The 57,671-nt window shown below is 44.2% G+C and carries 47 protein-coding genes and 1 pseudogene (1 of these 48 running past the window's edge); 28 read left to right on the forward strand and 20 right to left on the reverse strand.

The features are described 5' to 3' along the window. The first annotated feature begins 143 nt into the window (after window positions 1-143). From cgtA to B3R91_RS03825, 16 genes are all read left to right on the forward strand, one after another. On the forward strand, window positions 144-1,346 hold the full coding sequence (cgtA, locus tag B3R91_RS03750) for an Obg family GTPase CgtA (protein ID WP_068404524.1): 1,203 nt from the start codon (window positions 144-146) through the stop codon (window positions 1,344-1,346). Window positions 1,347-1,456: 110 nt separating this feature from the next. Beyond that, window positions 1,457-2,629 (forward strand): glutamate 5-kinase, encoded by a 1,173-nt coding sequence (gene proB, locus B3R91_RS03755; protein ID WP_144296520.1) that lies wholly within the window; start codon window positions 1,457-1,459, stop codon window positions 2,627-2,629. A 209-nt stretch (window positions 2,630-2,838) separates the two neighbouring features. Then, window positions 2,839-3,975 carry a uroporphyrinogen decarboxylase gene (gene hemE / locus B3R91_RS03760; protein ID WP_144296519.1) on the forward strand — a complete coding sequence of 379 codons (1,137 nt, stop codon included), beginning with the start codon at window positions 2,839-2,841 and terminating at the stop codon, window positions 3,973-3,975. A gap of 150 nt (window positions 3,976-4,125) precedes the next feature. Next, window positions 4,126-5,193: an N-acetyl-gamma-glutamyl-phosphate reductase gene (argC, locus tag B3R91_RS03765; protein ID WP_201591658.1), complete on the forward strand. Its 1,068-nt coding sequence runs from the start codon at window positions 4,126-4,128 to the stop codon at window positions 5,191-5,193. Between the two features lie 103 nt (window positions 5,194-5,296). After that, a complete protein-coding gene (locus tag B3R91_RS03770; protein ID WP_286796544.1) occupies window positions 5,297-6,181 on the forward strand; it encodes a hypothetical protein in 885 nt (294 codons plus the stop codon). Between the two features lie 158 nt (window positions 6,182-6,339). Beyond that, the gene (locus B3R91_RS03775) at window positions 6,340-6,747 is read left to right on the forward strand and encodes an ATP-dependent Clp protease adaptor ClpS (protein WP_068404516.1); all 408 of its coding nucleotides are present in this window, start codon (window positions 6,340-6,342) and stop codon (window positions 6,745-6,747) included. 669 nt (window positions 6,748-7,416) lie between these two features. Further along, window positions 7,417-9,990, forward strand: coding sequence for an ATP-dependent Clp protease ATP-binding subunit ClpA (clpA, locus tag B3R91_RS03780; RefSeq protein ID WP_286796545.1), 2,574 nt, complete (start codon window positions 7,417-7,419; stop codon window positions 9,988-9,990). 135 nt (window positions 9,991-10,125) lie between these two features. After that, a complete protein-coding gene (locus B3R91_RS03785; RefSeq protein ID WP_286796546.1) occupies window positions 10,126-10,863 on the forward strand; it encodes a uracil-DNA glycosylase in 738 nt (245 codons plus the stop codon). Next, a complete protein-coding gene (tadA, locus tag B3R91_RS03790; RefSeq protein ID WP_286796547.1) occupies window positions 10,864-11,418 on the forward strand; it encodes a tRNA adenosine(34) deaminase TadA in 555 nt (184 codons plus the stop codon). 179 nt (window positions 11,419-11,597) lie between these two features. Continuing rightward, entirely contained in the window at window positions 11,598-12,353 is a 756-nt protein-coding gene (gene cmk / locus B3R91_RS03795; protein WP_286796548.1) for a (d)CMP kinase, read from the forward strand. 235 nt (window positions 12,354-12,588) lie between these two features. Beyond that, window positions 12,589-14,277 (forward strand): 30S ribosomal protein S1, encoded by a 1,689-nt coding sequence (rpsA, locus tag B3R91_RS03800; protein WP_068404509.1) that lies wholly within the window; start codon window positions 12,589-12,591, stop codon window positions 14,275-14,277. Between the two features lie 255 nt (window positions 14,278-14,532). After that, complete coding sequence (locus tag B3R91_RS03805; protein ID WP_068404507.1) at window positions 14,533-14,838, forward strand: integration host factor subunit beta; 306 nt, start codon at window positions 14,533-14,535, stop codon at window positions 14,836-14,838. 73 nt (window positions 14,839-14,911) lie between these two features. Next, window positions 14,912-15,322, forward strand: a complete 411-nt coding sequence (locus B3R91_RS03810; RefSeq protein WP_286796549.1) for a lipopolysaccharide assembly protein LapA domain-containing protein — start codon at window positions 14,912-14,914, stop codon at window positions 15,320-15,322. An 86-nt stretch (window positions 15,323-15,408) separates the two neighbouring features. Continuing rightward, complete coding sequence (gene pyrF / locus B3R91_RS03815; protein WP_286796550.1) at window positions 15,409-16,107, forward strand: orotidine-5'-phosphate decarboxylase; 699 nt, start codon at window positions 15,409-15,411, stop codon at window positions 16,105-16,107. Between the two features lie 164 nt (window positions 16,108-16,271). Continuing rightward, window positions 16,272-17,069, forward strand: coding sequence for a metallophosphoesterase (locus B3R91_RS03820; RefSeq protein ID WP_286796551.1), 798 nt, complete (start codon window positions 16,272-16,274; stop codon window positions 17,067-17,069). A 106-nt stretch (window positions 17,070-17,175) separates the two neighbouring features. Further along, complete coding sequence (locus tag B3R91_RS03825; RefSeq protein ID WP_144296509.1) at window positions 17,176-18,018, forward strand: histidine phosphatase family protein; 843 nt, start codon at window positions 17,176-17,178, stop codon at window positions 18,016-18,018. A 159-nt stretch (window positions 18,019-18,177) separates the two neighbouring features. Here the strand turns inward: B3R91_RS03825 and rpsT are convergent, their stop codons facing one another. After that, window positions 18,178-18,444, reverse strand: coding sequence for a 30S ribosomal protein S20 (gene rpsT, locus B3R91_RS03830; protein WP_010200097.1), 267 nt, complete (start codon window positions 18,442-18,444; stop codon window positions 18,178-18,180). A 524-nt stretch (window positions 18,445-18,968) separates the two neighbouring features. Here rpsT and B3R91_RS03835 point away from each other — a divergent pair. The 7 genes from B3R91_RS03835 to B3R91_RS03865 all read left to right on the forward strand — a co-directional run bounded on the left by B3R91_RS03835 (window position 18,969) and on the right by B3R91_RS03865 (window position 29,558). Further along, complete coding sequence (locus tag B3R91_RS03835) at window positions 18,969-19,670, forward strand: NAD-dependent epimerase/dehydratase family protein (RefSeq protein WP_144296508.1); 702 nt, start codon at window positions 18,969-18,971, stop codon at window positions 19,668-19,670. Between the two features lie 75 nt (window positions 19,671-19,745). Beyond that, complete coding sequence (gene rraA, locus B3R91_RS03840) at window positions 19,746-20,288, forward strand: ribonuclease E activity regulator RraA (RefSeq protein ID WP_082894266.1); 543 nt, start codon at window positions 19,746-19,748, stop codon at window positions 20,286-20,288. A 374-nt stretch (window positions 20,289-20,662) separates the two neighbouring features. Further along, window positions 20,663-24,382, forward strand: a complete 3,720-nt coding sequence (gene mfd, locus B3R91_RS03845; protein WP_286796552.1) for a transcription-repair coupling factor — start codon at window positions 20,663-20,665, stop codon at window positions 24,380-24,382. A 253-nt stretch (window positions 24,383-24,635) separates the two neighbouring features. After that, the gene (locus B3R91_RS03850) at window positions 24,636-25,067 is read left to right on the forward strand and encodes an HIT domain-containing protein (RefSeq protein ID WP_144296506.1); all 432 of its coding nucleotides are present in this window, start codon (window positions 24,636-24,638) and stop codon (window positions 25,065-25,067) included. 364 nt (window positions 25,068-25,431) lie between these two features. After that, complete coding sequence (locus B3R91_RS03855; RefSeq protein WP_286796553.1) at window positions 25,432-25,773, forward strand: hypothetical protein; 342 nt, start codon at window positions 25,432-25,434, stop codon at window positions 25,771-25,773. Beyond that, a complete protein-coding gene (locus B3R91_RS03860) occupies window positions 25,774-27,675 on the forward strand; it encodes a neutral/alkaline non-lysosomal ceramidase N-terminal domain-containing protein (RefSeq protein WP_286796554.1) in 1,902 nt (633 codons plus the stop codon). A 452-nt stretch (window positions 27,676-28,127) separates the two neighbouring features. Next, complete coding sequence (locus tag B3R91_RS03865) at window positions 28,128-29,558, forward strand: adenylate/guanylate cyclase domain-containing protein (RefSeq protein WP_286796555.1); 1,431 nt, start codon at window positions 28,128-28,130, stop codon at window positions 29,556-29,558. A 102-nt stretch (window positions 29,559-29,660) separates the two neighbouring features. Here B3R91_RS03865 and fdx read toward each other — a convergent pair whose 3' ends face one another. The 8 genes from fdx to B3R91_RS03905 form a co-directional block, all read right to left on the reverse strand. Then, window positions 29,661-29,999: an ISC system 2Fe-2S type ferredoxin gene (fdx, locus tag B3R91_RS03870; protein ID WP_286796556.1), complete on the reverse strand. Its 339-nt coding sequence runs from the start codon at window positions 29,997-29,999 to the stop codon at window positions 29,661-29,663. A 120-nt stretch (window positions 30,000-30,119) separates the two neighbouring features. Continuing rightward, window positions 30,120-31,997: a Fe-S protein assembly chaperone HscA gene (gene hscA, locus B3R91_RS03875; RefSeq protein WP_286796557.1), complete on the reverse strand. Its 1,878-nt coding sequence runs from the start codon at window positions 31,995-31,997 to the stop codon at window positions 30,120-30,122. A 362-nt stretch (window positions 31,998-32,359) separates the two neighbouring features. Beyond that, window positions 32,360-32,950 carry a Fe-S protein assembly co-chaperone HscB gene (gene hscB, locus B3R91_RS03880; protein ID WP_286796558.1) on the reverse strand — a complete coding sequence of 197 codons (591 nt, stop codon included), beginning with the start codon at window positions 32,948-32,950 and terminating at the stop codon, window positions 32,360-32,362. Window positions 32,951-33,137: 187 nt separating this feature from the next. Then, complete coding sequence (iscA, locus tag B3R91_RS03885) at window positions 33,138-33,458, reverse strand: iron-sulfur cluster assembly protein IscA (RefSeq protein WP_068404485.1); 321 nt, start codon at window positions 33,456-33,458, stop codon at window positions 33,138-33,140. A 226-nt stretch (window positions 33,459-33,684) separates the two neighbouring features. Further along, the gene (iscU, locus tag B3R91_RS03890) at window positions 33,685-34,098 is read right to left on the reverse strand and encodes a Fe-S cluster assembly scaffold IscU (protein ID WP_068404483.1); all 414 of its coding nucleotides are present in this window, start codon (window positions 34,096-34,098) and stop codon (window positions 33,685-33,687) included. Between the two features lie 228 nt (window positions 34,099-34,326). Next, a complete protein-coding gene (locus B3R91_RS03895) occupies window positions 34,327-35,553 on the reverse strand; it encodes an IscS subfamily cysteine desulfurase (RefSeq protein ID WP_191689656.1) in 1,227 nt (408 codons plus the stop codon). Next, window positions 35,550-36,077: an Rrf2 family transcriptional regulator gene (locus B3R91_RS03900; protein WP_102076829.1), complete on the reverse strand. Its 528-nt coding sequence runs from the start codon at window positions 36,075-36,077 to the stop codon at window positions 35,550-35,552. The genes B3R91_RS03895 and B3R91_RS03900 overlap by 4 nt, the downstream gene beginning before the upstream one ends. Before the next feature lie 490 nt (window positions 36,078-36,567). Further along, on the reverse strand, window positions 36,568-37,215 hold the full coding sequence (locus B3R91_RS03905; RefSeq protein WP_201591628.1) for a hypothetical protein: 648 nt from the start codon (window positions 37,213-37,215) through the stop codon (window positions 36,568-36,570). A 600-nt stretch (window positions 37,216-37,815) separates the two neighbouring features. Between B3R91_RS03905 and B3R91_RS03910 the strand changes: the two genes are divergently transcribed. Both B3R91_RS03910 and B3R91_RS03915 read left to right on the forward strand, forming a co-directional pair. Continuing rightward, a complete protein-coding gene (locus B3R91_RS03910) occupies window positions 37,816-38,127 on the forward strand; it encodes an HU family DNA-binding protein (protein WP_223808465.1) in 312 nt (103 codons plus the stop codon). Window positions 38,128-38,590: 463 nt separating this feature from the next. Further along, window positions 38,591-40,465, forward strand: coding sequence for a SurA N-terminal domain-containing protein (locus tag B3R91_RS03915; RefSeq protein WP_286796559.1), 1,875 nt, complete (start codon window positions 38,591-38,593; stop codon window positions 40,463-40,465). Window positions 40,466-40,619: 154 nt separating this feature from the next. Here B3R91_RS03915 and purH read toward each other — a convergent pair whose 3' ends face one another. From purH to mrcB, 6 genes are all read right to left on the reverse strand, one after another. Continuing rightward, window positions 40,620-42,200: a bifunctional phosphoribosylaminoimidazolecarboxamide formyltransferase/IMP cyclohydrolase gene (purH, locus tag B3R91_RS03920; protein WP_201591622.1), complete on the reverse strand. Its 1,581-nt coding sequence runs from the start codon at window positions 42,198-42,200 to the stop codon at window positions 40,620-40,622. A gap of 199 nt (window positions 42,201-42,399) precedes the next feature. After that, window positions 42,400-42,669 carry a DNA-binding transcriptional regulator Fis gene (fis, locus tag B3R91_RS03925; RefSeq protein ID WP_068404623.1) on the reverse strand — a complete coding sequence of 90 codons (270 nt, stop codon included), beginning with the start codon at window positions 42,667-42,669 and terminating at the stop codon, window positions 42,400-42,402. Window positions 42,670-42,991: 322 nt separating this feature from the next. Further along, window positions 42,992-44,305, reverse strand: coding sequence for a DUF3426 domain-containing protein (locus B3R91_RS03930; RefSeq protein ID WP_286796560.1), 1,314 nt, complete (start codon window positions 44,303-44,305; stop codon window positions 42,992-42,994). Window positions 44,306-44,485: 180 nt separating this feature from the next. Further along, window positions 44,486-45,412 (reverse strand): 50S ribosomal protein L11 methyltransferase, encoded by a 927-nt coding sequence (gene prmA, locus B3R91_RS03935; RefSeq protein WP_286796561.1) that lies wholly within the window; start codon window positions 45,410-45,412, stop codon window positions 44,486-44,488. Window positions 45,413-45,576: 164 nt separating this feature from the next. Further along, complete coding sequence (locus tag B3R91_RS03940; RefSeq protein WP_286796562.1) at window positions 45,577-46,401, reverse strand: tetratricopeptide repeat protein; 825 nt, start codon at window positions 46,399-46,401, stop codon at window positions 45,577-45,579. Between the two features lie 30 nt (window positions 46,402-46,431). Then, a complete protein-coding gene (gene mrcB / locus B3R91_RS03945) occupies window positions 46,432-48,930 on the reverse strand; it encodes a penicillin-binding protein 1B (protein WP_286796563.1) in 2,499 nt (832 codons plus the stop codon). Window positions 48,931-49,362: 432 nt separating this feature from the next. On the opposite strand from mrcB, the gene B3R91_RS03950 reads away from it, so the two are divergent. After that, window positions 49,363-52,188, forward strand: coding sequence for a heavy metal translocating P-type ATPase (locus B3R91_RS03950; RefSeq protein ID WP_286796564.1), 2,826 nt, complete (start codon window positions 49,363-49,365; stop codon window positions 52,186-52,188). 117 nt (window positions 52,189-52,305) lie between these two features. Here B3R91_RS03950 and B3R91_RS03955 read toward each other — a convergent pair whose 3' ends face one another. Then, a complete protein-coding gene (locus B3R91_RS03955) occupies window positions 52,306-53,028 on the reverse strand; it encodes a Bax inhibitor-1/YccA family protein (RefSeq protein ID WP_011280732.1) in 723 nt (240 codons plus the stop codon). A gap of 309 nt (window positions 53,029-53,337) precedes the next feature. Here B3R91_RS03955 and B3R91_RS03960 point away from each other — a divergent pair, with 309 nt between their 5' ends. Then, window positions 53,338-54,339: an NAD(+) kinase gene (locus B3R91_RS03960; protein ID WP_068404461.1), complete on the forward strand. Its 1,002-nt coding sequence runs from the start codon at window positions 53,338-53,340 to the stop codon at window positions 54,337-54,339. 62 nt (window positions 54,340-54,401) lie between these two features. Continuing rightward, window positions 54,402-54,713 (forward strand): YeaC family protein, encoded by a 312-nt coding sequence (locus B3R91_RS03965; protein WP_068404460.1) that lies wholly within the window; start codon window positions 54,402-54,404, stop codon window positions 54,711-54,713. Window positions 54,714-54,871: 158 nt separating this feature from the next. On the opposite strand, the gene B3R91_RS03970 is transcribed toward B3R91_RS03965, so the two are convergent. From B3R91_RS03970 to alaS, 4 genes and pseudogenes are all read right to left on the reverse strand, one after another. Further along, a complete protein-coding gene (locus B3R91_RS03970; protein WP_068404458.1) occupies window positions 54,872-55,246 on the reverse strand; it encodes a HopJ type III effector protein in 375 nt (124 codons plus the stop codon). Window positions 55,247-55,420: 174 nt separating this feature from the next. Next, window positions 55,421-55,588: pseudogene (csrA, locus tag B3R91_RS03975) on the reverse strand (carbon storage regulator CsrA); the annotation flags it as partial. A gap of 373 nt (window positions 55,589-55,961) precedes the next feature. Further along, window positions 55,962-57,248 (reverse strand): aspartate kinase, encoded by a 1,287-nt coding sequence (locus B3R91_RS03980; RefSeq protein ID WP_068404454.1) that lies wholly within the window; start codon window positions 57,246-57,248, stop codon window positions 55,962-55,964. 298 nt (window positions 57,249-57,546) lie between these two features. Continuing rightward, on the reverse strand, window positions 57,547-57,671 hold the final stretch of the coding sequence (gene alaS, locus B3R91_RS03985; protein WP_286796565.1) for an alanine--tRNA ligase. 2,548 nt of this gene lie beyond the right edge of the window; the window shows 125 of its 2,673 coding nt (coding positions 2,549-2,673); its start codon lies beyond the right edge, outside the window; the stop codon is at window positions 57,547-57,549.

A 57,671-nucleotide genomic window follows, 5' to 3' on the forward strand; every position in this document is an offset into this window, starting at 1 on the left:
TATTTCAAGTTGAGAGTGGGGTGTTTTAAAGAAGATTTTATATTTTTTTAAGTTATTCATAACTACCAAACATATAGCTACCACCTAAAATACAGTCGCTGACTGTAAGTTGATAAACGAGATGGTAAATAAAGGAACGAAAGATGCGATTTATTGATGAAGCCGTCGTAACGGTAAAAGCAGGTGACGGTGGTAACGGAATCGCCAGTTTTCGCCGAGAAAAGTATGTCCCACGCGGTGGCCCTGACGGTGGTGATGGCGGTAAGGGCGGCGATGTCTATGTCATTGCCGATGACAATACCAACACCTTAGTTGACTACCGTTATACCCGTCGTTATGACGCCATGCGCGGTGAAAACGGTCATAGTAAGAACTGTTCGGGTAAAGGCTCTGACGATATTTATTTGCCAGTTCCTATTGGTACGACCGTGGTTGATACCGAAACCGACGAAGTATTAGGCGATTTGATTGAAATTGGTCAAACGTTACTGATTGCCAAAGGCGGCGACGGCGGTCTGGGTAATACCCATTTTAAAAGCTCGACCAACCAAGCACCGCGCAAAGCCACTTCAGGTTTTGAAGGCGAGTTAAAGGTGCTGAAGTTTGAGCTAAAAGTAGTCGCTGACGTTGGTCTGATTGGTTTACCTAACGCGGGTAAATCAACCTTTATCCGTCAGGTATCTGCCGCCAAACCTAAGGTTGCCGATTATCCCTTTACCACCTTAGTGCCAAACTTAGGCGTGGTTGATATCGGTCGTCACCGCTCATTTGTGATGGCAGATATTCCAGGTTTAATCGAAGGCGCGTCAGAAGGCGCAGGACTTGGCATTCGTTTTTTAAAGCATGTCGCTCGCACGCGCCGTCTGTTACACTTGGTTGATGTAAAACCGATCGATGGCAGCGACCCAGTAGAAAACGCGCGCGTGATTTTAAATGAGCTTGAGCGTTTTTCACCTGAATTGGCCAATTTGCCACAGATTTTGGTGCTAAATAAAATTGATCAGGTTGCCGAAGAAGACTTAAACGAGCTTTGCACTCATATCGTGGCTGAGCTTGGTTGGACGGGTATGGTATTTCGTACCGCAACCTTGACCGGTGAAGGCGTTGATGCGATTAAGTACCATTTGATGAATGAGATCGAGCGCGAGCGTGAGCGTGAACTCGAAGATCCGATTTTTGCTGAAGCCCAAAAAGAGCGTTTTGAGCGCTTAGAAGCAGAAGTTCGTTTGAATACCGAAGCGCAGCGTGAAGCCTATCGTGCGGCTCGTAAAGCAGCGCGTGAAGGTACCAATTTAGACGACGATGACGATTTCGATGATGGCGTCGAAGTGGTATACGTTCCTTAATATATCTAAGGTTAAATTGGCAAAAGTTAATGTTTCGTTTTTTAAATAGGTGTGTGTACAGTTTTTAATATAATCCACGTAATTCATTTACCCTAGCAACAGGAGTTTATATGGTAGTTGACATAGAGAACACGACAGAAGAAGCAAGGTTTGTTAAGCAAGCTCGCAACTTTGATATTCGGCGCGTTATTGTCAAGATTGGCTCATCGCTATTAACCAATAATGGACGAGGGCTTGATCGAACTGCCATTTACGAATGGGCAAAGCAGATTGCCAAACTGCATAAGCAAGGTGTGGAAGTATTGCTAGTGTCGTCAGGTGCGGTTGCTGAAGGCGTGGTGCGAATGAATCTGGACGAGCGCCCAAGGAAACTGGCGGCGCTACAAGCTTGTGCGTCCATCGGACAGATGGGCTTGATTGAAACCTGGTGGTCAGCATTGATTCAGCATGGTATTCAAAGCTCGCAGCTGTTATTAACTCATGATGATTTGTCTAATCGTAGTCGCTATTTAAATACCACCGGAGCATTGACGCAGTTATTAGAATGGCGCGTACTGCCCGTGATTAATGAAAACGATACCATAACCATTGATGAGATTAAGTTCGGTGATAATGACACCTTAGGCGCGATGGCAGCGGCAATGGTCAATGCCGATTTATACATTATCTTAACCGATCAAGATGGCGTCTTTACTGATAATCCGCGTAATAATCCGAATGCCAAAATGATTCGCCAAGAGCGGGCGATGGCCGATTACTTATTTGATATCGCCGGTGACGGCGGCAAACTTGGTCGTGGCGGTATGCTGACTAAAATTCGTGCTGGACGCTTGGCTGCCATGGGTGGTTGTCCAACGGTTATCGTGAGCGGCGCTATCGACGATGTCATCACGCGCGTGGTTTCTGGCGAAGCCGTTGGTACGTTATTGACCACTAATGACGAAGATAAAATCATTGCTCGTAAACAGTGGTTAGCGGCGCATTTGCGCATGTCAGGCACGCTCATTGTAGACGCTGGGGCTGCAAAAGCGGTTGTCGAACATCACAAGAGCTTATTGCCAGTTGGCGTCGTCGAAGTCCGCGGTGATTTTGATGAAGGTGATGTGGTTGAGATTGTCAATCAAGACACGGGCGAACGTATCGCTGTTGGTCAAGTGAACTTCTCATCGCGTGACGCTTGCCGCGTGGCTCGCGAGCGTACAGAGCAGTTCGATAGAATCCTTGGTAACAAAGAAGAGCGCGTGGTCATGGTACATCGCGACAATTTAGCGTTAACCGTGTAGTTATACCCCTTTAATCGGTAGGTGTTGTCAAAGCTTAATAGTAAATGGCATTTAATATAAAGAAGCTGATATCAAATGATTATGAAGCTTTTTAGAATTAAATGCCGCTATCTATGCGTTATAAGCGTTTATTAATCTTTTCTTTCACTTATTTTATCTTGCCCTGTTATTTATTTTATTGAATATAGGGCTGTTTTGGAGAGTTGTACATGAGTGCTTCAGACAGTAACCATGCGCTTGAGCAGAACTTTGCGCCTTTAAAAAACGATAGATTGCTACGAGCACTCCGCTTTGAGCCCATAGATACCACGCCCGTATGGATGATGCGTCAAGCTGGTCGTTATTTACCAGAATATAAAGCCACCCGCGCTGAAGCCGGTGATTTTATGAGTCTATGTAAAGATACGGCGCGTGCGACCGAAGTCACTTTGCAGCCGCTGCGCCGTTATGAGTTGGACGCCGCGATTTTATTCAGTGATATTTTGACCATTCCTGATGCCATGGGGCTAGGACTATATTTTGAAACAGGCGAGGGTCCGAAGTTTAAGCATCCGATTCGTACGCAAGCGGATTTAGACCGATTACCTGTGCTCGATATGAATGACTCGCTTGATTATGTCATGCGCGCGGTGACGAGCATTCGTAAAGCACTAAACGGACAAGTGCCGTTATTCGGCTTTTCTGGTAGTCCTTGGACGCTAGCGACTTACATGATTGAAGGCGGCAGCTCAAAAGATTACCGCTATACCAAAGGTTTCTTATATAGCAATCCGGAGTTTTTACATCAATTATTAGATAAATTGGCAACGTCAGTGATTGATTATTTGGATGCGCAAGTGGTTGCTGGCGCACAAATTTTGCAGATATTTGACAGCTGGGGCGGGGCGCTTGGTCATCGTCAGTTTGTGAATTTCTCGCATGCCTATAATAAGCGTATTGTCGCTGAGCTAAAGGTACGTCATCCAGAAATCCCAGTCGTGCTATTTACCAAAGGCGGTGGATTGTGGCTTGATGTGCAAGCGGATAGTGAGGCCGATGCGCTAGGTCTAGACTGGACGATGCCTATAGATCGCGCCCGTCAAGTATTGACAGAAAGTCAGCGCCAATTGACCAAGCAACATAAAAAGCTACAAAGCAGCAAAGCCATTCAGGGTAATTTAGACCCCGCAACCTTGTACGGCTCGCCTGCAACTATCCGTGCTGAAGTCAAGGCCATGCTCGATAGCGCTTACGCCAGTGGCGAAAAAACCGGCTATGTGGCAAACTTAGGTCACGGTATTACCCAGTGGGTCAATCCTGATAATGCCAAAGTCTTTATCGATGCGGTACATGATTATAAAATTTAAGTTATAAAACTTAATACCGTTAATTATTAAAAAATCAACGTTTAAAAGCGCTAGTAACAGCGCTTATATTTAGAAGCGACAAGGTTTAACTTTGATGTAGAGCTTATCTCTATCTAAATATTTACGCATTAAAAGAAAAAGGAATATCTTATGATTTCAGCAGCGATTGTCGGCGGCACAGGCTATACAGGTATTGAGCTGATTCGCTTATTGTCTGCCCATTCTGAAGTGTCTATTGATTTGCTAACCTCGCGTAGCGAAGCTGGCACCCGCGCTGATGAGATATTCCCAAGTTTACGCGGTATCTCAGATATCGTCTTTAGCGACTTGGGCGATGAGACACTTGCGACCTTACAAAAATGCGACGTGGTGTTTTTTGCCACCCCGCATGGCGTGGCGATGAAGCAAGCTGAGGCGTTAACGGCAGCGGGCGTCAAGGTCATTGATTTGGCGGCGGATTTTCGCTTGCAATCATTAGCAGATTTTGAGCACTGGTATCAGCAAGCGCATGCCTGTCCTGAATTGTTAAAGACCGCCGTTTATGGCTTACCTGAAATCAATCGAGAAAAATTGGCCAATGCGTTAGTTGTCGGTAACCCTGGCTGCTACCCAACTACCGCTATTTTGGGCTTAAAACCTATTATCGATGCGCAAAATCAGCAAGCCGAAAGGCTGGTTGAGTCGCGTATCGTTATCGATGCAAAATCTGGCGTTTCGGGCGCGGGTCGGCAAGCGAAGCTCGCGCTTAACTATGCGGAAACCACCGATAATTTTAAAGCGTATAGCGTTGAAGGTCATCGGCATTTACCAGAGATTGAGCAGGGTGTTGCTCAATTATTAGAAAGTCAGTTTGACCATCGTATCCGTTTTTTACCGCATCTGGTGCCAATGATACGCGGCATGCTGAGCTCTATTCATTTAGAGCTTACCGAAGCAGGCACTGCTATCGATTGGCAGCAAGTATTTGAGAGAAGCTATGCGGCAGAGCCGTTTGTCGATGTGATGCCAAAGGGGCTTTATCCTGATACGCGCAGCGTGCGAGCCAGTAATCGTTTGCGTATTGGTATTCACCAAGACAATGCGCGTGCTGAGCTGACGGTGATTGTTGTGCAAGACAATTTGGTGAAAGGTGCTGCTGGGCAGGCCGTGCAAAATATGAATGTGATGTTTGGTTTCGATGAATCGATGGGCTTAGACTTTGCCCCTATCGTTCCTTAACAGATGTCTAGCCATTAACAAACCCCACATATTTATGGTGCTAGGTATTGATTATAAATTCCGCTATAATAACCTGCCTTTATTGTTAAGAGATATCGTCTAAATGCGTTTGAAGAGTGCACCACGCCTTTGCCAACAGCCTGCACGAGTATTGTGCCAAGACTCTGTTTCCTATGATGTGGGGCACGATGCGCATCTCTCTTATTCTCATTACCAACAGAGTCATGCGCTGATAAATAGCCCGCTTATTAGTAATAAGCAACGAGGCGCTTCCACCTTAGTATTGGCATTATTCGTGGTGACGGTATTGGTGACCGCTGGAGTTGGACTCGCATTTGGCCATAAACTTGGCTATCAGCGCGGCTATTATTCGATGCAGGCAGAAACTCAGCAAGCGGTGATTACCAGTAAAGAAGCCACGCAAGAGCTAAAAGATTTACGCCTTAGCAGCAAAATTGCCACCAATGAAGCAGCTACTGCTAAGCAAGAGTTAGAAATAAGTTTGGCAAATTTAAAAGAGCTACGTGAAAACCAACAGGAATTGACGGTTGAAAATAAACAATTAGCCCAACTTAATGAGATATATGCCGAGCTTGTTAGTGAAAATGGCGGTATGCCTTTACAAATACTTGGGGCAAAAATTAAACCTTTGCCTGAAAACGCTTTTGAGTACGGCTTTGATGTGGCAATGCTGGCCAGCGACGGCAAAGCTAAGCGCTTAAAACCTACTTTAACCTTGCTGAATGATAATGACTTTGTAGAAGTGCCGCTTGAGCCTGCAAGTTATACCATCGATGGCATAACGCGTATCCGCGGCCGCTTTATGATGCCAACAGGTTTTAAACCTTTGCAGGTTAAACTAAGCTTAAATGCTGGTGGGCAGGAAGTAGAGCAATTATACGACTGGAAGCTTGGTGATAAGGTTGATAGCATGCCGTTGTCACTTTTAGATTTGCCAGAAGTTGATGAAAGCCCCATTGAACCTTAAGTTTTTGATATTTGGTTGAAATTTATTTTATTGAACCTTAGGTTTTTAATGTATTAATACTTTCGTGTCTGATACTAAGTGATAGCTAGACAGGTCTGCTACTCTTTTTTAATCCCCTTTATGCTGATACAGCATCGCTATTAATTTGTACGCTAATTATGATAAAACAACCGATATTACATTCAACGCCAACCGTTGCTGATTGGCATTTCCCAAATACGCCACTGCGTCTGGCGCAAGATGGCGATACTGAGGGCGAAACTTCACCGCAAGCTGATGTATTGGTCGCAGAGCCAGAAGTGGCAAAACCGCCGATGTATGCAGTGGTCATGTATAACGATAACTACACGCCGATGGAGTTTGTCGTCTATGTGCTGCAATCAGAGTTTCGTCATAGTATGGATACAGCGGTTGAAATTATGCTGACCATTCACAATAGCAGCAAAGGTATTGCCGGTATTTATCCAAAAGACATCGCTGAAACCAAAGCCAAAAAAGTCAACAGCTTGGCGCACCGTGAAGGTTATCCTTTATTAACTCAAATCGAGCCCCATCAGGGCGAATAACTTTTTAGCCTATTTTGTCTTAAGTTTTCTCTAGGTGCTGTTGATTCTAATCACTTCTCTATTTCTTACCTTTTTATTTATTACAAGAACAGGCTAGAGCAAACCTGCTGTATTCGCCAATGGTTTGCTCTAATCTATTTGTCTACTTGATTCCTGCCTTTTTAAATTTATTGTCATTCCTTTAATTCTCTTTTATTAATCTTCCTAGCTTTGTATTTCCTGCTTGATTTTTCTTTCATATCACCCATATATTAAAGTATACCCTTGTACACTTAATCGGATTAAACCCCACATTTTTCCATGTCGTTTTAGCACCTTTTATCTCTGTTATATTCAACCGTGAATTTTAAAAATAGCCGCTCGAAGTACTTTATCGCCTATTTTTCGCTTTAATACTGCACAATAAATACTGCGCAATTAAGGTCTAGTGGACACTTCGATACATTTTAGTCAGCGTTAAAAGATTGACTATGGTTAAGTATCATGTTGAGATAAAGGTAAGACGCAAATAGTACTCAAGCCATGGAAGACATCATTCAATAATATGCAGTAATGTCTGTTAATAATCCCAACATTGCCCTTGAACAATCCATCTATCGCCCTGATTTAGTTACTAACTCATTCATAAAGCTATCAATAATAAGATAGGTACAACCGTAGGAAGTCCTTATGTTAAGTCGTCATCTTGAAGTTTCTTTGCGTTTAGCAATGACACTTGCGCGCCAAAAATCGCATGAGTATCTCACTGTTGAACATCTGCTATTGGCGTTATTGGAAAATACCAATGCTGCCAATACGTTGACTGCTTGCAATGCCAATGTGTCAACGTTGCGTAGTGAGCTAGAAGCTTATGTTAATAAGCATACGCCAACTGTGGACGCAGATTCTGAACAATCACCACAGCCAACCCAAAGCTTTGACCGCATTTTACAGCGTGCTATTTTCCACGTGCAGTCTATTGGTGGCGGGCGTTTAGTGGAAGGTTCTGATATTTTGGTATCGATGTTCTCAGAGCATGATACCTATGCCGTTTATTTGCTTAAAAAACAGGGAATCAGCCGCCTTGAGCTGACCCAGTATTTATCACATGGTCAAGACAAAGACGAGCCATCTGAGCCACGTGCGTCGATGACAGGTGAGCGCCGTAGTGCGTCAGAAAAAACCAGCAAAGATCCTTTGGTTGAATTTGCAACCAACTTAAACCAACGCGCCGCTGAAGGCAAAACCGACCCACTCATTGGTCGTGGCCCTGAGATTGAGCGTGCTGCACAAGTGCTATGTCGCCGTCGTAAAAATAACCCGCTACTGGTCGGTGAGCCGGGCGTGGGTAAGACTTCAATTGCTGAAGGTTTGGCGTGGTTGATTATCAATGATAAAGCGCCAAAACCGCTTAATGGCTGCGTGATTTATAGCCTAGATATCGGCTCATTAATCGCTGGCACTAAGTACCGCGGTGATTTTGAAAAACGGATGAAATCACTACTTGATGCGTTAAAGAAAAAGCCCAATGCGATTTTGTTTATCGATGAGATTCATATGATTATTGGCGCAGGCTCGTCAATGAGTAGTAATATGGACGTCTCAAACTTAATCAAACCAGCACTTGCTAATGGTGAGCTGCGCTGTATTGGTTCAACAACCTTTACCGAATACCGTCAGGTGTTTGAAAAAGATCATGCATTGTCACGCCGTTTCCAAAAGATTGATGTGAAAGAACCAAGTGTCGACGACAGTATCGATATTTTACGTGGGTTGAAACCGCGTTATGAAGAGTTCCATAACGTCGAATATACTGACGAAGCCTTGGTCACTGCTGTGCAATTATCGGCGAAACACATTCATGAGCGCTTTTTACCCGATAAAGCCATCGATGTTATCGATGAAGCGGGTGCTTATAAGCGCTTGGGCATCGTCGCGGATTTGGACGATATTGATGCTGAAGAAAGCTTTATTGCCAATTTAGAACAAGACTTTGATGCGCAAATCGATGCCGATGAAGAAGGTCTTGGGGGTGATGCTGACGATGACAGCCTTGATGAAACAAGCACTGCTAACGAAATGCAAGAAGAAGCAAATACGGCAAAAGCCGATGATAAAGCCAATGGGTCTAAGAAATCTAAAGGCAAACGCGCACCGATAAAAATCGATGTTGCTGATATCGAAGCCATCATTGCTAAGCTTGCGCGTATTCCGCCCAAATCCGTGTCCAGTGATGATAAGAGCATTCTTGAGCATTTAGATCGTGATCTTAAACACTTAGTATTTGGTCAAGATGAAGCGATTGAAACCTTGGCTGATGCGATTAAACTGTCGCGAGCTGGGCTAAAAGCACCGGATAAACCAATTGGCTCATTTATGTTTGCTGGTCCAACCGGGGTTGGTAAAACAGAGGTATCGCGTCAACTGGCTAACTTGTTAGGTGTAGAGCTGGTCCGCTTTGATATGTCGGAGTACATGGAAGCGCATACTGCTTCACGTCTAATTGGTGCGCCTCCTGGTTATGTTGGTTATGACCAAGGCGGTTTGCTGACTGAAAAAATCAATCAGCATCCGCATTGCGTGTTATTACTTGATGAAATCGAAAAAGCACACCCTGATGTCTTTAACTTGTTATTACAAGTGATGGATCATGGTACGTTGACTGACAACAACGGCCGCGTGGCTATCTTTAAGCAAGTGATCGTCATTATGACGACCAACGTCGGCGCTGAAAGTATCAGCCGCTCTTCGATGGGCTTTACCCAACAAGACCACAGCCGTGACAATACCGAAGCGCTCAAACGTGTCTTTACGCCTGAGTTCCGTAACCGTTTGGATGCGATTATTCAGTTCAACGCGTTAGATACGTCGGTTGTGGTTTCTGTGGTCGATAAGTTCTTGGTTGAGCTACAAGTACAGCTCGATGACAAGCAAGTCACGCTCGAGATTGACGATGAAGTCCGTGATTACTTGGCGGAAAAAGGCTATGATCGCCTCATGGGTGCGCGTCCTATGCAGCGCCTTATTCAAGACGAGATTAAAAAACCACTCGCAAGTATGATTTTGTTTGGCGACTTGGTAAACGGCGGGATTGTACATTTAAGCTTAGAGTCCAAAGAAGCCAATGAGCAAGACGGTGATACTGTTAAGCTTGATAAAAATGGCGGTAAATCTTCGGATAAAGGGTCAGCCGACAGTCGTATTATCTTAACGGTCGTTGAAACCCATGAGCCCCATCCAGATTCTGAGTCACTAGCTAGCTAAGTTTTTACTATTGATATAATAACAACGGTTACGGTGTTATAAAAACGGTTACAATGGTAGCCGTTTTTTTATTGCTATAATTTATTGAATGACCGTATTTCTTATACTCCTATAAAAAATAAAAAAGGACCTATCATGGAATTGTTTGATGAAAAATCTACGAAAACCGAGGCCCAAAAACAAGCGATTCTGGACAATGTGCGCTTACCGGACGACTGGAAACAAGCCTTAGCAGAAGAATTGACCTCTGATAATATGGATAACTTGCGCGCTTTTTTAAAAGAAGCCTATCAATCGGGTGATAGTATTTATCCGCCAGCGCCGTTGATGTTTAATGCGTTAAATCTAACGCCGTTATCACAGGTGAAGGTGGTGATACTGGGTCAAGACCCTTATCATGGACCAGGGCAAGCGATGGGTTTATCGTTTTCAGTACCAAAAGCGATGCCAAAACCGCCGTCTTTAAATAATGTGCTAAAAGAGATGGCGAGTGACATTGGTATTGCCCCGTCAAAACATGGCGATTTAACCTATTGGGCGCAGCAAGGGGTGTTATTGCTCAATAGTTCTTTGACGGTTAAAGAAAGCGAGCCTAATAGCCATCAAAATAAAGGGTGGGAGCAGTTTACCGATGCCGTGATCGACGTGGTCAATGACCAAACAGAGCATACGGTATTTATTTTGTGGGGTAGTAAAGCGCAGAAAAAAGGTAAATATATCAATACCGATAAACATTTGATTCTGACCGCTGTCCATCCATCGCCGTTGGCTGCCAACCGCGGCGGGTTTTTTGGTTCTAAGCCGTTTTCTAAGACCAATGATTATCTAATACAGCACGGTCAAACGCCTATCGATTGGCAGTTACCGCAGTAAATGAAAAATATACAAAATATAAGCTTGCAGCAGCACTATCCGCCAGTTAACCACCACCTTGCTACAGATCAATTTTGGTCAGTTGAAGATGTTAAATGGATGCATGAAGCATTAAATTTGGCTAAACAAGGTGCTGAGCATGGCGAGGTGCCAGTAGGAGCAATACTGGTACACAATCAGCAGATTATAGGTCAGGGTTTTAATGAGCCGATTGGACGCCATGACGCAACCGCGCATGCAGAGATTATCGCGTTAAGGGATGCCTGCAGGCGTTTAAACAATTATCGCTTGCCGCTTCAGACAACGTTATATGTGACTTTAGAACCGTGCACTATGTGTATTGGCGCGCTGATTCATGCTCGCGTCGATAGGCTTATCTATGCAGCAAGCGAGCCGAGGGCTGGTATGGTTGGTAGTCAAATGAACTTGGCTGCCGAGTCTTTTTATAATCATCGTATTCAAGTACATAAAGGCTTGTGCCGTGAGCATAGTAGTCAAATGCTAAAGGATTTTTTTCGGCAGCGCCGGCAAGCGTCCAAACGAAAAAAAAGATAAAAAAACCGTTCAAATGATTAACAAGATATTTTCCTCACTGCTAGTGATAGGGAGTTATGTTTGCTATACTATTGCCCTATTTGCTTATGAATCTGTCTATTACCGTGCAAGCGTTTGATAGCGCAGGGAAATTCTTTGTTTACCACGACGTCAGCTTTGCCGACGATTAAGTGAGTGTTATGTCTGCTTTTATACCTGATACTAATGACAATAGTGAGACGCCGTCATTGCGCTATCCGGTTATCTGTATTGATGGTCCAAGTGGGGCAGGTAAAGGCACGGTTACGTGGCGTTTAGCGCAAACCTTGGGCTATCAGCTGCTTGATTCAGGGGCGTTATATCGCATTGTTGGTCTAAAAGCGTTTGAAGCAGGTCTGATTACAGCAGATGCCAGCCAAGCGATTGATGAGACTGCGTTATTAGAGTTGACCCAAAGCTTACAGATCGTTTTTGAGCCTAATAGCGATTCAGGGCGCGTGGATATCATTGTCAATGGCGCTAAGATTGGTGAGCAAGTACGCAATGAAACCGTTGGCGGTTATGCTTCACAAGTTGCAGTTTATCCAAAGGTGCGTCAAGCATTGCTTAAATTGCAGCAAGACATGGCAACCCAATCAGGATTGGTCGCTGATGGTCGCGACATGGGTACGGTAGTTTTCCCCGATGCCGATGTAAAGGTCTATCTGACCGCAAGCGCTACCGCTCGCGCAGAGCGCCGCGTGGCACAGCTATTAAAAGCTGGGCAGGCGGCTGATTTCGATGCGATTCTGGCAACGATTAAAGCGCGAGATGAGCGTGATGAAAACCGAGCAACGGCACCGTCAAAACCGGCTGAAGATGCACTGGTTTTAGATAGCTCAAACCTAGACGCTGACGCGGTTTATGAGTTGGTAAAAAAACATTGTCAAGATAAGGGTGTTTGTTTTAATCGTTAATAAAAACAACATTTTAAGTACTAAAAGGTTTCCTATGGCTTCCGTTTTAGTATAAAATTGTATAAATATAAGTAAGACAGTCGTTGCTAGTGAGTTCGCTGCAAAATCGCTTATTAGCAACAACTGTTTTTTTATATGACTGCATAAGATATAAAACCAGTATTCTCGTTTTATACAGTCATACATTTGATCCGTACTGTGCTGGACAGGATACGGCTATACAAAGGTAGACATAATGGAATCATTTGCTGAACTATTTGAAGCGAGCATCGAAGAAACAGGTCTTGATATCGAGCGTGGCTCGGTTATCACTGGTACTGTTGTAGCCATCGATAGCGATTGGATCACAGTAGATACTGGTCTTAAATCTGAAGGTATCGTCGCTCGTGAAGAGTTTTTAAGCGAAGAAGGCGAACTTGAAGTTGAAGTTGGCGACACAGTCGACGTCGTGGTTGAAGCGGTTGATAACGGTATGGGTCAAACCTTACTGTCACGCGAAAAAGCCAAACGCGTTGAGACTTGGAATTTCCTTGAGAAAATCTCTGATAACGATGAGATCGTTAAAGGTATTATTTCTAGCAAAGTAAAAGGCGGCTTTACCGTTGATATCGGTTCAGTTCGCGCGTTCCTACCAGGTTCATTGGTAGACGTCCGTCCGATTCGTGATACCACGCATCTAGAAGGCAAAGAGCTAGAATTTAAAGTTATCAAACTTGATCAAAAACGTAACAACGTCGTGGTAAGTCGCCGCGCTGTTATGGAAGCTGAAAACTCAGCTGAGCGTGAAGAGCTGTTGAACAAGCTTGAAGAAGGTATCGAGATCGAAGGTATCGTTAAAAACCTAACTGATTACGGTGCATTCGTTGATCTTGGTGGTATTGATGGTCTACTACACATCACTGACATGGCGTGGCGCCGTATCAAGCACCCATCTGAGGTGGTTGAAGTTGGTCAAGATCTAAAAGTTAAAGTATTGAAGTTTGACCGTGAGCGCAATCGTGTAAGCTTGGGTCTAAAACAACTTGGTACGGATCCTTGGGATAACGTTGGCGGCACTTACCCAGTAGGTAGCGTTGTTAAAGCACGCGTCACTAACCTAACTGATTATGGTTGTTTCGCTGAAATCTCAGAAGGTATCGAAGGTCTAGTACACGTATCAGAGATGGATCATACCAACAAAAACATCCACCCATCAAAAGTTGTTCAAGTGGGCGATGAAGTTGAAGTAATGATCCTTGATATCGACGAAGAGCGTCGCCGTATCAGCTTAGGTATTAAACAAACTCTTGCTAACCCATGGGATGAGTTTGATAAGAAACACGAGCGCGGTGATAAAATCACTGGTACGATCAAATCTATCACTGATTTCGGTATCTTTATCGGTCTAGACGGTGGTATCGATGGTCTTGTTCATCTGTCTGATATCTCTTGGAACGAAACTGGCGAAGAAGCTATCCGTAACTACAACAAAGGCGACACCGTTGAAGCAATGGTATTGTCTGTAGATTCAGAAGCCAACCGTATCAGCTTAGGCATCAAACAATTAAGCTCTGATCCATTTAACGAATACCTGGTCAACAATGACCGCGGTGCTATCGTTAATGGTAAAGTAAAAGAAGTAGACGCGAAAGGTGCGACTATCGAACTTGCTGACGAAGTAGAAGCTTATTTACGTGCTTCTGAGATTCAACGTGATCGCGTTGAAGATGCAACCAAGCATCTATCTGTTGGTGATGATGTTGAAGCGAAAATCATCAGTGTTGATCGCAAAACTCGTAACATCAACTTGTCAATCAAAGCAAAAGACGAAGCTGAAGAGCGTCAAGCGATTAAAGAATTGGGAAGCACTGGTACGACTGCTGCTGCCGGTTCTGATGCACAGCCAAAAACCATTGGTGACTTAATCAAAGAACAAATGCAGTAAGCGGTAGTTTGTTGATATAGTTATACTATAAAAAGAAAGCGACTCCGGTCGCTTTTTTTTGTGATTAAATTTGAGTATGGGGCAAGTTAGTAAGGTTTTATGGTAAAAAAGGAAACTCTTATTCCTATTTATGCCAATATCCGCTATCATTTGCAACATTGAGTAACGAGATATGAACGTAAAATTAAACAGTTTTTAATTGTTCAATTTACTTCATTATTATCTTATCCATTAATCAATAAGGTCCATGTGATAATGCAGCAAGCAATTAACAAGTCCGAATTTATTAGTAATCTGAGTGCGAATTGTGACAACATGACAGATACTGTCGTCGATGATGCAGTACGCGAAATATTAAATTTGATGACCGATACCTTAGCCAATGATGGTCGAGTAGAGGTGCGGGGCTTTGGTAGTTTTTGTCTTCATCATCGCCGTGCCCGTATGGGACGCAATCCTAAAACAGGCGAAAGCGTACCCGTACCTGCAAAAGCCATTCCACACTTTAAGCCGGGCAAAGCGCTACGTGAAGCTGTCAATGCCAAGGTAGCAAACGGTTAGGTAAGCAGAGCCGTCAGAATGTCGCGTTCTTTGTTAAACGGTTCATACGATTCAACATAAAAGGATATCTCTGATGCGTATTTTACTGCTGGTATTACTGTTTCTAAGCTTCGCTTATTCGCTCGGTTTGGTATTGGCCAATAATACCGAAGTTGGGGTGAACCTACTTTTTTCCCAAGCACCAACGATGAATTTGGGCTTATTACTGATTCTGTGCTTAATACTCGGCATTGTGATTGGCATGTTACTCGCGCTGCTTATCTTCCGTGTGCTACAAAATAAGTGGGAAATCTCACGGCTACAAAAGCTAAATACCAATTTGCAAGAGCAGGTGACGCAGGCCAATATCGTCATTGACCGTCAGGCAAACGCACCATCGGTACAAGAAGCGGTTTATGGTGCGACAGCGACCAATGTACAAGACGGCAGCATTAGCGATGTAGACGATGGTGCTACTTTAACCAAGCAAAAGCGTGAGCATTGAGTGCTAGGCCAGCATTCTTATATTGAGACGTTTATATAATCATTTAATAATAATCATTTAATAAACTGATATAACGTGGCACAACTATGAATAACACCATCCATTCTCCAGTCGTCGTTGCACTGGATAATATGACTAAAAATGCCTCTTTAGCGCTAGCTGACCAATTAGACCCAGCGTTATGTCGCTTAAAAGTAGGCAAAGAGCTGTTTACCCGCTGTGGTCCTGACATTGTTAAAGCGCTACATCAGCGTGATTTTGACGTGTTTTTGGACTTAAAATTTCACGACATTCCTAATACCACCGCCCAAGCGGTACTCGCAGCAGCCGAGCTTGGTGTATGGATGGTCAATGTGCATGCAAGCGCGGGCCTTGAGGCCATGTCGTTAGCCAAGCAGCGCTTGTCAGACGGTAATTTTGAAACCCTGCTAATAGCTGTTACTGTGCTGACTTCTATGGACAATCAGGCACTGACGCAAACCGGTATCACTGATGGTCTAGATGCCCAAGTGAGCCGTTTGGCACAACTGACTAAGCAAGCGGGTCTTGATGGGGTAGTATGCTCAGCACAAGAAGCAAAAACACTTAAAGCGTTATGTGGGCAAGATTTTAAGCTTGTCACTCCGGGCATTCGCTTGCCAGACGACAATGCTGATGATCAAAAACGTATCTGTACACCGAAGCAAGCATTAGCAGATGGTTCTGATTATTTGGTGATTGGTCGCTCAATCACCCAAGCAGTAGATCCTTTGGCCAAATTACAATTGATATTGAATGGTATCTAGCGCTATAGATCGACCGTATAATAAAAAAAGACAGCCTAATCCGCTGTCTTTTTTACTTTTTGCTCGTTAACGAAAAGCTGCTACACTGGTTAAATTCACGCTAATCGTAAGCTGAGGAAAAAGCTAACGTTTGCAAATAGTCTGATTGGATAATAGTAAAACCTATGAAATTACAGATTTTAAGTGACTTACATATTGACAGTTATGCGCGGCAATCGTATCCACTAGGGCGCATCCCTAAAACGGATGCAGACGTGCTGCTCGTAGCGGGAGATACTGCCAATAGCGATGATGGTATGCCATGGCTACAAGAGCAGGCAGCGCATTTGCAAGTACCTTTGATTACTATCGCGGGCAATCATGAATACTTCGGCGAAGATGTACTGCATTTTGATAAAAAGCTAGCCACTTGGGATAATTATGATAGTGAATTAGAGCAGGGCGTGCGCTTTTTACAGTGTCAGTATATTGATATTGGTGAAGTGCGGATTCTGGGTTGTACGTTATGGACGGACTATCAATATCAAGCTGATGTCGATACGATGGCAGCAGCTAGGCGTTTTATGCGCGATTATAAGCAAATTTATGCGGGTGGCGAGCTGTTCTCTCCTGAAGTATCGATACAAATCCATACTGCGCATCGTCAGTGGCTACAGCAAGCGCTGATAACGGCGCAAGCATTGGGTAAAAAAACGGTGGTCATGAGTCATCATAGTATTAGCCCATTATCGGTGTCTGAAAAATTTGGCAACCTACCGAGTAATGCCGCCTTTGTCAGTGATTTATCGAGCTGGATGCATGAGGACTGGGCACCTGTGCTATGGGTACATGGCCATACTCATGAAGCCTTTGATTATCAAATTAATAAAACGCGGGTGATAGTCAATCCGCGTGCTTATCCTAATGAGGTAAGCAGTACCGAATTGGCGTTTGTTTGGAACAAAGTGGTGGATATTGGCTAAATCCTGTTAACCAAGCGCTTATATCGATATGTAGCGGAATAAGCTATAGTGCAACAGACCTTATATTTTGTTCATTCTCATCAATAAATCTGCTACGCTTACTACCATGAGTAAATTGCCTAATAATATCCCATCGGAACGATCGACACCGCCTGAAAAGCCTACGAACCTCAGGCCAAGCGTACCTGCACCTTCTCACTTACCTGACAGTATGATGTCTTCGGTAGGTTTGTTGCCGGTAGATAAAAGACTGATTTTATTTACCAGACATTCTTTACGTGAGCGCTCTGATGGTAATGGGTTTGCCAGTTACCAACTACCATTAACGCCAAAAGGTCGCGTGTTGGCAAAGTCTTGGGGGCGCTGGCTAGCAGAACATCTGCCGTATTCGCTCGATGTTGATAGTATCTCAAGTCCGATTGGTCGCTGTATTGATACCGCGCAGCTGATGCAAGAAGGTGCGGGACTACGACGCGATATTGCCCATCAATCGCTACTGGTTGAACCTGGTAGTCTGGTGACCGAACCTGAGATTGCCAACCCGGTTTTTAAAGAAATTGGCGTGCTAAACTTTATCAATCGCTTCTTGCAAGGCAATCTTGAAGGCACGAAAAACGCTTATCAAGGCGGACTTGATCTTTTATCGCTTTTTTATCAGAATCAGCCGCAACATGGGCATTTAATGCTCGCCGTCAGTCATGATACGTTACTATCAGCGTTTTTGGCAGTGATGCTAGACGTGGTTGAGATTGATTGGAATGATTGGCCAAAGATGATGGAAGGGGTATTTTTGTGGTTTGATGATAAGCCTTTTGAGCAAGCCAATGCCTATTTCGTTTGGCGCGGGCAAGTATATATTCGTCCAATCAGCGATTTATTACAGGGCTACCGTGCCGCTGGTTTTCATCCAAGCAAATTACTATTGCCACCAGAAGTAAAATGGACATAGACCTTATTCTTTAAGCATTTAATTAAGCCGCTAATGTTTTCAAATGCCAGCTTTTAACTATTAAATAGGCATAAAAAAACCCTGCCCCAGTATGAAAACCAGTAGCAAGGTTTTGGTCATCACACCCTCAAGTGCGATGCGGTCTAAACGCAACCAAACTTAAGCTTGTAAGCCTTTGATGGTTTTGTTTAGGCGGCTCTTACGACGAGCAGCTTTATTCTTATGAATAATACCTTTGTCAGCCATACGATCAAGAACCGGTACCGCTTTTTTGTAAGCTTCGGTAGCCGCGTCATAATCTTTAGCAGCGATAGCCGCATCAACACGTTTTAGATAAGTACGAACCATAGAGCGTTGTGACGCAGAGTTCTGACGACGTTTGGTGTTTTGACGGGCGCGTTTACGAGCTTGTGCAGTATTAGCCACGCGTATCTCCTTGATAAAGACAGATAAAAATATGAATGTTGATTGCAATAATAATGGGTTTAACAATCATCGGTGACGAGCAGCCTCTCGCCAAACATGATGTCGATGTCTATTATGAGGGCACTTATCTGTTATTAAAGTACCTAATAGTAATAGAGCATCGCTCGCGCCAGAACTGTTTGGAATAATTAAACAGCGTTGACGTGTAAAGCCGGTTATCTTAGCAAATTATTGCGCTTAGAACAATATATTTGATGATTAATGCTAAAAGAAGTTATGCTAGCCGATCTTAAAGGTTTAATTAAAGGGTTTATCGCGCTAACAAATGAATTATCTAACAAAAGTTCGACTTAAAAGTCTGAATTATTCCCATAAACCTAGACGTTGATAAAATCTCTTACAATAAATTGTGTAGAATAGCGCTAGCGAGTTGTTAATTTAGGTATGATACCAAAGCAAATAATTTCTACAAGACATCATTTTTAGCATTATAATCACCCCAACATGATACAAATGGATAGGCTATGCAGCGAAAAGCAATTGTAATTGGCGCAACAGGACTGGTCGGACAGCATCTTGTTAAGCAGCTTAGTGAGCTTTATGACACGTTGATTGTAATTGCACGGCGGCCGCCTCGCTACATCAATGCCAGCATGCGCTTTTTTCAGGTTAGTGATTTTGATAACTTGGCTGAAATATTTGCCAGTGTCGGCGTAGATAGTAAGACCGATGCCTTTAGCTGCCTTGGTACCACCAAAAAACAAGCAGGTAGTGACGAAGCGTTTCGAAAAGTTGACCACGACTATAATGTCAATTTTGCCACATTGTGCCGTGTGAAAGGCGTGGAAAACTTCTTTTTATTGTCCTCAATGAATGCCGATATCGACAGCCGTTTTTTATACAATCGGGTCAAAGCGGAAACAGAGCAGTCTATTATGGCGCTAGGTTTTACCCAGTTGGTGATTTTTCGGCCATCGTTATTACTTGGCAAGCATAAAGGCCGTCCGCTTGAAAGCTTTGGTCAAAAAGCATTTAAACTGATCTCGCCAATCGTCCCCGAGTCATTATCCTTGCATCCTATTTCTGCCAAGCGCGTTGCCAGTGCGATGGCGATGAGTGCGCATGAGGTATATCAGCGTAATAAATATCGTAGTGAGCCTACCATTACAGACACGGAAATTATCGAAAATAAACAGCTACTAGCAATGACCAAAGTCAAAAAATAGCCTAAGCATAAATTGATAAAAACTCAGATTTCATGATAGATAATTCAACTATTTAACTTAACAAGGAGCGTCACGATGTCAGATACAGCAGAAACAACCACGATGAATAAAGACAACTTTGTCACTTGTGATTTATTAGATGCCAATCCTGAGTCGCAAGTATGCCTGCCCAATATCGAAGGCAAATCATTTTATAGCTTTGGCGGTAAAGACAGATTTTGCGGTGAAATCGTGACAGTAAAATGCTTTGAAGATAATAGCCGCGTAAAATCTTTATTGAACAGCGATGGCAAAGATAAAGACGGCAATGGCAAAGTCTTGGTCGTTGACGGTGGCGGTTCAATGCGCTGCGCGTTGCTCGGCGATATGATTGCGCAATCAGCGATTGATAATGGCTGGGCAGGGGTGGTGGTATATGGCTGCGTGCGTGATGTAGATGATATGGCGCAAATGGATATCGGCGTCATGGCGCTTGGCTGCATCCCGCGCAAATCAAATCGCCGCGATGAAGGTCAAACCGATATTGAAATCCGCTTTGGTGATTTAACGTTAAACTCAGGTATGTTTGTTTACGCCGATAATAACGGCATTATCGCGAGCGAAAAACCATTAATTTAAAAACAGCTTATACTTTAACAGTAGCTTTATGGTTATAACTCTAAAACCTCAGCTTAATCGTTGAGGTTTTTTTATTTAAGTAGCTTGTCGTTATAGATGAATATGCGTTTTTTCAATTGTTTATAGTGAGTGAAAAGTAATATCGATACATCACGCACTGCTGATATCCATTTTTCTTGCTTGCTGTGCCTGCGCAGACAGAGGCTACAAAAAATTGATATCAGCAGTACCGTAGCGTTTTTAGGATATTTTAACTATAGTTTTTGGTTTTTTCATAACAAGGCTAAGTGACAAACCGTTACGGCATAAATTTTGGTAATTGCGCAAATATTCGTATAATAGCTTTCTGACTCTTAACGTTGACCCTATTCTTTATGTCTATCACTGCTTTGACCGACGCCTTTGACCCTATTAACCAGCAGTTATTTCCTATCCAGAATGCCGAGCGGCGTTGGCTGGCGCCTGTGCATGGAGCAGTCAGTAGCTTGTGGCTCGCAAGTCTGGTACAAACGCCGCTATGGGATGTGGCTGACCGTCTAAAGGTTGTGGTGACGCGTGACCAAAATCAGCTTAACCAGATAGAGACGGAGTTGGCATTTTGCGGCGTCGATGCTTATGTGTTCCCTGATTGGGAAACGCTGACCTATGATGAGCTGTCTCCGCATCAAGATATCGTCAGCGAACGTATTAATCTGTTAACGGATATGCCAACGTCAGGGGTGTTGTTAATATCGGTACAGGCATTGATGCACCGTGTTGCACCGCCAAGCTGGCTGATAGGGCAGCATTTTGATTTGAGTGTCGGTGATCGATTCGATATCAATACTCAGCGCGAACTATTGGCAAAGGCGGGTTACCGCGCGGTTGAGAACGTCTTTGAGCCGGGCGAATTTGCCGTACGTGGTAGTATCATTGATATCTTTGCCATGGGTCAGCCATTTCCGCTACGCCTAGACTTATTCGATGATGAAATTGAAACCATTCGCTTTTTTAATCCGCAGACCCAGCGCACATTGACCGTTGATGACCTCAAAACCATGATAAGCGGCAACGATAGCAGTATGGGCAAAGAATCGCTATCGCTGCTGCATAAACTGCCAGATATCTCAAAGCCCATTAAGCAATTTCAAATACTACCCGCTAAAGAGTTTCCGCTCGATGAAGGGCGGGAGACGTTCCGCACCAACTTTGCTGCTATGTTCCCCAATGCCAGTAGCCGCAAATCTGAGCTGCATAAAGATGTCATGGCAGGTATTGCCAGTAGCGGACTTGAGTATTATCAGCCACTGTTTTTTGATTTAAAGGATTGGATGGCAGAAAGTAATTTGTTTTCCTATTTGCCAAGCGATGCGCTGTTTATAACAGATGAGCTGATTAACGAAAAGCAGGCAGATTATTGGTCACAAATTCAGCGCCGTTATGAAGAGCGCCGTCACGATATTGACAAGCCCATCGTTGCGCCTGAATTGTTGTATCTACTATCAAATAGTCTAAACGAGCACCTTAATCATTATCCGCGGGTGATACTGAGTGCGCGCAATGAGCTTGCGACCATGACTGATGTTGCTGCGATTGATAGCATTGATAACGATGACGCAACCTTAGCATCTGAGCAACTATCGCTGACGCCAAAAAAACAGGGGCTAGTGACGTTAAGCGCGCAAGAACCGCCACAACTACCAGTCAATCATCAAAAAGCCGAACCTCTTAGCGAACTGTTAGCGTTTTTAGCGCTACAAGCGCAAACAGCAACACCTGTATTAATTGTGGCAGAAACGGCGGGTCGGCGTGAAATTCTGATTGAACTGTTTAAAGGCAAAATAGATGTCAAAGCTTACGATAGCTTTGAGGCATTTTTAGCAGCGGACAAATCGAAGAATAATAGTAATAAGTTACCGCAAGTCGGATTGACCATTGCGCCTATTGAACGCGGCGTTTACGTCCCTGAGCGCTTGGTGGTGATTAGTGAGACGCAATTATTTGGCCGGCAAGTGCTGCAAACGCGTCGTCGCCGGCAAAGTGGGGTATCAGAAGAGTTCTTGGTTAAAAGCGTCACCGAAATCACCGAAGGCAGTCCAGTGGTGCATATCGAGCATGGTATTGGGCGTTACAATGGCCTGATTACGCTCGATGTTGGTGACGGCGAGCAAGAGTTTATTCACTTAAAGTACGCTGATGACGCCAGTATCTATGTACCGGTTGCCAATTTACAAATGATTAACCGTTATAGTGGCGGAGATCCAGCGCTTGCGCCATTACATAAAATTGGCAGCGGTAAATGGGATAAAGCCAAGCAAAAAGCGCTCGAGCAAATCCATGACGTGGCGGCCGAGCTGCTTAATATGCAAGCACGGCGCGAAGCGAAAGTCGGTATTCATTTTAAAATTGACCCATCGCAATATGAACTATTCGCCAGTCAATTTGCCTTTGAAGAAACGCCTGATCAAGCCAATGCCATTCATGCGGTGATGGAAGACATGCGACAGAATCAGCCAATGGATCGTCTTATTTGCGGCGATGTTGGTTTTGGTAAAACAGAAGTCGCTATGCGTGCGGCGTTCATTGCGGTCAGCGCAGGCTATCAAGTGGCGGTGTTGGTGCCGACAACCTTGCTCGCCGGTCAGCATGAAGACAATTTCCGTGACCGTTTCGCTGATTGGCCGGTACGTATCGAAACCTTGTCACGCTTTGGTGGTAAAAAGCATCAAGATACCGTGTTAACAGACCTCGCAGCGGGCAAGGTCGATATTGTTATCGGTACGCATAAACTTCTGCAACCTGATGTAAAGTTCTCTAATCTGGGTTTAATGATTGTCGATGAAGAACATCGTTTTGGTGTACGCCATAAAGAACGTATCAAGGCGATTCAGACCGACGTCGATAGTATGTCGATGACCGCGACGCCAATCCCTAGAACGCTTAATATGGCGCTCTCAGGGATGCGTGATATGTCGATTATTGCTACCCCGCCTGCACGTCGTCTGGCGATTAAAACCTTTGTTATGCAAAAGACCGATGCCTTATTAAAAGAAGCCATCTTGCGTGAGCTACTACGCGGCGGACAGGTTTATCTATTGCATAATGATGTCGCCAGTATTGAGCGTATGGCCGAGACCGTCCGTGAACTGGTGCCTGAAGCTCGAGTAGGGGTCGCGCATGGGCAAATGCAAGAGCGCCAACTTGAGCAAGTGATGCAGCAGTTTTATCATAAAAAGTTTAACGTGCTCATATGCTCGACCATTATCGAAACCGGTATTGATGTGCCCAATGCCAATACCATTATCATTGAGCGCGCCGATAAATTTGGCTTGGCGCAATTGCATCAGCTGCGTGGTCGCGTTGGTCGTAGTCATCATCAAGCCTATTGCTACTTGCTAGTGCCTTCTATCAAAGGTCTTAAAGGCGATGCTAAGCGCCGTCTGCACGCGATTGAGCGCGCCAATACCTTGGGCGCAGGTTTTATGCTGGCAAGCGAAGATTTAGAGATTCGCGGCGCGGGTGAAATCCTTGGTAAGCAGCAAAGCGGTAACATGCAAGCGATTGGCTTTAGCTTATATATGGATATGCTTGAGCGCGCAACGAAGGCGATTAAAGCCGGTAAAGAGCCGGATTTAAGTACGCCGCTGTCATTGACCAGTGAAATCAATTTGCACAGCTCGGCGCTAATACCAGAAGAATATTTGCACGATGTGCATCAGCGCTTATTGTTTTACAAACGTATTAGTAATGCTGATGATAAAGAAGCCTTGACCGATATTCGTACCGAAATGATTGACCGTTTTGGGACATTACCCGACCAGACTAAGCAATTATTTGCCGTTCATGGACTGCGTATACAAGCTGAACCGCTCAAGATTAATAAGATTGATGCCAATAGCAGCAGCCTAACACTAGAATTTGCGCCTGATACGCCGGTCGACGCCTTAGCGATTATTCAGCTGATTCAAAAAGACGGTCAGCACTATCGTATGAACGGTGCATCTGGTATACGCTATCAAGATAGCAATAAGCTGGCAACACCGCAGCAGCGTGTCAGCGTCATTCAAGACCTATTGCGCTATTTTAGCGAGCATACAGTGACAGAGTCTGCCTAGCTTTGTTTGTTTATATCGCTAAACCAAGCACATTTACGAAATCGCTTAAGTACAGCAAATGCCATACGCTAAGACAATCAGTCACGGCGCTATTTTATCGCTTGGATAACTGATAAAATAGCGGCATCTTATATTTAGCCTGCTGTTTCTTTAAGCATAATGCTTTAAGCGTATTATAGTTTAGTAAATTCAGTTCTGCTTTTTGGTATTTTAATTCCTTTTATTTGAGCGTCATAACAAGAGAACCGTCATTATGTTCCAACTTCATCATAAACTTGCAGCCGACAGTTTTTTAGTGGGTGATTTCCCATTATCAACCTGTCGTTTAATCAATGATTGTCAGTTTCCATGGTTAATATTGGTACCGCGGGTATCAGGTATCAAAGAATTGTACGAGCTATCTGAGGCAGACCAAGCGCAGTTTTTGCGTGAGTCGAGCTGGTTATCAAGCCAACTTGCTAAGACTTTCCAAGCAGATAAAATGAATGTCGCTGCCCTCGGTAATCAAGTACCGCAGCTACATTTTCATCATATCGTCCGCTATCAAAACGACATGCAATGGCCAAATCCAGTATGGGGCATTCCTGCCGTTCCTTATACCAAAGAAGTGTTGGCGCAAATGCAGCAAACGCTGATGATGGCGCTGCGTGGTCATCACCAAATGCCGTTCGATTGGCAAATGTAGTTAAGCTTTAGGTAATGGTTGATAAATGTGACTTTAGTACTTTTTATTTAAGTCGTTTTATCTAAGCCATCTTATTTAAGTAAGTATGCTCAAAGTAAAATCATAGTAAAGTGGTTTTTAAGGGCAATTGAAGGTTTGGTTGCTATAAAACATTTTACATTTGTTTGTTAATCGTTATATTAGAGAGTGGGTTGGTTAAATGGATATAGCCAACTTATGTACTCGCAGTCGTTTTCGTGGATTGATGTACATTGGTAGTTATCAATAGTTATCATTGATTAAGCGCGCATCACAGGTTGCGGGATATTTAATCTTAGACTGAGATACTTCAGTTGAAGATTTTACTCTATGTTAAGGATAACAAATGGCTACTTCCTCTATCGCACCTCCACTATTACGACCTTTTATGTTACTCATCTCTATTTGTACCACTGTATTGAACCTAACGGCATGTGAGACGGATTCAACGGAGTCTGCTTCAACACAGTCGGCATCCGTACAATCTGTGGCAGCCTTGTCCGATTTGGGGCCAACGATTAGTGAAAATGCTACTGCCGCAGCGGACAGCTCTGTCACGTTAAATCGTAGCGCTTCTGCTATGTCTATGAGAACAATGCCGACAAGTCAGTATCTCGTTGGTAGTGGTAAGGCAGATATCACCGGAGCTGCTGCCGAAACTGGCATGTTTGGTTATGCGGCGGGGTAGGTGGTACAAGGTATCAACGACCGTTTGTACTCTTATGCTTTTATTATTGGCGAAGCGGACAAAAATACGGGCAAACGCGTCGTCTATGTATCAGCAGATATGGGCGCTATGTTTACCGCGGTAAAACTTGAGGTCATTAAACGTCTAAAAGCGGATTATGGTGACTTATATAACGATGACAATGTCATGCTCACCGCCACTCACACCCATGGGGGTAACGCCGGCTACTCACATCAGCAGCTGTATCAAATTGCCAGTACCGATGACACGCTAGCAGGCTATAGTAGCCAAAACTTCAATGCTATCGTCAATGGTATTGTCACCTCAATTAAACGCGCTCACGCTACCTTGACGCCAGGGACGTTATCTTTGGCGCAAGGCGAGCTAAAGGGTGCGACAGTCAATCGCTCAGAATTTGCCTACAACAATAATAACGACGTCAAAGATTTTGATAGTAATGTCAATGAAACCATGACCCAGCTGCGTCTTAATGACGCCGATGGCACCCCAGTGGGTCTGATCAATTGGTTTGCGCTGCATCCAACGAGTTTTAGTAATAAATTTATGCACCTGAGTGCTGATAACAAAGGCTTTGCTCAGCGCGGCGCGGAAAAGATTTTTGGCGGAGCATCAGACAAGCCGTTTGTCGCAGCTTTTGCCAATGCTGATGAAGGCGATATGCTGGCGGCAGGTGGTAATGCCAATTCTAAACCGGGCTTTCAAGGTAGCGATAACGAGTGGGAAAACGTTAGACGGGATGGGCAGATGCAGCTGGATAAAGCGGTTGAGCTTTGGCATCAAGGCGTGCCGGTTGCTGGACCAGTAGACGTACGCGCGCGCTGGATTGACTTAAAGGGCTATCAGGTCGAAGGTAAATTCACCAATGGCGCCGGTAATAAAGTCTTATGTATGCCAGCTCGTGGTTACTCGTTTGCCGCTGGCGGGGAGAATGGCCCCTCGAATATACCTGGTATGTATGAGGGCATGACCCGAGAAAATTTCCGTATCAATGACGATATCAATAAAGTCGATCAATCATTTTTGGGCAGTTTAACGCGCGGCGCGTTTGGTATAGTATCAACCGTCAGCCAAGATGATTGTCAGGCGGAAAAACAAGTCTTATTGCCAACGGGAAGCTGGGGCTGGATTAATACTCAGCAGCCGGTGCAACTGATGCGTATCGGTAATATCGCTCTCGTTGCCATCCCTGCCGAGCCGACGACCATGGTTGGACGCCGGATGCGCGCTGCCGTGCTTGCTCAACTACAAGACTCGGGGGTTGATACCGTTATTATTAATGGTTTGGCGAATAACTATAGCGGCTATTTGACCACGCGCGAAGAATTTGCTACTCAGCATTACGAAGGCGCGTCTACTAAGTATGGTCCATATCAAACCGCTGCTTATATCCAAGAATACACGCGGCTGGCTGAAGCGCTGCGTGATGGTATAGAAGTCTATGACAGCGCCACACCGCCTGATCGCTCAGGCAAGTCCTTTAACGAGCGTCCAAGGGTGGTCTTCGACGATAAGCCTTTAAAACAAGCTTGGGGACAAACCCTCACTCAGCCTAAAACCAGTTATCAAAAAGGTGACATTGCTACGGCAGTATTCCGCGGTGCTCATCCCAAAAATAATCTACGTACCGAAGACAGTTTCTTAAAAGTACAGCGTCTTGACAATGGTAAATGGGTCGATTATCTGAGTGATAGTGGTTTTGATACCACTTATACGTGGCAGCGCGGAGGAACGGCGTATAGTAAAGCCATCATTGATTGGCGAATAGCTAAGGACACCCCAGCAGGTACTTATCGATTGACCCATCAAGGCGACTGGAAGAGCGGTTGGACGCATAAAATTAAGCCTTATTCAGGCGTTTCTAATAGTTTTAGTGCGCAATAATTGTTTTTATTCAGATAGTTGTTGAGTATGGGCTTATATTTATTTTTCACTTCAAAAAAGTCAGATAGATATTATCTGGCTTTTTTGTCTTTGTTATGGTTATTAACTCAAGTCGTTTTTAATGCAAATAGTTTCTATTAATCATGAGCTTTACACTGCTTTTTATGGCTAATAAGCGACAAGTGGTATGCTTTTACTTACCAGTGTCCTAGGTAAGAAGGCATTAAAGCCGTATAATAGGTAGATTTCCTATCTACTTATATTATCAAATGTTTATAAAGCGTTTTACTTATTAATGTATTTACTTGTTAAGTTAAGGGCTTAGCAACCTGAATGCTTATTAACCTAAGTACTTATTAATCTAAAGACTGCGCAAAAACATATGTTGATAGAAAATCCGCTTTAATTTTCATTCAAACCTTCGACAGTTTTCCTTTAAGTGAACCTTGACCATGGCATTTTTTGAAACCACAAGCCCAAAGATTCCTGTACAGGGTGGTAGTAGTAGCAATGCCTATCGATTTGATTATCCAGAAATTTTTGTTTTAATACTAACGGTTATATTGCTCGCAATACATTACAACTTTAGTCCGACGTCGATGGCGCTCGCTGTCGTGGTTTGTCTGCCGAGTTTGCTGATTTTAATCTATAACTATCGCTGGCCAGCCAGTTTTTGGACGTCTAACATTGTTATTATTTTATCTTCAGCGGTCATAGGTTCGATACAGTTTTGTGCAGTGATTTCGCTCAGTCTAGCAGCGCTCATCGGTATGCGAATTATTCTTAGTAGCCCTGAAAACCATCTTAAACTTCTCGCTGCATCAGTAGTGACGGTCATTGTCTTTTATTACGTCAGTGTGACTTTAAATAGTACTGAGATGGACTGTCACGACAGCTTTGTTACCCCTGCGGTGTTATTGGCCAGTATGATTGTGATACTGTGCCATTTTCGCCATGTTTATCGTGATTATGTAGATTATGAAGCGCGAGCGCGGCAAGCGGCTGGACGTTTAAATACCATGGTTTCTGTCATTAATAAACTGACGCGCTTTGTACCGCCGCAAGTTTGGGAACCAATCGTTAAATCTGACAGTCCCGTTAGCGTCGAAAATAAACGTGCCAAGCTGACGATGATGTTTTCAGATATTGTCGGCTTTACAGAATTGTCCGATAGTTTGAGCGCTGACAATTTGGCGGACATTCTAAATACCTATATGCACTGTATGACGTTAATCGCCAATAAGCACGGCGCGGTGTTGGATAAGTTTATCGGCGATGGGATGGTGTGCTTTTTTGGCGAGCCGAACAGTCGAGGGCCGCGCCAAGATGCGCTCGATTGTGTGGCAATGGCGATAGATATGCGCCGTGAAATGCGCACTTTACGGCAAAAATGGCGGCTGCTCGGTTTCGAGGGTTTGTATATCCGTATTGGTATTGCCACTGGCTACTGTCACGTCGGCAATTTTGGCAGTAATAACCGCTTGAGCTATACGCTGATTGGGAAAGAGGCCAACCTTGCATCAAGGCTTGAGGCAGTCGCGGGTAAAGGCCAGATATTTATTAGCGAAAGTACCCATGACTATATTTCGCATGATTATGACTGTGAATATGTCGGTGCTTTTCAGCTCAAAGGTTTTGATAATAAGGTAAGCGCGTGGCAAGTACGCGACCCCGATGAAAATAAAGGTCAGTTGTCAAAATGGGTGGATCATACGCTACCTGGTTTTAATTTGCATTTGAACTTTAAAGACATGCAAAATAATGACTATCAAGATATCAGAAATCGCTTGAATCTAGCCCTTGCCCGTATCGAGCAAGAAGAGCAAGCAGCGCTGCTTGAGATAGTAGCAGAAAGTAAGCAGGAAAATATCAGTCATAATTAGGTACAGATTGATTGCGACTTGAAAGTATTTATAAAAATAAAAAATCCAGTTATTCACCATAACTGGATTTTTTAGTTTCATTTCATGCTTCAGCTTTATTATTTAATGATTTTCTTTCGCATGGTTTAAGGTGTATTTAGGAATCTCAATCGTTAAATCGTCATCTTCAAGCATCACTTGGCACGATAGGCGTGAATCAGGCTCTAGACCCCACGCGCGGTCCAATAAATCCGCTTCGATATCGTCCATCTCCTCCAAGGTGTTAAAGCCTTTACGCACCACGACATGACAAGTGGTACAGGCTTTTGACATCTCGCAAGCATGTTCAATCTTGATGCCTTTTTCAAGTAACGCTTTACATAAGTTTTTGCCCGATTCTAGCTCGACTTCGGTGCCTTCTGGGCAGATTTCATGATGAGGTAATATTGTAATTTTTGGCATAAGTTATTCGTCCGCTGCTAATCAATTAAAAATAAAAAAAGGGTCAATCTAGTAAGGTCGTTAAATAAGTGTCTTAAGCGCCTATCATATGACTGATACATAAATGCTATCTACTATCTACTACCAATCTTGCGCACTGGTACCCGACATACTTGCTTTGACGCTTTGATTCATAATACGCGCGGCAAAAGCATCACTGTGTGGCTTTAATTTGCCTTGCGCGCTTTCTATAACGGTTAAGTCGTCGGTGCTAAGCGCGGTTTGCAAGGCTTGCATGCTCTCGGTCAATGACTGCTGCTCTTCAGGTGAGATTAACGCCGCAAACTCGTTAAGCGCCGACTGTAGCGCCAATAATTCACGTTCCGCTTCTACTTTGGTCTCAATTAGCGAGCGCGCATTCTTGTCTTCTTCCGCATACTTAAAGCCTGCGATTAATAATTGCTCTTTTTGCTCATCAGACAGACCATAAGATGGCACAATCTCAATTTTACTTTCAGTCTTGGTCGTTGTTTCTTGCGCACTGACGGTCAGCTGACCATTGGCATCAATACTAAAGGTCACTTCAATACGCGCAAAGCCCGCTTTCATCGGCGGAATACCATATAGCTCAAAGCGTCCAAGTGAGCGGCAATTATCCACTGTTTCACGCTCGCCTTGCACTACATGAATGACCATGCCGGTTTGACCATCTTGGTAAGTGGTAAAGACTTGGCGTTTTTTAACGGGAATAGGGGTGTTGCGCGGAATCAGCACTTCAACCAAGCCACCCATAGTCTCAAGACCGAGTGATAAAGGCGTCACATCGAGCAATAACAAGCTATTATCGCTGTCACCATTGACCAATTGATGCGCAGTTTGGGCAGCACCTAAAGCCACGACTTCATCGGGATTTAAGCGGCAAAGCGGTTCTTTCGCAAAGAAATCTGCCACCACCTGCTGGATAGCAGGCATACGCGTCGAGCCACCAACCAAAATGACTTCATCTAAGTCAGCGGCAGATAATTTGGCATCGCGCAGTACTTGCTCGCAGACACTTAACGTGCGGCGACTGACAGGCTCTGCAATTGTTATCAAATCGTCGCGGCGTAACACACCTCGAAAAGAGCGCTCATTGACAACAATGTCGATATCGACTTGCTCAGCATCGGTCAATGCTTGTTTATAGCTTTTTGCTTGCTGAGCGAGTATGGATTTGTCGTGCAGGCTCACGTCTTTAGGGTCAATATTTAATTGCTTAATCAGCCAATTGGTCAGTAAGCGGTCGATATCATCACCGCCAAGCGCACTATTGCCGCCTGTTGCTAAGACTTCAAACACGCCATCGCTCAGCTTTAAAATAGACACATCAAAAGTACCACCGCCTAAATCATAGATGAGGTAGTAGTTTTCACTCTTGTCAGTGTTAGGCTGATCAAGACCGTAGGCAACGGCGGCCGCGGTAGGCTCATTTAATAAGCGTAAAACGTTAATACCAGCAGCTTGCGCCGCATCTTTGGTGGCTTGACGCTGCGCTTCATCAAAATAGGCAGGCACAGTAATCACCGCGCCTTGAATGCTATCGTCAGGTAAGGCACTTGCGGCACGTTGCTCTAGCGCGGCTAAAATACGCGCTGACACTTCGACAGGAGAGACTTCACCCTGCGCCGTCACAAAAGCTGGCATGGCATCTTTGCTGCCACTTAACTCATAGGGATGGGAGAATTTAATATCGGCTTGACTACGGCCCATAAAGCGCTTAGCCGAGACGATGGTGTTTTGTGGATCATCTGCTAAGTGGGTAAGGGCATCATAGCCGACTAAGGGCTTGCCAGTACTTGGGTAGTAGACCACCGACGGCAATAAAGTATCGGTCGTTGTATCAGCTTGCAAAACTTGCGCCTTGCCTGAGCGTACCACAGCGACCAATGAGCGCGTCGTACCAAGGTCAATTCCTAGCCCAAAACGATGTTGATGAGGTTGGGCACTTTGATTGGGTTCGGCAATTTGCAATAAAGACATAAGAAAACTCAAAGATAAAATGAATTAAGTGAAATGGTACAAATACAATATATGGGCGACTAGTATTTAAAATTTGGTGGTGTTCTAAAAAGTATGCTGGCGATAAAAGCCAATAAGAAATCTATGCGAAGTTCTCTGATTCTATAGGGCTTTCAAGACTTCAAAAATTATTCAAATTTTAATCAGCATACTTTTTGACACACCACCTAAAATTTAAGTAAGCGTTTGGATTTAACAAATCATAGTAAAAATGGTAAAGCGAGTTTAATAGTCACAATTATACGGGATAGTAGTGGTTATTTTAATCATATCCACATATAAGCTCGTTACTGGCAAAGTTAAATCGTTTACTTGGCATAGTCTTAAACGTATAAATCATCGTCATCTAAATGCTCAGCAGACGCAACTTCATCAAGCCCCGTAGTGACATCGGCATCTAATTTCACCAAGAATTTTAATTTTTGCGTGGCATCAATCGCCGTTTGCCAATCTTGGCTCTGATAAGCACTATCAAAACGCTCAGATTGCTTATTTAGACGCTCGGTAATCTGCGGATGTAGTTGCTTCAGCGCGGCAAGCTCTTTGCCTTCAATCGCATCATCCAAATCCATACGCATTTGCATCGCATCTTCTAAGAAGTCCAGATCGGCAATCGAATGCTCTAAGTTCTGCGCCTGCCCAGCGATATCCAACAAGTAGCTGGCACGACTGTCAGGGGCGCTTAACGTTTGATAAGCTTGGTTAATCAACGCTGAGGCTTGCTCTGATTGCTGCTTAGCTTGTGCGCTATCCGCTGCATTTTTGCTATCAGCGACAAGATTGTCCGGATGATAGCGTTTTTGTAGAAGACGCAGCTGTTGGTCAAGGCGCTCTTGATCGACCGCAAACTGTACAGGTTGTTCAAATAGGGCAAAGAAGTTATTAAACTGTGCGTCTGGCGTGATGTCTGTCATAGCGTCTGCCTTTGTTTTTATTTATTCTTGTGAAGACTTGCTTTTACTTATGCGCTGTTTTGTTTACTGTCTGTTTTAAATACTGGTCTTTTAAAGTTCAGTACTTACTCAGTATCTAAGCGCTAACTCAGGTTTTAGGTGCTAAGCGCTCGTATATCAATCGTTTAGCGCGCTCTGGTTTAGAGCTTTAGACGGTAAACGATTCACCGCAGCCACATTCACCTTTTTGATTGGGATTGGTGAATTTAAAGCCTTCATTGAGACCTTCTTTTTCATAATCCATTACTAAGCCATCTAAATAAACCAAGCTTTTAGGATCAATAAAAATATTGACGCCACGGCTTTCATAACGGGTGTCGTTTTCGTCAGGCGTGTCAACAAACTCTAGCACGTAAGCCAAGCCTGAGCAGCCCGCTGTACGAATGCCTACTCGAATGCCTTCACCTTTACCGCGATTGTCCAAAAAGTCTTGAACATGCTGAGCGGCGCGTTCTGTCATTTCAATCATGCCAACTCCCATTGACTATCAATAATTGAGATAATAATTGCGGCAAAAGCGTTTTTATCAACACCACTGCCAATAAAGCGTTAAAAATAAATAAAAGGTGACAATTACATGAGCGTTATTGTCACCTTAGGGGCGTTAGTAGCTTCTAACGTCGTATTACTCATGTTTGTTTTCAAATTCGCTACTTGCGCCTATTATATAAATAAGCGCAAGGCTTTATATAAATTTAGCTGGTTGCTTCTTCTGTTACTGCCGCAGCTGTACCATGCTTACCTTTATAGTCGCTAATGGCGGCTTTAATGGCGTCTTCTGCAAGGACTGAGCAATGCACTTTTACCGGTGGTAATGCCAATTCTTCAGCGATATCCATATTTTTGATCTCGCCAGCTTGGTCCAAGCTTTTGCCTTTTAGCCACTCGGTGACAAGCGAGCTTGAAGCAATCGCCGAACCGCAGCCATAGGTTTTAAAGCGTGCATCTTCGATGATACCGTTGTCATCGACTTGGATTTGTAGGCGCATTACATCGCCACAGGCTGGGGCGCCAACCATACCCGTACCAACGTTTTTGGCATTTTTGTCAAGATTGCCGACGTTGCGTGGATTTTCGTAATGATCAATAACTTGGTCACTATAGGCCATGGGGTTTTCTCCTAGTTAGATGATGAGTAGCCACTTAAATGTTAAGCTATATAAGTAACTTTCCAAATAACTCACTTATTAAGTTTAAATGTCTGTCTACTCATCGATAATTGGGGTCAAACACATATTATAAAAATGCTATTTATAATTGTCTGATGAATTATTTGGTTTAATGCTTATACCTGATAACCATTAAACCTTTTTACTATTAAAATTTATGGATAAATATTAATGCTCAGACCATTCTACCGAGTCTAAATCAACGCCTTCTTGGTACATATCCCAAAGTGGCGATAGCGCGCGTAATTTGTCTACCGCTTCATGCATCTGTTTTACCACGGTATCGATATCTTCTTCGGTGGTATAACGACCAAAGCTAAAGCGGATTGAACTATGTGCCAACTCATCTGGGCGACCGATGGCGCGCAATACATACGATGGCTCAAGCGTCGCTGAAGTACAGGCTGAACCTGATGAAACCGCCAAGTCTTTTAGCGACATCATCAGTGACTCGCCTTCAACAAAGTTAAAGCTGATGTTAATGATGTTAGGCACGCTGTTTTCTAAATCACCGTTTAGGTAAATCTCTTCGATATCTTGTAGACCGTCCCACAGCTTTTGGCGCAGCTTTGCCACGTGAGCATGGTCTTCTGCATAACGCTCATTGGCCAATGCAAATGCCGCACCTAGCCCAACAATTTGGTGCGTCGGCAAGGTACCTGAACGCATACCGCGCTCGTGGCCACCGCCATGCTGCTCAGCTTTTAGGCGAATACGAGGTTTACGGCGAACAAATAGCGCACCAATACCTTTAGGGCCATACGCTTTATGACCTGAAAAACTCATCAAGTCAATTTTCATCTCTTCAAGATTGACAGGTATTTTACCCACAGACTGCGCACCATCGACATGGAATACAACGCCTGCTTTGCGAGTGATCTCACCAATCGCGGCAACATCGGTAATGGTACCAAGCTCATTATTGACCATCATCAGTGATACTAAAATCGTATCATCACGTAGTGCTTCTTGTACTTGCTCTGGCAAAATCAAGCCCGTACCAGCTTGTGGCTCAAGGTAAGTAATCTCAAAACCTTCTTGCTCAAGCTCACGGCAAGTATCTAAAACCGCTTTGTGCTCAATTTTACTGGTAATGATGTGCTTGCCGCGCGACTGATAAAAATGTGCCGCGCCTTTAATAGCTAAGTTATCTGATTCTGTCGCGCCCGAGGTAAAGACGATTTCGCGTGGATCCGCATGAATCACTTCAGCGACTTGCTGACGAGCCGTTTCTACCGCTTCTTCTGCTTGCCAGCCATAGCCATGTGAGCGTGATGCTGGGTTACCAAAGATGCCGTCTACCGTCAGATATTCGCTCATTTTAGCAGCGACTGACTTAGCAACTGGCGTTGTGGCGGCATAATCTAAGTATATAAGGTTGTTATGTTGGCTCATGCTGGGTTTGCCTCGCTGGTCGATAGAGTAATAGTGTTGATGTCTTTTGTGGACATATCTTTTGTAGCAATGTCGTTTGGAAACGTGAGGTGCTGACGGTCTGAGACTGACTGCACATGTTCCATGTCTAATAATTGCGCTAATGTTATATTTTTCAAGTATTGTTCGACATGATTTGATAAAGCGCACCATAAATCATGCGTTAGGCACATTGTACCACTTTGACAATCACCGCGTCCGCCGCACTGCATCGCATCGACAGATTCATCGACGGCAGAAATGATGCTCATCACATCAATCTGATCAAGCGGCTTGGCTAAATGATAACCCCCTGCTGCACCGCGGATACTGGTGACCAAACCGCGCTTACGAAGCTTGGAAAATAACTGTTCAAGATAAGAGATAGATATCGATTGCCGCTTAGCAATGTCAGATAAAGAGACGGCGCTGTCTTGTTGGCTGGTTTGCAAAGCCAAATCAAGTAAAGCGGTCACGGCGTATCTGCCTCGAGTAGTCAAACGCATATGTTATCTCCAATCCTTTTTATAAAAAGTTTATTTAACAACGAACTTAGTCTTGTCGTATTCCAAAAGTGCATGGTTATCAATAGGTTCTTTATAGATTTATAATCGACTTATTGCTAAAGGCTAGTTAGTAGCTAGCCGTACTTGCACTTCTATTTAGGAAAATCATCTATCGACTAAGTGGTGTCTTGTCGCTATTAAACAGCAGATGGTTTACCCGATGTGTGCAACGATAGGGTAATTATACTCAATCCCGAGTAATTTAGTCAAGATTAAAGTGTGGTTGAATGGTGAGTGCGACTTATTCCTATCATTGATAAAAACAATGATAGGAAATATTAAGGCTTAAAAGAGAATAAATACGCGAACGCGCAGGATATGAATTACAGAAGGGATGCAAGAGCGCTTAACAAGCCTACATCCTATTAAACGCGATACAAGGTTAGAAAAATAACTTTAAAAACACGTTATCACTGCAGTTAGTAAGGCATTAGGTCATGATAAATAAAGCAATAATGGCAGCGATAGCGATAACCGCAAAAATAATTGCGGTAATGATAAAGGTCTTCTGCTTACTTTGTAGTTCTTTGACCGTGGTTTCAAGCTCACGGTTTTTAATGGTCAAGGTGTTGATTTGAGTTTGCTGCTCCTTAATACGCAGCTTATAACTCTCCTTTTTTTCTGCCATTTCGGCTTCGGTAGGTTTGGTCTTACCTTTGCCGCCCTTAATCTTTTTAATCAGCCCTTGAATCAGACTACCAAAACCAAGCTGCATAATAAACTGCTTCACCAGCTGTACTTGCATCGCCTCGCCGCGCATTTGCAGCTTTTCAGTCGACTCAGTATCGTGGGTAATGATGGCATTAAGCACTTGAATGCTATAAGCGTTGATAATAACGTCAGGCTCACTACGGCCGATAGGCAATCTATCGTCTAATAACACCCCTTTGGTAGTAAATGTGGCGAAAACCTCTACATGAGGCAAGTATAACCTAAGCGCGACGACCGTCTCTTGCTTGGCGAGTGGATAAGCAGCTTTACGGAGTTCTGGGTCTAAACGTAACAACAGGGTCAGCGCCGACTCGATAAACACCAATATGATATTAAGAAAAGAGTGAGACAACGTAGAACGCTTCATGTAAATAATCCGTTTTTATTGTTTAAGTTAAAGATAAAAGGACAAACAAAGGTCAAAATCAACCCAAAATGTACAATGCAATCGCGCTTATAGTAACGCCTTTAGTATAAAAAGTAACGCACGTTTCTGTCAGTTGGTCAGTCACTACCTTATAATTTGCTCATCTATAAAGACACCAAAATTTATGACTGGTAATGCATTAGTCGGGCTTGGCAGCCGTTTTTCGATCCAAGTTTATGCTTTAGTTTTTAATTTTGCTTGTTAGTATAAAAACTGAGTTTAAGCACCTGCGTCAAATTTGAGTATTTAGGCTATCAAGGCAAAATGCATAAGAGAGCCAATACAAAGATAGCTGCTTTGATGATAGGTGCTTTATTTCGTTAAATCCTATAAGCTAAAGTAGCGATTTAATAGAAAATTTGCAGCAGTTTTAAGTAACATTGAGTGTCAAATACGTAGTAGAGTGCACAAAAATATGTAAAATCGCTTGCGCTCCTTATGCTGCCTTGATATAAAGGCGTTAACAAAGCGAAACCTGTTTATGCGTGAGGCCAGTGGTTTTTATTGCTTAAGTACTCTGAGAGCGATACAATACTTGGCGTGAGCGTTTTTTACCCCCTAAAACTTGAAGGAAATTTTATGAATAAGTCAGAATTAATTGATAGCATCGCCGAAAAAAGTGGTCTAAATAAAACTCAAGCTGGCGAAGCTTTGAATGCAGTAATGGAAAGTGTTGGTGAAGCGCTAGAAGCTGGCGACAGCATCTCATTGGTTGGTTTTGGTACTTTTAGCGTAAAAGACCGTAAAGCGCGTACTGGCCGTAACCCTAAGACTGGTGAAGAGCTTAGCATTCCAGCAAGCAAAGTACCAAGCTTTAAAGCCGGTAAAAACCTAAAAGAGCGTTTAAACTAAGCCGCTTTGTTTAAGCTGTACTCTTTTTAGCTATTCTATAATAAAATAATCAAATGCTCGTTGACGACGTGATACACGAATAAAAACAGCGTTGGTTGGCAGTAAAACAATAGATAGCAACTCATGACTTAACGATTCATTAAGTCATGAGCGAATGAGCAAAAAAGCACCTAGAGATTAGGTGCTTTTTTTAGTGCTGAAATTTGTAGCATTTAGTGGCAATAGTCGCCTGAATATTTTGAGTATATATCAAAAATCACGTATCATAGGGCGCGCGATAGCGGTGTTGTATAAACAAGTATTTTTATTAAATCTTGTTATAAACTTCGTCAATCAGCCTTATTTTATAGCGATAAAATGCACACGTTCTTCTTCTTACCATTGCCTGCTTATACAGCGTTGATATTATTAATAGTATTACAATGGTCTTTCATCAATATAGGTTAATAAAGCAGAGATAACTATGGATAAATTGCGCGATTTCTTGAAAAGCTGGCCGGGTCGCATTTTATTGATTTTGTGCCTATCGCCCCTCGCTCTATTGGGTGTCGAAAGCTACTTTGGCGGCGGTGTCGATCCCAACCAAATCGCTCAAGTAGGTGACAAAAGCGTGGGACTGTCCGAGTATCAAACTGCCGTCAATAACCGCCGTACTGAGCTTTTAGACCAAGTTGATGATGCCAGTTTATTAAATGAAGACGTGCTGCACGAGCAAGTCCTAAAAGGACTGATTGATCGTACCTTGCTAGAGCAGCAGGCTGGCAAACTGGGCATGACGGTTTCTGATGACACCATCAATCGCTTATTGCGCCAAGAAGAAATCTTTAAAGATGCAGAAGGCAATTTTTCTAACGAGCAGTTTGCAAACTTTTTACGTCAGCGCAATATGACAAAAAACCAGCTGTTTGCTGAGTTTCGCAATCAGTTGAGCCTAGATCAGCTCAATGCCAGCATCGTCGGTACCGCAGTTTATCCAATGCAAGCGGTCAGTCAGTTGATTGATTTGCAGCTAGAGTCGCGCAATATTTGGCTGCATCGTTTTAAATGGCAAGATTATGCTGAGCAAGTAAAGTTGAGCAAGGGTGATATTCAAGCCTATTACGATGCTAATAAAGACAAACTTAAAAGTGCGGCCATGGTCGACTTGGCTTACTTACAACTGACTCCGCAAGCGATTGAAGTTAATGAAGTCACCCAAGAAGATTTGCAGCAGCAATATGAAGCCTATAAGCAAAGTCTTGCTGTGGTTGATGAGCGTAAAATCAGTCAAATTCTGCTAACGGGTAAAGATGCCAAAGCACGCGCGGATAAAATTAAAGCCCGCCTTGCGAAAGGTGAATCATTTGCTAAAGTTGCGAAAGCCGAGTCAGATGATCCAACAGGTGAAACAGGCGGCGATATCGGACGTTTTAACCCAGCGGTATTTGGTAATGATGCACCAGCCGTGGAAGAAGCGCTTGCAGGCTTGAGCGTTGGTGATGTCAGTGCTCCTGTAAAGACCAGCTTTGGCTATCAGATATTTACCGTGACTGAGGACAATGGTAGCAAGATACCAAGTCTAGAGAGTATGCGTGCAGAGCTAACCGCTAAAGCGAAAGAATATAAACGCCAGGAAATGTATGCCGATAAAGTCACAGCGATTAATGACTTGGCAGCAGATGGCTTTAGTATTGAAGATATCGCTCAGCAAGAAAATGTGCCATTAAAACGAATTAAAGATTATCGTAAAGAAAACAACCAATCTGCTTTGGCGCAGCCGGCGGTGATTAAGCAAGCGTTTGATGAATTTACCATTCAAGACCAAGCGGTGACTGCGGGTATTGAGGTTGGTAATGGTACGGTATGGGTACAGCCAAGTAATTATCGTCCAACCAAGACGTTGTCTTTAACAGCGGCGACGCCAAGAATCACACAGATATTGCGTCAACAAAAAGCAACGGCACTGGCATTAAAAGAAGCGAAGAAACTAGCGGCCACTATTAAAACGCCTGCTGATATTGCAAAACAGCCTGTGAAGTTGCAAGCGTTGGGCGAGATAAACCGTCAAACCACGCAATTGAGCGAAAAAGAGCGCGGCTTAGCCTTTAGTCAGCAAGCGGCAGCCAATGGCGTCGTGGCGGTAGCGAGTGAGACTGAGACGGGCGCGACGTTATTGGTCGGTGATCGCATCAAAACAGAGCAGCAATCGCCGCTATCTGATGCCCAAAGGGCACAAACTGCCGCCATTATTCGTGATAATTTGGGTCAAGATCAGCTGCAAGATTATCTAGATTATCTACGCATGGTCTATAAAGTTGAGATTAACGAAGCCAATATGGCCAATGCGCAAGGACGTTAAGCGATCTATAAGGCATTTGTTAAACCCTTTCTTTAACGAGTTTCATTAAGCCTTAAATATGAAAAAGCCACTATCAATAGTGGCTTTTTTTATGCGTTACAATTTTTATTTACTCTTAACGCTGTTGTCTTAATAGCATTATCTTAACCGCTGATTAATGGCGGAAGTGGCGCATACCAGTGAAGACCATGGCAATACCATGCTCATTGGCGGCAGCAATCGTTTCGTCATCACGCATAGAGCCGCCCGGTTGGATGATAGCAGCAATGCCGACTTCGGCTGCGTTATCGATACCATCACGGAACGGGAAGAAGGCATCTGATGCCATTACCGCGCCTTCGGTAGCAAGACCAGCGTGCTCGGCTTTGATAGCGGCGATACGCGCTGAATTGACGCGGCTCATTTGACCCGCGCCGACACCGATAGTACGCTGACCTTTAGCGTAAACGATGGCGTTAGATTTGACATATTTAGCAACGTTCCAGCTAAATAGTAAATCAGCAATTTGTGCTTCGGTTGGCTGGACGTCAGTAACGATTTTTAGATCATTGGCGGTAATCAAGCCCAAATCTTGCTCTTGCACCAACAAACCACCATTGACGCGTTTATAATCAAGCTGGCTGTCGCGCTGCTCAGGCGTTGGCAACTCGCCACAGACTAAGACGCGGACGTTTTTCTTAGCAGCGGTCGCTTCCAAAACGCCATCTTCGATACTTGGGGCAATGATGACTTCGACAAATTGATTGTCAATAATGGCTTTGGCTGCAGCAAGCGTAAGCTCGCGGTTAAAGGCGATAATACCACCAAAAGATGACTCAGGGTCAGTACTAAAAGCGGTGCGGTAAGCCGTGACTTGATCGCTATCTACGGCAACTCCGCAAGGATTGGCGTGTTTTACAATCACGCAAGCGGGCGCACTAAAGGCTTTAACACATTCAAGGGCAGCATCGGTATCGGCGATATTGTTATAAGAGAGCTCTTTACCTTGCAATTGCTGCGCGGTTGCAATAGAGGCTTGCTGGCTTTTTAGCGCATGGTTTTCGACATAAAAAGCCGCTTTTTGATGCGGGTTTTCGCCGTAGCGCAGGTCTTGCACTTTTTCTAATTGGACGTTAAAGGTACGAGAGAAATTCTCTGCCTCTTGGTTTTCATTCACGCGGCTGCCCAAGAAATTGGCAATCATTCCGTCGTATTGTGCGGTATGCTCAAAGGCTTTGACCGCTAAATCGTAACGTAGGGCAGCGGTTAGAGTCGTTCCATCGCCTAAGGCGTCGAGTACGCGCGTATAATCAGCAGGATCGGTTACAATACCAACGTGAGCGTGGTTTTTTGCCGCTGAACGCACCATGGTAGGGCCGCCAATATCGATGTTTTCGATCGCATCGTTCATAGTGACGTCGCTACGTGCAATCGTCTCTGCAAACGGATAAAGATTGACGACGACCAAATCAATGCGCTCAATAGCGTGCTCATTCATGACGCTGTCATCGGTACCGCGGCGTCCTAAAATACCGCCATGAATCTTTGGATGCAAGGTTTTAACGCGGCCGTCCATCATTTCAGGGAAGCCCGTATAGTCTGAAACTTCAGTGACGGCGACGTTGTTTTCTGCCAGCAAGCGGTAAGTACCGCCAGTCGATAATAAACCAAAACCAGCTTTAAGCAAGCCTTGGGCGAATTCTACGATATTTGACTTATCGGAAACCGATAGTAGGGCAAGGGGAGTTGTACTCATAAGAAAATTTCCATAAAAAAAGCCTGACGTAAACGTCTGGCAAGGTAATAATGGCAAGCAGTGCAGAGCATATCGGGTTTGATAAGATCATAAACTATAAACGTGCCATACAATTGAATGTCGGTTAGCGGTGCTAAGGAGCGTGGTGATTGCGATGTTTGGTCGTCGTAAGTAACGGCGACTGGCATAAAGCCATAGATTACATTAAGCCATAAGTTTTGAGCTTTTTGCGTAGCGTACCGCGATTGAGACCTAAGATTTGCGCACACTTGGTCTGATTGCCGCGGCACTTCTCAAGCACGACTGACAATAGTGGCTGCTCTATCTCTTTTAAAATAAGCTCATATAAGTCGGTTGGCATCTCATCATCGAGCATCGCAAAATACTGCCGCACCACGCGCTCTACATGCACACGTAACGGTTGGTGCGCATGAAGGCTATTGTCTAAGGAGGCTTCTACCTTATGGATAGAGCGATGATAGCCGTCTTTATAATCAGCAGAGCTCTCAATATCCTGGTCAAAATGAGTGGCATTATACGGTGCATGTGGTGGCATAAGATAATGTCCTTAAGCGTAAGCGTAAACCATAAGGCGTTTAAGCGCTATTATAACAAAGTCAACGCCTATCAGAACAATAGATTGGGTATTACCCTATTATTACTCTAAGTTTGACGCTATTTATTGTCATTTATGATGACAGATTTAAAACATTTAGGACAAGTTTGATAAAAGAGCAAAACTTTTGAATAAATCTTATTGCTTATAAATGGCATTTCTACCAAGCCGAATGTTAATAAATAGGCTCAGCGTTTACTTTGTCGATTTGAGCATTGGCAACTGGGATGGTAAATAACAGCTGTTTGCGACTTGTTGCGCCTAATTGGCTCTGTGTACTGAGTAGATAATCTTGCGGTGCTGCAATAAATTCGCCGATAAGTGCATCAGTACCATAAACACTGACTTTCATATGTGGAAGGAGTTGTGCTTGGGTGCTTTGGTTGTTTAAAGTGATGCTGATATCACTAAAGGTGTTGGCAGTCTTGATGCGGCTAGGTTGATGAGTGATATCGCTTGTACTCAAAGCCGCTAGATTGGCGCTAGGTAAGCTACAAACGGCGATAGCACATACTTTTTGTAAACGCTCAGCATGGGTAGGATTTTTAACCAAGTTATCTAAATTAAAAATGACATACTGCGCAAAAAGTAGCAGCGCTAATACCAAACATCCAAGTGTCCAGAGTAATGAAGCAAGCGAGCGCTTAGCAGGTGTTGGTGAAAACTTGGCTTGTGCTTGCTGCCTTTTAAGGCGTGCGGCCTGCGTGTTGTCTTCGTCTTTGATAGAAACGCCCATGCTTGCGAGCAGCGCTGATAAATCTGTGTCTTTTCTTGGACTATGGCCGTCTTCGTTTTCATTTTGTTCTTTGAGCAGTTTTTCAAGCCAAGACTCATCGCTATTATCATCGATACTGGCATGGATGTCATTAGCTGCCGCTGAGCTAAGGGCTACTTGGGCAGTTGATGCTGGCTCTTTTATAAGAGCGTTTGCTAAAGAGGGTTTTTCTATGGGACTAACAGAGGCGTGAGCGCTTTTATCTAACTTTGTTGCTGTGCTTTTTGGCAGCTTATCACTATTGTTTGTGGTTGAGGTAGGGGTGCTATCCGCTACTTGCGTTAGCCAAGCGTCCATACTGTCGAGCGAACCGTATTCTAAATCTTCCTCTTCAAAATCTGCAATATCCATATCATCGTGAATCAACTGATCATCTATCAAATCTTCTTCAGCCATAGCATCATGGATAAGAGTATCTGCATCTTCTGGTTCAGAGGTGACGTTTGGTTTGGTTGTGGCTTTTGCTTCTGGCGTAACGGTAGACGTTTGCTTAATAGAAGTCTTGGCTGTAGTGGATGCATCAGATTGAGGTTCATGCCCCATAGTGTCAGCAGTCGGCTCTGTATCAGCCGTGACAATAAGGTTGTTATTGACCAAAAAACTGTGTTGACAATGTTCACAGCAAACATTGGCTGTTTTTTGGTTTAACTGTGTTTTTTTAATATTAAAAATAGCATGACAATGAGGGCACTGGGTTTTGATTGGCGTAGTCATAAGGTCGAATCCAAAAAGGTATCAGTATTAATACCGCATAATCACTTACCAATCGCTACCAGTTTTTTATGTGGTTTTTTATATAGTAATCATCATAATTTTCAGGCAACGATAGAGCAGCGTCAAATACACAACATTATTTAACTGCTCCTCTATCGTAACAGATGTAATTAAATGTTGCTAGCCTGTAAATGTTCCAGATAAACGCTGCCAATGTTGATCTTCTTGCGCGGTAAAAGCATGCTTAGGATCGAGCGCAAAGTAAGGTTGATACGCTTCGCTGACCTGCTCGGTTTGCGATTCAATCAAGCCTGCTAACACGATACGGCTTTTGGGTGCCATCAAGGTCGCAAAATAAGGCGCTAAACCAATGAGTGGCTTGGCTAAAATATTAGCAACCATGATTTCTACGGGTTTCATATCGTTTTGTTGCCAGTAGTTATTGAAGTCTTCTGGCAAAAATGCTTGCAGGCGGTCATCAACGTGATTGCGTGCTGCATTTTGATTGGTTGCAAGTACGGCTTGCGGGTCAATGTCCACCGCATAAACTTGACGCGCGCCCAATAACAGCGCCGCAATCCCTAAAATACCGGAGCCGCAGCCATAATCGATCACAACTTTATCGGTCAGGTCTTGCTCGGTCAGCCAATCAAGACAGAGGCGAGTAGTGGCATGGTAGCCAGTACCAAAAGCCAAACCGGGGTCCATAATAATATTGGTAGCGTCAGGGTTCGGCGGTGTTAGCCAATTAGGCACAATCCATAAGTTATTGGCGCACTCGATTGGCTTATAATTGGACATCCATTCGCGCTCCCAATCTTTGTCATCGACAGCGCTGACCCACGTTCGGCTGGCTTGTACTTGTGCGCCGATTTCATGGCTTAATTTCTCAAGTAATTGACGATTGCTAGCATCTGTATTGGCGTCAAACAATCCTGTGAGTATGACTTCATCCCATAACGGTGATTCACCGGGGAGGGGTTCAAATAAAGGCTGATCGCCTGCGTCATCTAAAGCGATTGATAACGCACCAGCTTCTAATAACAGCGCCTCAGCGAGATCGACATTGTCTTTTTCACATTGTAAATGCAGTTGTTGCCATGCCATAAAGGTAACCTTAGTTTAAAATAAAAGTGAAGAATTAAAGGAGTAAAAGAAAACAGTCATTAAACCCAATAAAAAACTGGATAAAAAAATTAACGACTAAATCTATAAGCCTATTTTAGCGCTTATAGATTCAGTCGTCATGGTAAATACGAGAGTGTGTGCTATTAGCGCAGCGCCTGTCTGGCCTCATTTATCACGCGAGCGTTACCCTGTGCTTGTCCTGATTGCAAGATGATTTGCCAAAGGTTGCGGCGGCGAGTGCTGTCTTGAGCGACGGTCAATCCTCGGCGTGCCATCGCTTCAGCCTTACGCGGTTGGTTCTTTTTAAGAGCGACTTGCGCCAAATAAAAATAGACGGCTGATGATTTGGGCGCGAGGCGCTGCGCACGCGTAAAGCTGCTCTCAGCGGCATTGAGATTGCCTGATTTTAATTGCTCTGTACCTGTTTGCATGAGGTTCCTAAAGGCTGGCAAGTTGCTGTTATTGGCGGTGCTTTGCTGACTGCGCTGCTGTGAGTTTTGCCGCGCCCGCTCCAATAGCTCATTATGCGAAGGGATCGATGGTTCGGATAGGATGTAATCTTCACGAGAAGGCGTAAGGATGATGGTATCTTGGCTATCGGGCTGTGTGATGATTGGACTTTGTGTTGCTGGCGTATAGACCTGTTCTGCTTCGGATGACTGTATTGTCGAAGCCGGTTGTGTAGGCACTGTATTAGGCACGGTAGAGTACTTATTATCATCGCCTTTAACAATGGGTACTTGGTTTACCGTTACTGGCTGTTTTGCTGTAGGCTGCTGTTTTTGAGGCGCAGACGTTTGCGCAGGAAACGTTTTTATTGCTGTCGGTGCCGTTTGGCAAGCACTTAAACTTAATGCGCTAATAAGGGCGCTAGTAGCAAGAATCGTATTAATCAGCTTAGTTTGCCCTTTAGAAGGAGCAGTACTAGCCTGCTTAGCGGTGATGGTTTGCTGTAACAATAAAGCCATGTTAAAACCCTTTTTTAAGTCTTAAAAACCCTAGAACCACTCAACGGCGCGGTCATACCAAGTGTCCGCACGATTGCTCGACCCGCCCTCTTGCTCAGCATTATCAGCATCGCCATCGTTGTTATCCGTATCAACGGCTTCGCCATTAGGAATATCCAAACCTTCACGGCGGCGCTGCTGATTGATAGAGCCTTGCTCATTTTGCCATTGTATCTGCTCGCGGGCACGCTCTTGCTGATATAAGCTAATAGCACAACTGCTGGCTTCTTCGGGTAGATACGCTGACATCACGGGCAGATAGCGCGCATCAGCACAGCGTTCATTAGACAACTTGCCAGAGTTGTTCTCAAGCCATAACCACTCAATTCCTTCGGGCTCTGGCAGCGCAACAGGGGTCAGTTTGAGACGATTCATATAATCGACCCAAACTGGCAAAGCGCCACTACCACCGCTTAGACCGATGGGTTTATTGTCATCACGGCCGACCCAAACCACGCTGACATAATTGCCACTGTAGCCCGCAAACCAAGCATCACGGTAGTCGTTGGTAGTGCCGGTTTTACCCGCAAGGTTTAAGTTGCTGCCAAGCGATTGTAAGCGTCTGGCCGTGCCGTTTTTGACCACGTCTTGCAAGGCATAGTTAATCAAAAAGTTGGTCTCAGGCGGAATACTACGCTGGGTATTTAAACCGGTACGCTGCAAAATATGTCCGCGATCATCAATAACACTACGAATACTATGAATAGGCGTGCGGAAACCACCGGTAGCAAATACTTGGTAAACGCCCAGCATATCCATTGGGCTAAGATTGACCGAGCCTAATAAAGCCGAAGGATAAGGCGGTATTTTCTCTTTTACGCCCATGCGCTGTAGCTGTTTGGCAAAGGTGTTAACGCCAAACTCCATACCCAAACGTACCGCGCTGTGATTATACGATTGCGACAAAGCGGTGGTAAATGGCACGTAACCATGGTCACGATTGTCATAGTTCTTTGGATTCCACTCAGTACCGTCACTCAAATTGACCGTAATCGGTGAATCATCGACCGAGCTTGCCAAATTATAGCGCCCGCTTTCAAGCGCCGTCATATAGATAATCGGCTTTAATAACGAGCCAACTTGACGCTTGGCATCGACAGCACGGTTAAAACCGGTAAATTCACTGCCACTACCGACCACTGCCACCAGCTCGCCGGTTTCAGGATTGGCACTGACCAATGCGCCTTGTAAGTCTTTGGTCTTGCTACCGCGACGACGTAGCTCACCAAGTTTTCTTTCAACCGCTTTGTCCGCTGCCAATTGGGCAATAGGATCTAAGGTACTGATGATAATCAGACCTTCGTTTTTTAGATCATCAGAATAATAGACTTTGTTCAATTCACGCTTGACGATATCTAAAAAATCAGGGAACTGGCTTTTGCCTTCGACGGGTTTGTCCGCCACATCGAGTGGTTTTTCTATCGCTTTTTCGTACTCTTCTTGGCTAATTTTACCGACCGCCAGCATATTATTCAGTACGGTATTACGGCGCGCTGTCGAATCGTTTGGATGACGGCGCGGATTATAAACGCTCGGGCCTTTTGCCATACCAACGAGCAGTGCCTGTTGGTCTAAACGCAGCTCTTTGAGCGGTTTGTCAAAATAAAATTGTGAGGCAAGACCAAAGCCATTGATAGAGCGATTGCCGTTTTGACCCAAGTAAATCTCGTTTAGATAGGTTTGCAGAATCTCATCTTTACTATAATGCAGCTCAAGTAACACCGCCATCAATGCCTCATTGGCTTTACGTTTCATCGTCCGATCAGAATTGAGATAAAAGTTTTTAATCAGCTGCTGAGTGATGGTCGAGCCGCCCTGTCTAGGGCCACCGGTAAAGTTGTTTATTACCGCCCGCGCGATACCGCGTATCGAGACGCCTTTATGCTCATAAAATCCGCGATCCTCGGTGGCGATGAGCGCGTCAATCAGCGGCTGCGGTACTTGATCGAGCGTCACCACCATGCGATCTTCGTTACTGTCTGGATAAATACCGCCGATGTTTACTGGCTCCAGACGAATAATGCCAGTTTTGGCAGGTTGGGTACTTTGTACCGACTCAATCTTATTGCCAGCAATGGTCACTTTGATGACTTGCTCTTTATCGACGTCGTTGGCGCTATACGTAAAGCCGCGCGTATGGATAAAGTAGGTATTGCCAGATTTATGGTAGGTACCGGTGCGATCATAAGCCTTGTTGCTTTGATAATTGAGCAGTTCAAGCCACTTTTTCATGGTGTCTGTATTGACATTGGCACCTTGATATAGCTCTAAAGGCTGTGAGTAGACCTTAGCAGGAATATCCCAGCGTTTACCCTCAAATTTGGTGGTAATAGTGCGATCAAGTTTGACCAAATATAGCGCCAATAGCACCGTAGCCGCGATAATGACGATTAATAAAATACCACTAAACACCACGCCGCGCTGCTGTGAGGGTAGCGTATTGATAGCAGGCTTAGACGACTGTGGTCGCTTAGAATTAGACTTTTGCACTGATGACACACCATTTTGGGATAAAAAACTGCCTCATAATGACGCAAATTGACAAATTTTTCAATCTATCATCATCAACGCCCGCATTCATTAAGCAGGCGTTAGACTTTCGTAGTAGGTGTTTTAGAGGTATTAATGTTTTGGGATAAAGGGCTAGGCTGCTTACGCCGCGCGCTTGTAGTATAATGTTTATATTAATAATTAGGTTGATACTAACAGTTTTATCGACCCCTTTTATTAATCGTTTTTACCGATTTTTTTTTGGTCTCATTTATGCCAATAACGTTGTGCCAATATCTATGTAAAGTAGCTGTGTTAAAGGCAGATAATTCAATCGCTTTTTTACATAGGGATTGACTCTCGTTAATCAGAGCAAGTTTATTAAAAGCCGGTCGGCTGCAAGTAAACTTGTCGAAAGGAAATAGCGCGATTATGTCTAGTATTCCCTCATCCATGCCAGCAAATAACAACCGTCACTATCAAGACCACTCGATTACTGAGGGTCTGGTGTTGCCGCTTGCCGGTCATTGTTTTCATTGCGGTGATCCGGTGCCTGAGCCGCCTTTTCATACCGATATTTTAGGTCAGTCGCGCGAGATGTGCTGTATGGGCTGTCAGTTGGCGTCGCAAAGTATTGTCGAGGCAGGGCTTGAGCAATATTATCTTGACCGCTCAGAGATTAACCGTACGGCAAGCTTACCCACACAGCTGACGCGCCTCGAAGCTTATGATCACGATGAAATAAAATCACAATTTGTCTATGCGCAAGATGGCATGTCGGTAGCCGAGCTGTCGGTCAATAATCTGCGCTGTGCTGCCTGTACGTGGCTGATTGAGTCGCGGCTAGATGAGTTAGATGGCATCAGCCAATGTCAGGTGAATTTAACCAATCAACGTATGCGGGTGATTTGGGACGAAGATAAGCTACCGATTAGTCGTATTTTGGGCGTTATCAATGAGATTGGCTACGAAGCCAAGCCTTATCGTCAAGATACCCATGAAGCCATGCTGGCACGTCATAACAGTCAGATGCTATTGCGGCTTGGTGTCGCGGCGCTCGGCTCGATGCAGGCAATGATGTATGCGGTGGCGATTTATTTTGGCGAATATAGCGACATGCTTATTTTTCAGCGTGATTTTCTACGTTGGGTTTCTTTATTTGTGAGTACGCCGGTGTTCTTTTATGCCGGTGTGCCGTTTTTTACCTCAGCATGGTCAGCGATTCGTGCCCGCCAAGTCAATATGGATGTACCGGTTAGTATCGCCTTAGTAGTGACCTTCTTTGCCAGCCTTTATGCCACTATCACAGGGCAAGGGGAAACGTACTTTGATTCGGTCAGTATGTTTATTTTCTTCTTATTGGCTGGGCGTTATATTGAGCATAATGCACGCTTAAAAGCCGCCACTATGGCCAATGACTTGGTGGTGGTCGAGCCCGTCTTGGTACAAAAAATTGCCGAAGATAAAGACGCGGCGGCGCGTATCTTGCAGCTCATAGAGCAAAATACGCTTAATAATACTGTCTTTGATAATGACGCTCTTTCTGATAATAATGCTGAACAGGTGCTTAACTCAAATAATAATTTAGCGACAAATGGCACAACCACTACCGCAAAAACGATGCCCAACTTTAAGCAAAGCATGGATGCCAATATTCAGCAATTGACGTCACGTATCGCTCAAGACTGGCAGCAGGTAAATCATAAACCATCAAATATAGCGCAGACAGAAGCCGTGCCAGAAAAAAGGCAGATGGTGACCGCTCACAGTTTGCAAGTGGGCGATATTATTATGGTGGAAGCAGGCTCTGAGATTATCAGCGATGGTATCTTGCTTAGCTCTACCGCGACCGTCTCGCAAAGCCTGCTAACTGGTGAGGGCGATTTAATCATTAAAACCCAAGGCGATTATATCGTTGGCGGCGCCCAAAACGACAGTCAGCCGTTTGAGATGCTAGTGACGGCATTGCCAGAAGACAGCCAGATAGGGTTGATAGACAGGCTGATGAATCGGGCGATGAGTGAGAAACCAAAACTCGCTCAGCAAGCGGATAAGCTGGCGCGTTGGTTTGTAGCGCGGATTTTAGTATTGTCAGCTTTGGTGTTCATTGGCTGGTATATCGTCGACCCAAGCCAAGCAATTTGGGCAACGGTGGCAGTATTGGTGGCGACTTGTCCGTGTGCGCTGTCTTTAGCGACACCGATTGCGCTGACGGTAGCGACCAATCGACTGGCAGGTTATGGTTTTTTAACCACACGAGGCCATACGCTGCAAACTCTTGCTGAGATTACCCATGTGGCATTTGATAAAACAGGTACGCTCACTTATGGTAAGCCCAATTTATTAAATATCGAGCGATTGGCAACTAATGATACGACAGCTGCTAGCAATGAAGAAAAAGACAAGCTATTAGCGATTGCCGCCGCGCTTGAAGTGGGCAGCCGCCATCCGATTGCTCACGCTTTGCTCACCGCCGCTTATCAATTACATCTGCCTGCGACGCAGTCGTTGCAATACTATCCTGCAGGCGGGGTAGAGGCAATGATTGATGGCGTCCTATATCGCATCGGTCATGTCGATTTTGCCATGGATAAAGCGAATACTGATTCTCAACAAAATAATGCGTTAACCATTGATTTAGCCACTCATCGTGCCAGCTCGGCGGTGGTATTGTCTTGTCAAAATAGTCCGTCAAATGCATGGCAAGCGCTGGCAGGTTTTTACTTTAACGATAAGGTACGTGATAGTGCGCCGTCTATGCTCGCCGCTCTCAAAAAATCAGGTATTGAGCCGGTCATGCTAACCGGTGACCCAAGTCCACAAGCACTGGTAATGGCGGAAGAGTTAGGCATGAAAGCCGCTTATAACGGCCTGTCGCCAACCGATAAAGTCAATCATATTCAAGCGCTACAAGCAAAAGGCGCCGTCGTCCTTATGGTTGGTGACGGTATTAATGATGCGCCTGTTTTAGCGGCGGCAGATGTCTCAACCTCGATTGCGGGCGCGGCAGATTTGGCGCAAGTCTCGAGTGACAGTATCATTCTAAATGGTCAAATCGAAGCTATCACGGCGGCGAAGCGTATCGCTGATAAGACCAAACGTATTATTAAGCAAAACTTACGTTGGGCGCTGATTTATAATAGTAGCGTCTTGATACCCGCAGCTTTAGGCTATGTGCCGCCTTGGCTTGCAGCGATTGGTATGTCGTTAAGCTCATTATTTGTGGTATTAAATGCGCTGCGTCTAAAGCGTGCTTAATGTAAACCAGCTTAAACTTATTTATATAAACCTTAAAAATTACCCACAAAAAACCGTCTTTATAAAGACGGTTTTTTGTGGGTAATTATTTTAAATAACGGCTAAACAGGGTTTAGTTTAGTCTTGTAGGTAGCTTAGTAAACGCATAAATTCGATATACATCCATACTAGCGTCGCAAGAATACCGATACTAAATAACCATTCGTAGTCTTCTGAGACGCCCATCGCCACACCGCGATCGATATTATCAAAGTCCAATAGCAGCGTAAAAGAAGCGATAACAATCACAAATAAGCTAAAGCCGATAGCGATAGCGCCACCTTCAAATAAGAAAGGTAAGCTCGAACCGAACGCTAAAGATAATACCCACTGCGCCACATAAACCAACATGATAGCAATCAATGCTGAGGTGACGATTGAGCGGAATTTCTCAGTGACTTTAACCAAACCTGAGCGATACAGCCCTAGCATGACCGCAGCGGTGACAAAGGTCGCACACATAGCGGTGACTGGCACGCTTGGGTACATGCGCATAAAGAATAGCGAGATACCACCTAAAAAGATACCTTCCAATAACGCATAAGGTACGGCAAAGGTTTTGGCTTTTTGCGGTTTAAAGGTGATAAAAATCGCCAGACCAAAGGCGGCAAACATACTACCAAAAGCCGCCATGGTGATAAAACCTTGTGATAGGCCTGCCATTAACGCATAAAAGAAAAATCCAATACCCGTAATCGCCGATAAGCCAAGTAATAGACTGGTTTTTTGAATCACGCCCTTAACCGTCATCGGCGCGCCGCCAACGGCAAGCTCTGCACGACTGACAATAGGATTTGCCATAAAGTTGTCCTTTTTAAAATATAAATAACTAAGATGCCAGCTACTTTAGCAAAACCGCCATTATTGTCAACTGTGTTTACGTGAGCGCATGCAAGGCATCACATGGCTATCGAGCCTTAATTAACTAGGGAATATCGACATATAAAGCGGTAATGAGTAGCAAAACAAATACGCCTAAAAGTGGCGTATGATAGAGGGTATATGGGGCCAATTACGACAGTTAACAACGAAACTTCATAAACATGCTAGTCTAAGCGCTGATTTCTCGTTATCATTGCACTGTATTTTATCGTTATGCCGAGTCGTTTTATGGAAAACTCAGCGCAGTCCGCCCGATTGCCGCACTTACATGAATCAGAGCTGTTTCATGCCATCAAAAACCCAGCGTTTAGGCGCATTGGTTTGATGGGCCGCGCCGGAAAACGCAGCGTGACCCAAAGTTTGGTACAGATTGCCAATACCATCAATGAGATGAATCTGACATTAATTATGGATGTGCAGACGGCCAATTTGCCTACTTTGAACCTCACTGAAATTGAAAAAGTTAAAATCGTCAAACGCAGCTTGATTGGTGAGATTTGCGATTTAGTCATCGTAGTAGGCGGCGATGGTTCGATATTGCATGCCGCCGAAGCATTGGCGCGCTATCGGGTGCCAGTTCTAGGAGTCAACCGTGGTCGTTTGGGGTTTTTGGCCGATGTGAAACCCAATGAAGCGGCCTTTAAACTACGCCAAGTATTGATGGGCGATTATCAGCTAGACCACAGGTTTTTGCTGACCATGGAGATTCGTGAAGGGCGAAAAATCATTCATGAAGATATGGCGCTCAACGATGTGGTGCTGCATGCGGGTAAATCGGTGCACATGATTGATTTTCAGATGAAAATTGACGGGCACGATGTCTATCGTCAGCATAGCGATGGACTTATTGTGGCGACACCGACGGGTTCCACTGCTTATGCGCTCTCTGGCGGTGGTCCGATTATTCATCCGAGTATGGATGCCATTTGTTTGGTGCCGATGCATCCGCATACCTTGTCCAGTCGCCCGATTGTAGTGAGTGGCACCAGCGAGATTTGTATTCGTATTCATGAGGACAACCGCACCCAACCACAAGTCAGCGCCGACGGCAAGCCGAGTATCGCGCTCGACCAAGAGCAACGCCTTTATATTCGCAAACATCCTGATAAGCTGACCTTGCTTCATCCGCCAGGGTTTGATTTTTATGAAGCCTGCCGCACCAAATTACACTGGAACGTCCATGCCGAAGAATTCAGTATGGATATCGATGATGATATTATAGAAGAATGAATGCAGTGCTAGTTTTCTCAAAACAGTACTGGATTATAAAATAGTCGCGGAGAGTAGGTACGATGGATAAACAAACGATATTAGCAAGTGTCACACCAGAAGTGGTAGAAAAGTTTCGCCAAGCCATTGAGCTGGGTAAATGGCCGGATGGTCGTAAGCTGACGCCTGAGCAGCGCGAAACTTGTATGCAAGCGGTGATGGTATGGGAGCATGAGCATCTGCCGCCAGCCGAGCGTACCGGTTATATTCATAAACCTGTGCGAGACGATGGCTCTGTCGTGGGCGCGGAATGTGATGTCGAGCACGAGCATCATTATCCCAACATGCCCAATCCTAAAGGGGCAGTACAACCTGTTAAATTTCATAATAAATAAGCAGCAGCTTTATCGCAGTTAATTGAGACAAGTAAGCGGCTAAGCAGCATTAAGTCAAAAGCACTAAATTGAAAGCAGTAAACAGAAAAAAGCCACGCTAATTGTATAGCGTGGCTTTTTTAATACTTTTAAAATAGATAGTTAGCAAAAATAGAAAACTACAGCGCGCTAGTATCAACACTTGGACGCGGCGTTAATGGATTTTTTTCCATCAAAAATCCTTGCCAGCCCCAATGTAAAAAATTGCGGATATTGGCATGGTCGGTACCCTTTGGCGTTGCTTGTACCTTGGCGTAATGCTCACCGAACAACTTTAGCGTGTCCAATTGATTTAGACCATGGTGCTTAGCAAAACCAAAAATTTTGGCGCTGCCTTCGTTTTCGCCCGCTGCATTGTGCAGCATACCATTAACAAAAGGCGCTGGCGCATAACGATAAAAATCATCAATAAAGCTGATGACATCATTGAATCCAATGGCTTTTTTATTCAAACCATTAAGTAGAGCCGATACATCTGATTGACGGATACTCATAAATACATGACCTCAGAGCAGATTAGAAAGCAAAAATAGGGTGCTTAATTTATGCCCAATAATTATTGATAGTTAGTTAACGAACAAGCGATCAACTTAGCGGTTAAAATAGTCTTCATCATCGAATGAAGGTGCAAAGCTGCCTTGCTCAAGATGTTGCATTTGCGATTGTACCGTGCGTTCATGCTGAATACGCTGATAAATCTCTTCACGGTGTACCGCTATATCTTTTGGCGCATTGACGCCGATTCGTACTTGATTGCCTTTAACGCCTAGGACAGTCACACTGACTTCATCGCCAATCATTAGCGTTTCGCCCACGCGGCGTGTCAAAATTAACATGCGTCACACTCCTTATGTCGCATCAACAGATTATTACTCATCAGATTGCGTCTCAATTACAGGACATTACTCTAGTACTAAATAGGCAGAGCAGTCATTATAAAAACTCTGCGTCACCTAGTACTCATAGCGGTAATGATAGATAAATTCATTTAGCCCAAATGAAAGCCCCATTATAGGGGGCATAACAGATACTGTCACGGATTTTCACAAAACTATTAGGTATATACTTACCTGAGCAATAGTAATAAAAGAAAATAGAGCCTAAAAAGACTCTATTTAATCGAAATTTTACTAAAAAATAATCGCTACTTAACCCATCATTATTAAACCAGAAGTATCTTACAGTGATTTAATATATAGCTTTTAAATATTATAACCCAGCGATTGTGCTGTCGCCGTCTTCGCGGTCAAGACCAAAGGCGGTATGCAATGATTTCACGGCTTTTTCTAAATGCTGCTCTTGAATAAGCACAGAGACTTTGATTTCACTGGTCGATATCATTTGGATATTGATGTTGTTTTCAGCCAAAGTCTGGAACATAAGGCTAGCAACACCTGCATGCGAGCGCATACCAACACCAACCAATGACACTTTTACTACTTCGTTGTTGGCCAATATTTCTTTGGCACCAATCTCATCTTTGACTTCGTTTTCTAGCACTTTCATGGTTTTATCCATGTCCGTACGGTTGACGGTAAAGGTAAAATCAGTGGTGCCATTGGTCGATAGGTTTTGCACGATCATATCGATTTCGATATTGGCGCGACCGATAGGGCTTAGGATGGCAGAGGCGATACCAGGATGATCGGGCACACCGCGCACGACTATTTTTGCTTCGTCGCGATTAAAAGCGATACCTGAGATGATTGCTTGTTCCATGTTGTCTCCTTCGTCTATCGTAATTAGGGTGCCGACATTGTCTTGAAAATCTTGGTCGAAGCTACCATCGTTGTTTTCATCAAAGCTAGATAATACGCGCAGAGGTACGCCGTATTTGCCAGCAAACTCTACTGAGCGAATCTGTAAAATCTTAGAGCCAAGGCTTGCCATTTCAAGCATTTCTTCAAAGGTAATCTTTTCAAGTTTTTTGGCTTTTGAGGTCACGCGTGGGTCGGTGGTATAAACGCCATCGACATCGGTATAGATTTGGCATTCATCAGCGCCCAAGGCTGCGGCAATGGCCACACCAGTCGTATCCGAGCCGCCGCGACCTAAGGTTGTGGCGTTACCTTCTTCATCGATACCTTGGAAACCTGCCACGATGACAATGTTGCCCGCATCTAGTTGCTCACGGATGTTTTTATCATCGATGCTTTCGATACGCGCTTTGGTGTGGGCACTATCGGTTTTAATAGCAACTTGACGACCGGTGAATGAACGGGCACCAATACCGAGCTCTTTAATCGCCATCGCCAGTAAAGAGATAGAAACCTGTTCGCCCGTTGAGACCATTTGGTCGTATTCGCGTGGATCAGGTTGGCTGCTGATTTGGCGTGCTAAATCAATCAAACGGTTGGTTTCACCGCTCATGGCAGACACAACTACGATCACTTGATGACCGTTGTCATGCCAACGTTTGACTCGTTTGGCGACATTTTTGATGCGGTCGATACTGCCCATCGAGGTGCCGCCGTATTTTTGTACTATTAACGCCATAAAAATCTACCTATTATTCACCAATGGCCATCTGTTACTTGTCGACATCAATCCATCATGGCGCGGTCTGCCATGACAGTGCAAGATTCATTTTAATAACGATAAAGCCGAATTATAAAAATTGCGCCCTTTATTTGCTCTGCTATTTTACTGTTTATACTCATACACTTGATATGCTGACAGTCGTTAAGCGTGCTACTTTATACCATATTAGCCGTATAACTTTAAGTGCTAGCAAGAATTAGATATATGGCGATTGGTTATAACCGTTATAACCAATCCCCTATATTCCTACTATTTACGCCAGCTTTTCTGCAACCCAAGCGCTTAGTGCACTGATAACGGCATTGGTATTGGCAGATTTTGGCGCACCACCTTGGGCATAATCAGGCTTACCGCCGCCTTTACCACCAAGCTCGCTTG

It is taken from the genome of Psychrobacter sp. UBA6291 (assembly GCF_002439405.1).
GTDB lineage: Bacteria > Pseudomonadota > Gammaproteobacteria > Pseudomonadales > Moraxellaceae > Psychrobacter > Psychrobacter faecalis.

What these genes read in the sequence shown, in the direction of transcription:
- cgtA (WP_068404524.1), top strand. Translation starts at nt 144, where the DNA reads ATGCGATTTATTGATGAAGCCGTCGTAACGGTAAAAGCAGGTGACGGT.
- proB (WP_144296520.1), top strand. Translation starts at nt 1,457, where the DNA reads ATGGTAGTTGACATAGAGAACACGACAGAAGAAGCAAGGTTTGTTAAG.
- hemE (WP_144296519.1), top strand. Translation starts at nt 2,839, where the DNA reads ATGAGTGCTTCAGACAGTAACCATGCGCTTGAGCAGAACTTTGCGCCT.
- argC (WP_201591658.1), top strand. Translation starts at nt 4,126, where the DNA reads ATGATTTCAGCAGCGATTGTCGGCGGCACAGGCTATACAGGTATTGAG.
- B3R91_RS03770 (WP_286796544.1), top strand. Translation starts at nt 5,297, where the DNA reads ATGCGTTTGAAGAGTGCACCACGCCTTTGCCAACAGCCTGCACGAGTA.
- B3R91_RS03775 (WP_068404516.1), top strand. Translation starts at nt 6,340, where the DNA reads ATGATAAAACAACCGATATTACATTCAACGCCAACCGTTGCTGATTGG.
- clpA (WP_286796545.1), top strand. Translation starts at nt 7,417, where the DNA reads ATGTTAAGTCGTCATCTTGAAGTTTCTTTGCGTTTAGCAATGACACTT.
- B3R91_RS03785 (WP_286796546.1), top strand. Translation starts at nt 10,126, where the DNA reads ATGGAATTGTTTGATGAAAAATCTACGAAAACCGAGGCCCAAAAACAA.
- tadA (WP_286796547.1), top strand. Translation starts at nt 10,864, where the DNA reads ATGAAAAATATACAAAATATAAGCTTGCAGCAGCACTATCCGCCAGTT.
- cmk (WP_286796548.1), top strand. Translation starts at nt 11,598, where the DNA reads ATGTCTGCTTTTATACCTGATACTAATGACAATAGTGAGACGCCGTCA.
- rpsA (WP_068404509.1), top strand. Translation starts at nt 12,589, where the DNA reads ATGGAATCATTTGCTGAACTATTTGAAGCGAGCATCGAAGAAACAGGT.
- B3R91_RS03805 (WP_068404507.1), top strand. Translation starts at nt 14,533, where the DNA reads ATGCAGCAAGCAATTAACAAGTCCGAATTTATTAGTAATCTGAGTGCG.
- B3R91_RS03810 (WP_286796549.1), top strand. Translation starts at nt 14,912, where the DNA reads ATGCGTATTTTACTGCTGGTATTACTGTTTCTAAGCTTCGCTTATTCG.
- pyrF (WP_286796550.1), top strand. Translation starts at nt 15,409, where the DNA reads ATGAATAACACCATCCATTCTCCAGTCGTCGTTGCACTGGATAATATG.
- B3R91_RS03820 (WP_286796551.1), top strand. Translation starts at nt 16,272, where the DNA reads ATGAAATTACAGATTTTAAGTGACTTACATATTGACAGTTATGCGCGG.
- B3R91_RS03825 (WP_144296509.1), top strand. Translation starts at nt 17,176, where the DNA reads ATGAGTAAATTGCCTAATAATATCCCATCGGAACGATCGACACCGCCT.
- B3R91_RS03835 (WP_144296508.1), top strand. Translation starts at nt 18,969, where the DNA reads ATGCAGCGAAAAGCAATTGTAATTGGCGCAACAGGACTGGTCGGACAG.
- rraA (WP_082894266.1), top strand. Translation starts at nt 19,746, where the DNA reads ATGTCAGATACAGCAGAAACAACCACGATGAATAAAGACAACTTTGTC.
- mfd (WP_286796552.1), top strand. Translation starts at nt 20,663, where the DNA reads ATGTCTATCACTGCTTTGACCGACGCCTTTGACCCTATTAACCAGCAG.
- B3R91_RS03850 (WP_144296506.1), top strand. Translation starts at nt 24,636, where the DNA reads ATGTTCCAACTTCATCATAAACTTGCAGCCGACAGTTTTTTAGTGGGT.
- B3R91_RS03855 (WP_286796553.1), top strand. Translation starts at nt 25,432, where the DNA reads ATGGCTACTTCCTCTATCGCACCTCCACTATTACGACCTTTTATGTTA.
- B3R91_RS03865 (WP_286796555.1), top strand. Translation starts at nt 28,128, where the DNA reads ATGGCATTTTTTGAAACCACAAGCCCAAAGATTCCTGTACAGGGTGGT.
- fdx (WP_286796556.1), bottom strand. Translation starts at nt 29,999, where the DNA reads ATGCCAAAAATTACAATATTACCTCATCATGAAATCTGCCCAGAAGGC.
- hscA (WP_286796557.1), bottom strand. Translation starts at nt 31,997, where the DNA reads ATGTCTTTATTGCAAATTGCCGAACCCAATCAAAGTGCCCAACCTCAT.
- hscB (WP_286796558.1), bottom strand. Translation starts at nt 32,950, where the DNA reads ATGACAGACATCACGCCAGACGCACAGTTTAATAACTTCTTTGCCCTA.
- iscA (WP_068404485.1), bottom strand. Translation starts at nt 33,458, where the DNA reads ATGATTGAAATGACAGAACGCGCCGCTCAGCATGTTCAAGACTTTTTG.
- iscU (WP_068404483.1), bottom strand. Translation starts at nt 34,098, where the DNA reads ATGGCCTATAGTGACCAAGTTATTGATCATTACGAAAATCCACGCAAC.
- B3R91_RS03895 (WP_191689656.1), bottom strand. Translation starts at nt 35,553, where the DNA reads ATGAGCCAACATAACAACCTTATATACTTAGATTATGCCGCCACAACG.
- B3R91_RS03900 (WP_102076829.1), bottom strand. Translation starts at nt 36,077, where the DNA reads ATGCGTTTGACTACTCGAGGCAGATACGCCGTGACCGCTTTACTTGAT.
- B3R91_RS03905 (WP_201591628.1), bottom strand. Translation starts at nt 37,215, where the DNA reads ATGAAGCGTTCTACGTTGTCTCACTCTTTTCTTAATATCATATTGGTG.
- B3R91_RS03915 (WP_286796559.1), top strand. Translation starts at nt 38,591, where the DNA reads ATGGATAAATTGCGCGATTTCTTGAAAAGCTGGCCGGGTCGCATTTTA.
- purH (WP_201591622.1), bottom strand. Translation starts at nt 42,200, where the DNA reads ATGAGTACAACTCCCCTTGCCCTACTATCGGTTTCCGATAAGTCAAAT.
- B3R91_RS03930 (WP_286796560.1), bottom strand. Translation starts at nt 44,305, where the DNA reads ATGACTACGCCAATCAAAACCCAGTGCCCTCATTGTCATGCTATTTTT.
- prmA (WP_286796561.1), bottom strand. Translation starts at nt 45,412, where the DNA reads ATGGCATGGCAACAACTGCATTTACAATGTGAAAAAGACAATGTCGAT.
- B3R91_RS03940 (WP_286796562.1), bottom strand. Translation starts at nt 46,401, where the DNA reads ATGGCTTTATTGTTACAGCAAACCATCACCGCTAAGCAGGCTAGTACT.
- B3R91_RS03950 (WP_286796564.1), top strand. Translation starts at nt 49,363, where the DNA reads ATGTCTAGTATTCCCTCATCCATGCCAGCAAATAACAACCGTCACTAT.
- B3R91_RS03955 (WP_011280732.1), bottom strand. Translation starts at nt 53,028, where the DNA reads ATGGCAAATCCTATTGTCAGTCGTGCAGAGCTTGCCGTTGGCGGCGCG.
- B3R91_RS03960 (WP_068404461.1), top strand. Translation starts at nt 53,338, where the DNA reads ATGGAAAACTCAGCGCAGTCCGCCCGATTGCCGCACTTACATGAATCA.
- B3R91_RS03965 (WP_068404460.1), top strand. Translation starts at nt 54,402, where the DNA reads ATGGATAAACAAACGATATTAGCAAGTGTCACACCAGAAGTGGTAGAA.
- B3R91_RS03970 (WP_068404458.1), bottom strand. Translation starts at nt 55,246, where the DNA reads ATGAGTATCCGTCAATCAGATGTATCGGCTCTACTTAATGGTTTGAAT.
- B3R91_RS03980 (WP_068404454.1), bottom strand. Translation starts at nt 57,248, where the DNA reads ATGGCGTTAATAGTACAAAAATACGGCGGCACCTCGATGGGCAGTATC.